This is a genomic window from Paenibacillus sp. 7516, assembly GCF_002272715.1.
GTDB lineage: Bacteria > Bacillota > Bacilli > Paenibacillales > Paenibacillaceae > Paenibacillus > Paenibacillus illinoisensis_A.
Map to the genome: position 1 here is coordinate 173015 of NZ_NPBI01000007.1, position 57671 is coordinate 230685.

Sequence of the window (57671 nt, forward strand, 5' to 3'; positions counted from 1 at the left end):
TTATCCCTTCACAGCACCCACCGTCAGACCTTTAATGAAGTACCTTTGGAAGAACGGATAGGCCAGCACAATCGGACCGATGCCCACGACAGCCATCGCCATTTGCAGCGTCTTGTTAGGAAGATTCAACAATCCGCCCTGGGATGAAATCTGTGAAGAAACATTGGAGTTGGATGTTAAATATTGAATATCGAGCAGTGTTCGGTACATGAGGTACTGAAGACTGATCGTCCGGTTATCAGAGATAAAAATCATACTGAGGTACCAGTCATTCCAGTAGTTCAGCGTGCTGAACAATGCCACGGTGGCCATAACCGGTAAGGAGAGCGGCAGTACGATACGTGTAAACGTTCGGAGCTCACCTGCGCCATCAATCCGAGCCGATTCAAGAATGGATACCGGAATGGAATTGGCGAAGAATGTCCGCATCACCAGAACGAAGAACGGTGATAACAATAACGGCAATATCAAGGCCAGAATGGAATTTTTCAGATCCAGGACATTGACGTATACGAGATACCAGGGAACGAGCCCCCCGTTGAACAGCATCGTGAAGAAAATAAAGAAGGCAAACCATCCGCGGTAGGGCAAATCCCTTCTGGAAAGCGGGTAGGCATATAGTGCAGTCAGCGCCAAGCTGGTAATGGTACCTACCACAGTCACGATGATGGAAATGCCGTAGGAATGGATAATCTGATCCATATCCTTGAACAGAAACTCATAAGCGGTCAGGCTAAACTTCTCAGGGATCAGCTTGTATCCGTTCGCAATGACGGTTGTCTCGTCCGAGAAGGAGATGGCGAAGACAAGCAAAATTGGAACGATGCAGGCTATGGCATAGAAGATGAACATTGCGTGTATAACGGACGCGGAACGCCGCGATACAGCAAGTGGGTCACGTGATTTCACAGCAGACTTGCCTCCTCTCAAAATAATGCATTATCTTTATCCATTCTTCGGACGATCGTATTGGATACAAGCACAAGTACAAATCCGACAACAGCCTGATACAGTCCAGCCGCAGAGGACATCCCAATGTCGCCGCCAATGAGGAATGTGCGATAGACATAGGTATCCAGAACGTTCGTTACAGGGAACAATGCCCCCGATTCCAATGGAACCTGATAGAACAGACTAAAGTCCGCATAGAAGATTCGGCCGATCTGCAGCAAGGTCATGATGACAATGAGCGGAACGAGAAACGGGACCGTAATAAACCGGATCTGATGCCACTTGCTTGCTCCGTCCAGCACGGCGGCTTCGTAGTACTCCTCATCAATGCCTACGACGGCTGCGAGATAAATGACAGCATAGTATCCGATGTTTTTCCAAGTGTTCACAATCGGCAAAATGTACGGCCAATACTTCGGCTCCGAGTACCAGTCAATGGGCTGCCCGCCAAAGAGCTGCAGGATTGTCGAGTTCATAAAACCTGAATCCTTGCCGAGAAACGCCAGAACCAGATAGCTAACCACGATCATAGATAGAAAGTAAGGCAGGAGCATCAAGGATTGGTACAGTTTGGACATCGCTTTGTTCTTTACTTCATTCAGCAGGATCGCAAGCCCTACCCCCACAAACAGATTCAGCGCAATAAATACCGTGTTATACGCAAGTGTGTTGCGTGTGATCTCCCAAGCATCACTCGTGGAGAACAGGTACTTGAAGTTATCCCAACCGCTCCAGGGACTGCCCCAAATTCCGTCGGCGTAATTCACATTTTTGAACGCAATCAGGACGCCAAACATCGGCATATAGTTGTTCACCAGCAGAAACAGGACCCCTGGCAAAAACATGAGATACAAGACCTTGAACTTACCAAGATTATACAAAACAGACTTTCGTTTGCGGACTGATCTATCCGGTATATCCGCTACCCGTACACCCTTACCCGCCTGGGGTTGTGTCTTCATAACCTCTTCTCCCTCACTCCTCTTGATTTCCTTCCTCAGGAATAAGCACCGCTGTGTATCCTGTGGTTCAAGTATAACCGCGGGGAGCTCTGGCCCAATATCGGCTGTGGTGACCTTTTCATTTATCAAATGATGACATTGGCATGATACCAAATAAAATAAAAACAAAATAAAAGACGCAGCATGCTGCGTCAACGCTAGACTGTCCTGGACTGTTTACGGAACTCCTGCGGCGTAATGCCCGTGCACTTTTTGAACATTTTCGAGAAGTGAGAGTAGTTATAGTAGCCCACCTTGCCGGCAATATCCGTGACCTTTACGGTGGATTCAGACAACAGGGTTTTGGCTTTGTCTACCCGCCGCTGCAATATGAATTCAGAGAGAGACATTCCCTTCTCCTTCCGAAACAGCCGGGACAGATATGCTGGATTGAAGCCGGCAAACGACGCCAGTTCCTCACGCATCAGATCTTCGCCAATATGATTCTCGATATAAACGCATAGTTGGTCCACAATCGTCATCGGACTGTGATCATCCGGATACAGGATCGGTATGGCTCGGTCAATCAGATCCAGGGACCAAAGTTTTAATTGCGGCAAGGAGCGTGTAACCATACTTTCTTCAGGCTCACGTTCTCCAGGATAAAGACTGCGTACGGATACATTTTTCTGATGAAGCAGGGGATAGACCACATGCAGCATGGCATGATAGAACAGGCGCAGAATCTCAGGAGATAACTGTTCCTGGGCAGCCAGCAGCTCAAATATTTCTTCAACGCGTTCCCGAAGATCATCCACTTTGCCGGTTTCAAACAAAATCGACAACTCCGAAAACCAGGGGATTGGCAGAAATCGGTCCTCCGGTTTCTTTCCCTGCTCATCATAAACGAATACTCCCTCAAGCTCCCTGATATTGCGTCGCTCCATATCCATTAGTTCATTCAGCAAACCCTGCAATTCGGTTACGGCCACGGGTGCACCTACGTAACAGGACAAGCGGCAGTAGAAATACGTTCCACAATCCCGAATATACAGCTGACAATTCTGTGCTACCTGGCTAGCAACAGGTTCGAACCCATCCTGTTCATACGCAAGTACGATATTCAGACCGCTGTGGTCCTGAAATACTTCTCCTGGCCGATCCCCAAGGATCATCTCCCTTGCTGCATTCCGAAGAGCATATTCCAGTACCTCCTCATCACGCAGATCGAATTCCCTTACCCACTCCTCTACCGATATGACAATCGGCAGAATGCGGGCATGCGGGTCGATCTCCGCACCATAGACTTCGGCCAGCTCCTTCAGTCGTGGCTTGGTTAGAGTGACGCGCTGGGAAATGGCATCTTTCCAGAACCGCTCCGTCAGCAGTGGTTTGTGGGTTTGCCAGCGCTTGTATACCGACTCATATATTTCATTGGTACGCGAACGCTGCTCTCCGGCCTTGAGTTTATCCACAGCCTGCGTAACCACCTTAAGAAGTTGATCAGCCTGGGCAGGTTTTAACACATAATCGAAGCTGTTTAACTTGAGCGCTGTCTGGGCGTAGTCAAACAGGGCATGACCTGTGAGAAAGATCGTCAGGATGCCCGGAGCATGCTTCAATACCCAGCTCTGCAGATCCAGACCCGTCTCTCCCGGCATTTCAATATCAGAGATCATGATCGAGATGGACTGGCTCTGAAGCACCATTCGTGCCTCTTCCGCATCACCCGCACTAAATACCCGATCAATACCGGCCAAACGCCAATCAATCCCTTCTACCATGGCCTGAAGAGCATAAACCTCATCGTCCACGATTAATAGATTTCGCATCAGTTCAAGCTCCCCCTTCTTCCTCTTCTGTCTGGGCGGGCAGATACAGGATCACTGCTGCTCCGCCAGCATTCAGGTTTTGGAACTCCAATTTGGCTGATTCATTGTATTTCACTAGCAAACGGTGAGCAACGTTCCAGATCCCGATGTGCTGTCCATTTGGGTCTTCCGCATACTTTCCCCGCTGGAGACGCGCAAGCATGTCTTGTTCGAAGCCGACACCGTTATCCTCTACCGAAACCCTTAATATAGTGTTGTCCTGTATAGCTTCACCCTCAGAATGTGGACTGGATAACGTTTTCGCTAAGTTGGCTGAGATGCGTATGACAAATGGTTCCGTACGCCGCCTAAATCCATGAATAATTGCATTTTCCACAAAAGGCTGGAGGGTTAAAGGCGGCAGTACAAAATGACCAAGACCTTCATCCACGTCCAGGGAAAAATCCAATTTGCTGGGGAACCTGAGCTTTTGAATCTCCAGATAGTGACGAATGTGCTCGAGTTCTTCATCCAGCCGGATCACGCGTTTGCCTGCCCGCAGACTAAACCGGAAATAATCGGCCAGATGTCCGGCCATCTGCTGGACCAGTTCATGTTTTTGCAGTGAAGCCAGACTATGAATAATGTTCAGGGAATTCAGGTAAAAGTGAGGGTTGATCTGCATCTGAAGCTGCTTGAATTCGGCCTCCCTGGTACGCAGCTGTTCTTCATAGACATCGATTTTCAGATGCTGAATCTGGCTGGTCATCTGATTGAAGCTGTGAGTGACGAACTCTAATTCCGATGAAGTCGGCGGGTCAAGCCTTACGTCGAGTTCTCCACGACTGACCCGTCTCATCCCTTTGATTAATGTATTCATAGGTCGAAACAGCAATTGACGCAGGAAAATCAGGGCCGTGATCAAAATGACCGCTGCACCAATAGGCAGCAGACGAATAATCTGCTGAAAGAACGGTAAGTTGCGCAGCATATCCTCTTCGGGCAACAGGACAATATAGTTCATGTCGGACATCGCCGAAGGCAAGCCGAGCATCAGGTACTGCCGTTCATCCCCCTTGGATGTAACCTCCGATATGACCTGGTAAGGATTCTCCAGACCGGAGAGATGTGCTGCAGCCAGCTTGATTTGTGCCGAGCTGAGTGCTGAACCGGACAGCGCTCCCCCATTGCTATCCACGATAACGGCACCTCCCCGTTCACCGGATTCAGTGAATTGTTCGGGATGATTCAGTGCATTCATATCCACAAGCGCACCAGCGTAGAACTGCTGATTAATTCGGACCGTTTTGACCAGTGCATTCCATCCACCACCGCGAACAATGCTCCATTCTGGCCGCTGAGTCTCATCATCCAATTGCGTCATCTGTACAGGCATGCTCTCCCGAACTAGTGACATTTTGATGTCATAACTGCCCGAAGTCGCCAGCAGCAGATCATCATTTACCGCATCATATAGAAAGAAAGAATCAATCAGATTGTAGAATCCGATATCGGTCATAAATTTGTTCATGATCCGCTGTTTCGCAATGATATAGTCCCCACTGCCGTATTTCAGAAAAAAAAGCGAAATGATATCCGGGTCCCGCTCGCCCAGGCTATATAAGTACCGATTGGTCTCTTGCAGCACTCGCTCATTCTGCTCAACACTCTTCGCCAGATGATTCATGTTGGTTAGAGATACCTTGTCCCTGACCACCCGAATTGCATAGACATTGTTGTAATACAACAGCAGAAACAGCGGCAGCATGATCAGCGTCAAGCCAACCATGAATTTGAAGCGCAGTGAACGAATAAAGTTCATGGATTCCCGCCCTCTTTTTCTGAAAGTTTTATATGACCATCCACACTGTAAACGTTATCAAAAATAAACAACTTACTAACTCGTGTCTATTCCGACCAGCCGTTAAATTTCCATATTTCTTCCTTAGCGGCGGCATGTTCATTGTAATCATGCTTATTACGTGCTGTATATATGATGAGGTGACCTTTCTCTATCAGCTCTGGTGACCTGATCACGTTGTTCATTCGATATGTACCGTCTAACCAATTCTCCATTTGCAGAAAAATTCCTGCTGGTTGTCACACTCGCACGTTCTACGCGAAAAATAAAGCCTTCCTGCCCTCCTCTTCTCCATGAACGCCCGGTCCTGACATGCATACGATATATCACGCCTTAGGACTAAGGTGGAAGGAGGTATGCGGTGTGAATATTCAATTGGTACCGTTGCATTATGTATATTTGGCTTTTATCGTACTCATTGTAGCCGTCATGATACGGCGCCGGGATACTACGATCATCTGTGTTTCCGGAATTATGACGATTGGATTACTGGCAACAGAGACGTTAAGTGGTGCGGTGTCAGGAATCTTCAATAGTTTTGTATACGCTGCGAAAGAACTGCTCAGCACGATCTTTATCATCTCGATCATTGTCGCCATGAGCCGGGTACTGATTCACACAGGTATTAATGAAGTAATGGTTGCTCCACTAACCCGGTTTATCCGTTCGCCGCAGGTGGCCTATTGGGGAATTGGGCTGATCATGATGACGGTCTCCCTGTTTTTTTGGCCTTCACCGGCGGTAGCACTGGTCGGGGCAGTTTTGCTTCCCGTAGCCGTTCGTGTAGGACTTCCACCCATTGGTGCCGCCATCGCAATGAATCTGTTCGGACATGGTATCGCCCTCTCGGGAGACTATATCATTCAGGGGGCACCCAAACTGACAGCAGATGCAGCTGGCCTTCCGGTTACTTCCGTCATGACGGCAAGCATACCGCTGGTTCTCGTGATGGGCGCAGTATCCACACTGACGGCCTTTTGGATGTTACGAAATGAGATGAAAAGTGGCGTCGGCACTCAGATGCGTTCTCCTATCCCAGGTGAACCTCTATTTGGGGCTTCTTCTCCTTCCGAAACCTTACCCGGGGCCGGGGTCGTACCTGTACAACACCGTCAAGCAATACCGATGCGATTACAAAGGGCATTCGCCATACTTATTCCATTGTTATTCGCAGCGGATGTGATTCTGATGTTTGTTCTTAAGCTTCAGGGCGGGGACGCTACAGCCTTAATCGGAGGTACCGCCGTACTTATCCTCATCGCGGTCACTCTCGCAGCACATCGGCATGAAGGCCCTGAAGAGACAACGAATTATTTAATTGAAGGCTTTCAGTTCGGCTTCAAAGTATTCGGTCCCGTTATCCCTATTGCAGCTTTCTTTTATCTGGGGGATGCAGCCATCACTGAATTGTTTAGTAACCCTCTCCCCGATGGCTCACATGGTATAGTCAATGATCTTGGTGTTGCACTTGCGGGGCTGGTTCCCTTGAATGATACGGTAGGTGCGATCACAATGACCTTGATTGGAGCCGTTACGGGAATGGATGGTTCGGGGTTTTCAGGGATATCCCTGGTGGGGTCCATCGCTTCGATGTTTGCCGGCACAGCGGATTCAGCCCCCGTATTAACAGCACTCGGTCAGGTTGCTGCCATCTGGGTTGGCGGTGGTACCTTAATCCCTTGGGCTTTAATTCCAGCTGCTGCCATCTGCGGAGTCAGTCCATTTGAACTGGCGCGTCGCAACCTGAAGCCGGTACTGCTTGGTTTAACGGTCACGACGATCGTCGCCATCTTCTTACTATAATTAGTGCATTTTTTTACGTATTTCGAAAAGAAGTTCGCTGCCTTGCCCAGAGCCATAGCTCGTGCCTGCTCCAATGGGCTAGATGCAGCAATTCCACATAAGGGTCACCCTGTAACCCCAGCACTGCGGCAAAGGCTGGCTCTGTCTTCAATCCAACCCATTTCAGTCTGCGGATCTCGGCGTGACCTTCGGCACCCCAGAGCTGCAGTAACTCCCATTCGACTAACATATGAAGGTAGGCATTTTGTTTATTAACCGGCAACGATTGGGCGTAAATCTCCAATGGCCAACCCTCAATCTGAAAGGAACAGGTCATGTAGGCACTAGGGATATCCATACCTAGCCCCGTTCCGCGTTGACACGCAAAATGCTCCATTCCGCTAAAATGCTGAGTCACTACCATCTCGAACGCGTTGAGATCGGGAACTTCACACAATATATCAAGATCACTGCCAGGAATGTCTATATCAATGGGTACGGTTCCTGCCGGATAAGGGGTATATGCCTCCAAAATGGAGAACAAACCACCCTGAAGAAGCACCCGGTAAGCATCCCGCTGCCGTTCGTTCCCGGATGCCAGATGTGCCAAAACCTCAGCAGTTGTCTTCATGGATTCTGAAGCAGCCGAATCATTCCGCCGCTCCTGTAATCACCTGTTTTACACGACCAACTTGCCCACTTGTCAGACGAACCTTGATGCCATGGGGATGCGTGGGTGATTTGGTCAGCAAATCCTTGACGATTCCCCTTGTCAGTTTACCTGTAGGCTGATCTTGCTTCAGTACGATATCTACTTCCAGCCCAGGTTTAATGTTTACTCGTTGTTGTCCGTTCATCATGCAATCCTCTCCTTCCTCTTGCAACGTCAATCCATTCAGCTATGTTAGAGCAAAGCTTCATCTATTGTAAATCTTTTGGATTTAAAACAAAAGCCATGCCCGCTGCATGGAAACGTGCAGCAGCCTTATTTTGGATCTGAATCCGGAGGGGATGATTTGCTCTTCATGTCCCGCAGAGCGGACCGGTAGATCTCATCCGCACTCTTTTCAACTTCATCAGAGGTGGAATCGACTGGTTCCTCTTGAGGTTCAGGTGGTTTGCGAAAATGAAGCAGAGCTTGACGGTACTCACTATCATTTCCTTTTGTTTGAGTTTCCTGCTGCCTGGCTTGGTGTCTCACTTCAATCTTGTTTCCCCTCAATTCCGTTTCCGTCTCTGTTGATCCATCCGGTTCCGTATAATCCACCAGGTCTGAAGAATCCAGCAATTGTCCCTCTGTTTGCTCGTCCCCCTGCAGAAGGACAGGCTCTCGTTCTGTCTCAGCCGTTTGGGCAGCCCTGGCCTCTGCAGCTCTGCGGGTCGATCTTGAGTTAAAGATCATGAGAAAAATAATCCCTAGTAAAACAATTACGGCCAATATAATCAACATCTGAGCATCCTCCTTGTCATCGCCTGTGGCAACTTATCAATATATTGGTTCCCCAATCTGCGATTTATATTTCATGTTGTTTCGTATAGAGCGGCAGAGTACCGGGAATGCTCCAAACAGGATTGTCAGCAGAAGAATATATTAGGAGGAATAATCCACATGAACTCTCGTGCCATATTGATCAATATCATTGTCATTCTGGTGATTTTGGGGGCAGGTGCCGCAGGCATATACTACTACAACCAATCTACCAGCTACGTAAAAACGGACAATGCGTTAGTCACGGGTCAGCCCATATCCATCGCTTCCACCGTTAGCGGTGAACTCCAAACGTGGAAAGGAAAAGTAGGTACCTCGTACAATCAAGGGGATACGATCGGGACCGTCTCTGCGGGCGGTAAATCAACTCCAATTACCATGCCTGTTGCCGGCACCGTTGTCCAGGCCACCGCTGTGGAGAACTCATTGGTTTCTGCCGGTAATCCACTGGCTAGAGCCTATGATTTTAATAACTTGTATGTGACCGCGAATGTGGAAGAAACGGTCATCGACAAAATCAAAAGCGGACAAATCGTTGACGTATACATCGATGCATTTCCAGATACCACACTAACAGGCAAAGTAGATCAGATTGGGCTTGCTACGGCTTCTTCTTTTTCCCTACTGCCATCGTCCAATACCAATGCCAACTACACCAAAGTTACGCAGGTTATACCGATTACTATCACGATTGAGGGTTACAAAGGTCTGGGTGTTGTCCCAGGCATGAGCGCTACTGTGCGCGTTCATATATAAGGTCTGCCGATGGATAATCAATTGCCGCTCGGAAGAACCATTGCCGTCCTGCTGCTCGGCGCCTTTATCGCCATTCTGAATCAGACTCTTCTTAATGTGGCGATCCCCCATCTGATGAATGACTTCAACGTCTCGGCAACAACAGTGCAATGGCTATCGACTGCCTATTTGCTCGTGAATGGGGTCCTCATCCCCATAACAGCCTATCTGATTGAGTCATTCGGGACCCGTAAACTGTTCATCACAGCGATGCTGCTGTTCACCGTTGGCTCTGCCATCTGCGCAATCAGTCCGGGGTTTACAGTTATGCTGATTGGGCGTATTGTACAGGCCAGTGGTGCCGGCATTATTATGCCTCTGGTCATGAACGTATTTTTAACCGTATTTCCTCCCGAAAAACGGGGAACTGCGATGGGAACCATGGGGATCGCCATGATGTTTGCTCCAGCTATTGGTCCTACCTTGTCAGGCTGGATCGTGGAGCACTACACTTGGCGCATTCTGTTCTACATGGTTATCCCGCTGGCTTTACTCGATATCCTGTTTGCTTTTCTCTGGCTGCGAAATGTGTCCAAGCTCAGTTCTCCCAAATTCGATGCGTATGGTGCTCTCTTTTCAACGATCGGATTCGGATTTCTGCTGTATGGATTCAGCTCTGCCGGCGACAAGGGATGGAGCAGTGCAATTGTACTGTTGACCTTGATCATCGGTATTCTGTTCATTACGTTCTTTGTTCTCAGGGAAACGGCAATGAAACATCCCCTGCTGGAGTTTCGTGTGTTTAAATACGATATTTTTACCATCTCCACACTGGTCAGTGCCACCATCAACATGGCACTTTTCGGGGGGATGCTTCTGTTACCCATCTATCTGCAAAATATAAGAGGATTCTCCCCTCTGCAATCGGGTCTCTTGCTGCTGCCAGGTGCACTTCTGATGGGGGTTATGTCACCCATATCAGGAGCGCTATTCGACCGGATCGGCTCCCGGCCACTAGCCATTGTAGGCTTGCTGATCACGGCATTCTCTACTTTTGAATTCAGCAAATTGACTGGGGAAACGCCTTATGGTCACATTATGATGCTGTATACTCTTCGGAGCTTCGGCATGTCCATGCTGATGATGTCCGTACAGACCGAAGGCCTAAACCAGTTACCCCCTCATCTGACAAGTCACGGTACAGCCATGTCCAACACGATAAGGCAGGTAGCTGGTTCGATTGGAACAGCCCTGCTGATTACCGTTATGGCTACACGTTCAGGCATTCATTTAGCTGACTACAGTAATACGGTCACGACAACCAATGTGCCCCTGACTGAACAAGTCGGGCTCCTAGGTACGCAGATGGCTGCCGTAGCAGGCGTGCCAGCTGAACAGGGTTCTACACTGGCGTTACAGCAGCTATACGGTATCGCAGTCCAGACCTCGACGATTGAAGGCATTAACGATGCCTTTATTGTTGCCACCTGGATTTCCATTATTGGTTTGATCCTGTCGCTGTTTCTGCGGCGAGCACGAACCCGCCCTCGTGCGGTGAAGACAGAACAATAACCCTTCTCGGGAACATAACAGAAGCCGCCGGTCTCTCCTAAGAGAACCGGCGGCTTTTTCATCTTGTATTAACGAGCATTATTTAAAGAAACGCCATCCTTCGCTGCTTCTTTTGCCTTCACTGCAAGCAATTCTGATACGGTGACAAAGCGGTATCCCTCTTGCTGAAGCTTGGGAAGGATTACTTTGAGGGCAGCAACGGTCTGGGCCCTTCCCTCCACCTTGTCATGAAACAGCACAATATCTCCATTGCGTGCATTTTTCAGCACCTTGTTCGTAATGGCTGCTACCCCAGGAGAAGCCCAGTCCCGGGTGTCCTGATGCCAGGACCATAATACAATGGTATATCCTTTTTGTTTTGCAACATCAATGACCATGTCATTGTAGAATCCTCCGGGCGGCCGGAACAGCAGCGGTCGTGGTACCCCCGCATCCGTAATGGATTGCTCAGCAGCCGCCATATCCTGCGTAAACTTGTCCCTGGCTGTGGATTTGACCGCATAAGTATGAGCATAAGTATGGTTTGCCACTTCATGCCCTTCCTGCTGTTCCTGCATGACCAGTTCAGGAAACTTTTCCGCCCATTTTCCCAGTACGAAAAAAGTGCCTTTAGCTTGGTACTGCTTAAGCAAAGCCAGTATCTGCGGGGTCTGTACCGGATCGGGACCATCATCGAAGGTCAACGCTATGAGCTTGTCCTGGGTAGGGACTTCCCAAACAATCTCTCCTCGTTCTTCATAATATTGGCGATTCTTCTGTACCGGCTTCGCATAGACAGAACTGGTGCCTAGCATGAGAATCAGGGTGAACAATCCGATCATTCGGGCTGCCTTCAGGTTCATGTTTAAGTCCTCTCTTTATCGTCAAACGTAAACTCCCTGTTAGCATTTCCCGAAATGCCGGAACTATTTAACGGAAAATCTGGTCAATCACTGCGATCTCCTCGGCAGACAACTTCACATCCAAGGTTTTCAGATTGTTGATGACCTGCTCCGGTTTCTTCGCCCCTGGAATGAGTGCATCAATCGAAGGCTGAGTCAGGTACCAGGCCAGCACGAGATGTGCAACCTCTGCATTTTTGGAATGGGCAATGCTGCGGAGCTGTTCCACTTTGTCCAGATTGCGGATAAAGTTTTCACCAGTGAACAGCGGATTTTTGGCCCGGCCATCCTGGAATGTCGTATCCCGATTATATCTACCACCCAGCAGTCCCGCTGCCAGCGGAAAGTATGGAACGAAAGAAATTCCATGCTCTGCCGTATACGGAAGCAGTTCTTTTTCAGCCTCTCGTTTGAACAAATTGTATTCGGACTGCAGCACATCCACATAACCATCCCGATTCGCTTCACGGAGCTGTTCAATGGAGAAGTTGGATACACCGATCGCGCGGATTTTGCCATCGTCTTTCAGTTGTTTTAGAGCGCCTACTGCTTCATCCTTCGGTGTCTGCTCGTCCGGAAAATGGATGTAAAACAAGTCGATGTAATCCGTCTGAAGACGTTTCAAGGCTTCATCCACAGAAGCTTTCAGAAAAGCAGGAGAGTTATCCATCACCACGCTGCCATCTATGAATTTGTGGGCTGCCTTTGTGGCGATAATGGTTTGTTGACGCTGCCCCGTTTCCTTCAGTACCTCTCCAATTAAACGCTCTGAATGTTCAGGTCCATAGATGAAAGCCGTATCCACAAAGTTAATCCCTTTTTTCAGCGCTGTACGAACCACTTCCTTGCCTGTTTCATCGTTCAGCATATCCGGGTAGATATTATGTCCCCCTACTGCGTTTGCACCCAATCCTATCGGGTTAACGAGCAAATCGGTTTTCCCCAAGCGAGTCTGTTGCTGTACCATAATTCATCCATCTCCTTTTCCTGAGCGTCGGCTAAACGGTTATCATAAGTAGTTCTTCCTGTGATGAACCCATTATATCAGAGTCATATTTCCATTTAAAATATCGGATTTGTCGGATTAGCTATTTTTCAGTACGGTCGCTTCAACATCGTTGATGAATCGGCGCAGCTTTGCAGCCACGTCTCGATTGATCTCACCATTCTCATACAACTGTTGTACCGTGTTACGCTGCTCTTGAATGGCTACCATTTGCAGCTCAAGCTTCTCCTGATTGAACGGATCTTCGGTCTTCCCCTTATTCCAGCTTCTTAGTCTGGCGATCACCCGCTCATACTTGGCAATCACGGACAGAGCCACAGGCCGATTACCGTCGTTCATATGAGCCCGAATGGCTTTGATAGCCGCTTCCGAAGTACGAAGCTTAACCTGACGAAACTGATCTGCATTTTCTAACATGAACGGCTGCTCGGGCTTTTCCGAGCGATTCGTAAACAGATGACCGAGCACGCGTCCGATCTCACTAATGGAGAACATCATCTGTGTATTGGTGCGGTTAGCCAGCATCATTTCCTTACGGTCCAGCCAGCTGTTACATTTAAACGCCGCTTCGGATGCAATGACGTTCTCATCCATCATACTTTCAATTTCCTTGCGTTCCGCACGCGTGCCAATCAGGTTAATGGCCGTTTCCTGCTTCATTATGTCCTTGCGTTTGCCCACCGTCATCTGTCCTGCAGCCTGCCGGATGTATTTCGATAAATCAGAGACTACAGCAAGTGCTGCGGCTTTGTTCTCGTCGGTCATCTCGGACTTGACTGCCCGAATGGCCGCATTAAGCATGATGTCCTGTGCCTTTCGCTCTGTCGTTTGCTGAGAGCCATCAGCAGCCTTTTCATCATTCTTGGCGAGTACTGGCAGAAACACGCTTGCAGCGATTAACGTAAACAGAATAACTCCAGCTGCCAGGAATATGATCAAGTCCCGTTCCGGGAAAGGGGATCCGTCCTGAAGCACATACGGGATGGAGAATGCACCCGCAAGGGTTACCGCGCCTCTCACACCCGACAGGGAGATAATGGTCATCTCTTTTAACCTTGGTTTTCCAATCGGGGACTTCTTGCGGAACCACTCATTCCCCTGCCAGAACAGATAGATCCAGACAAAACGAAGCAGTAACAACAACAGGGATATTAATCCTACATACCCCAGAACTTGAAAATTGTTAAAGGTTACATTCTTAAAGATTGTATTCAGCACATCCGGAATCTGGACACCCAGAATGACAAACACCAAACCATTCAAAATAAATAAAATAACGGACCATGTGCTTGCAGAGACCACCTGCATCTTCAACTGAACCGATTCAGTTCGGTCACGTTCAATGGCATGGATAATACCTCCCGCCACAACAGCCAAAATGCCTGAGACCCCAATTTCTTCACTCACCAGATAAATAACGAATGGCGTAAGGATCTGCAGCAGCATATGCACGGTGACGTCCTCCATACCCAAACGCCGGATCCATACACCGAGCCGAATGAGCAGAAAGGATAATAGCGCACCTACCAGCAGACCACCAATGGCAATGATGAGAAAGCTGAATGAAGCCTCCGCTAACGAGAAAACGCCTGTAACGGTTGCTGCTATGGCAAATTTAAATGCAACCAGGCCGGATGCATCATTCATCAAAGCTTCGCCTTCGAGAAGTCTATGTATGCTTTTGGGCAGATGTACACGCCCTGCCATGGCGCCAACGGCAACCGCATCGGTCGGGGAAAGGATGGCCGCAAGAGCAAAAGCGGCAGGCAGCGGAATAGTAGGAATCAGCCAGTGAATGGCGTAACCAGCCACAACTACGGTAACAAAGACCAAACCGAGTGCCAGCAGCAGAATGGGAGCCCTTAAATTCCATAGTTCATGCCTTGGTGTTCGTTTGCCATCGTTGTATAACAATGGCGCGATAAAGAGCACAAAAAACAGTTCCGGATTCAATGGCAGATGTACCCCTGCAGGAAGAAGCGCAATGGCTACGCCGAGGACAATCTGAATGAGCGGAACCGGGATGAAAGGTACAAACCGGTTCAGGATGTTCGATAAACCGATGAGTACCAGCAATACAAGTACCGCAATAAACAATTCCATGATGGTAATCCCTTTCCTTAAATGAAAGTAATAAACCCAATCGGAGTAGTCTTATTTTAACATATATCGTTTTTGTTATAAAAACATTGTCATATTCATTACCCCGATAGCGAAGACAAGCAGCTTAGAGCAAGAATTCAGTTTGGATTTGTTTATAAGATGTTACAATATGCTCAGGACAATACCCGTTTGGAAAGGAACTTGGTATCTATGGCATTTGGAATTAATCGGCAGGAGTTGTCAGAATGGAAAGACCGTGTATCACGCGGCGAACTTGCTTATCTTACTCATTTTTGGATAGACCCGCGTTTCCCGGGCATTACAAGCGTAACCAAAGTAGGCTGCTCGAATCTGGAACGCCTTGAACAATGGTGTCTGGAGCACGGTCTTGATCCGCGCTATATCCATCGACGTCAGCCTTTTCCCCATTTTGACCTGCTTGGACAGAAACAAAAAGAGATTCTGATGGAGATTGGCCTAATGGACCACATTCAACGATTCCATCTGTAATAATCAGCTTATAACATGAAAAAAAGTCAGCCTTCAACATTCGTCCCAACCCGGGGCGAACCTTGAAGACTGACGCTTCAATGCCATTTTAACGATGTGTTTGTTCCAAAACTTTCATTTTTTCCAACAGCTTCAGTTCAATTTTCTTAAGCATGCCTATCATCTGCTGCTGTTCTTCTTCCGTAAGCGCTTGTAACAGTTCCCATGTCATACGTCCACGGTTTGCGTTCAGGGATTTGGCCAGCTGCTCTCCATCCTCCGTCAGGGATAACCACACAATTCTTCGATCCTCTTCACTGCGTACCCGCTGAATCAACCCTTCACTCTCCAGCTGATTCAAAACAATGGTGGTAGCGCCGGATGATAAGCTGAGCTGCCTTGCCACATCGACAGCCATACAGCGCTGTTCCCTTAAAAGCATGCCCAATATATGACTCTTAGTCGGATTCAGTTTGCAGTTTGTTTCTGTTTTCTGCTGCTGGTCCAATACCTTATTTTTATATCTGAAGAAGGCCTCCAACAATTGATCAATGTTTGCCAATTGAGAGTTTTGCTCCGTATCCAGGCTCATAAACGTTCCTCCTGCCTTTCGTCATAACCTTCCTAACATTGTAACATATTTGTACTTTTTTGTTTGTGAAAAATACGATTGCTCCATGGATCCATTGTTGTTTGTAAAGTTCATGCTTATTTTTGCGATACATGTGACAAGCTACCTCATAGCAAAGATAAATGATGCATTTTGAGGAGGTAGTGGAGCTTGAATATTTATATTGTTTTCGATAGCGAGGGCGGTCATACACAGGCGCTGGCTAAGGCGATTGCAGCCGGGGCAGCCAGTGTGCACGGGTCCACCGTTCATCTGCACTCCACCGAAGAAGCAGATGTGTACAAACTGGCGGAAATGGATGCCATTATATGGGGATGCCCAGGTCATTTCGGTTCAATCAGCTCCGGTCTGAAAAAATGGATCGACAAGTTGGGTTACCTATGGGCCCAGGGGAAACTCGTGGATAAAGTAGGTGCTGTATTCTGTACGATTGCCACAGAACACGGAGGGCTCGAATCGACATTACTGCATTTGCTGACACCGATGCTGCATCAGGGAATGATTATAACCGGGCTGCCAGGAAACTTTGCTGACAACGCCTTATATGGTTCTTATTATGGCGTTGGAGTTACCTGCCCAGTGGATAGTGACGTTTTGTTAAGCGATCAAGGAATTGCTCTTGGCAAAGCACTTGGAGAACGTGTCGCCCGAATCACCAATCGTCTGATCACCTAGACCGTGTATCATTCGGGCGGATGTATCTTACCTCTGTGTTCTCAAGCCTGCCCTCCCTTCAAGAAGCGGGAAAACAGCGCAGGCTTGAGTCCACTTCTAAGTAAAGTCACAACTGCCTATTGCAAAATTGAAGCGTGTTTGTTTATAATAACTAGTATCTTAAAGTTACTTTTAGTTACTTAATAATTTTTATAAATTTGTTATCATAAAGTAATATAATAACTTAGCAAGGGAATTTTATATATGAATGACAATAATCCATTACAAGTAGATGTCTGTATTGTTGGAGCCGGACCAGGCGGTGCCCTCCTGTCTTACTTGTTGAACCGCCAAGGAATATCAACAGCACTAATTGAGCGCCAGCCTCATCTGCACAAGTCATTTCGCGGTGAACTGCTTAACCAGGACGGTGAAGCTGTGCTGAGCAAGCATGGACTCTATGCGGGCGTAGCACAGCTAGGAGCCATGCCTTTGGAGCAGATTCAATACTGGGAGAACGGACAGATTATCCACACGGTTTACCCTGGTGAGGGAGAATCGCATGTGGGCATCCATGTTCCGCAGGATCACCTGCTGGACTTTATCGTGTCACAATCACAGGCCCTGCCGCACAATCACGAGACGGTACTGTTTAATACGGTGATGACCGGACTGCTTAGAGATAAGACAGGAAAAACGGTAGGCATCAATGTTCGGCAAAATGGTGTTCCCTCTTCTGTTGAAGCAGCCATTATTGTCGGAGCGGACGGGAGATATTCTGCTGTACGAAAATATTCTGGCCTCACCCCGGATATACGCAAGCATGGTTATGATCTGTTATGGGCGCGAATTCCTGCTCCTGTAGGCTGGGAACCAGCCGTTCGTATGGCGAGCATGAACGGTCAGCAGCTGGCGCTGTTCTCCCAATACGGCGGGTATGTACAGATTGGCTGGAATATTCCACAGGGTTCCTTCTCCAAGCTGCGTGAGCAGCCCTTTGCCCCTTTTGTGGAGAAACTTGTGGAAGCCTTCCCGTGTCTCGCGGAATCAGTCGCTGCACATATTCAGACCTGGAGCGATTTTGTACTGTTATCGGTAGAGAGCAGTTACAGCGAGTCATGGACTCAGGACAATGTGGTTCTGCTCGGCGATGCGGCACATACCATGACGCCTACAGGAGCCTTTGGGCTCAATGCAGCACTAGAAGATGCGGACGTACTCGCCGAGATCATCATTCGGATGGCTTCTGATCAATTTCAATCGATGGAATTATTGAAGCAGCTTCAGGTGATTCGCAGCAGTAAAGTGAAACAACAGCTTGCTCGTCAGGTGGAGATGGAATCCTCCTTTCAACAGCGTTACGAATCGCTGCGCTAGCGACCGCTCGAAATCGATAGCATTTAATTCAAATCAAACATGCCGGGTGGCTTCTGTTTAGAAGCCACCCGGCATGTTTTGGTTCATTTTGCAATTACACTTCGTGACCGTTCATTGCACTTACCCGAAGTGCATTCAGGGGTAGCAATCTCATCTCTGGATGACGTAAATACACCGTTCGGCTCTCCCCTGGAAGCAAGTCGAAATAGTTGTCACTGAACCGCACACGTCCCAGCGGAAGCTCCAGTTTAACCAATCTTGCGATGGCACCGCTGGCTGTAACGGTAACAGACTGCTCCTCCTCATTGACATGCACACTCAGCTGAGACAACGGCAGCGCAATGTCCTTCGGATCACGCAGGAAATATCGGTTAAGTGGGGCAGCAAATCCTTCCGATACGAGTTCAATCATGACTTCTTCCGCACGTCTGCCCTGCAGCACTGCTGCTTCACTTAATACTCCAACCTTTGAAGAAGATTGGGGTTCGACTTCCACCTGCAGTGTATCCGAATATACTTTCTCCCCATTCAGCTGATATACATTAATTCGAAGATGTCCCTGTAACCCCTCAAGTTTATCGTTCACGACCCATAATGCAAGCGGATCGCCTGGCTCATGCTCCAGTGACAGTAGAATCGGATGGAAGAAAGTCTTCCCATAATAAAAGGATGCCTTGGGCAGCAGTTCAAAATCAATCATGGACCAGCTCGTTCCCGGCCAGCTGTCATTCAGTTGCCACACAAGCGCACCACTATTCCGATGATTGATCCTCCGGAAATGTTCAATTCCGTACCGTAAGCCTTCCGCTTGAGTCAGCATCGAATAATTCATGTATTCTTCAATCGTTTGTGGAATGCCCGTGTAGCCTTCCATCAGAAGAATGCCCTTTTGGTGATTGGTATCCTTGTTGCGATAGGCCATCTCCGGACTTCCCCAGTAGAACTGCCCTTCAGGCATATTTTTCTCCAGCGTATAACGGTTGGCCGAAGCATGCATGCCGAATTCACTGCTGAACAAGGCATAATCCTTTTTAAAATTTTTAAATGTTACGCCCTCAATGCTGTAGTCAAGCAGCGGCGGTTCACCGTGTTTTCTTGGGTAAACAGAACCATGCCAAACCTGCCAGTTGTGACGGTCGCCAACATCCGGATCATTGGCATCATTGCCATCCTTGTCTCCAAACGGTGAAGACGGCCAATACGGACGGGACGGATCCAGACGTTCCAGAGCCTCAGGAATCAGCTCATGATAGATCAGCTCTCCATAGAACGGACTCGTGATATCTCCGCTGGCAGACTTCATATCGTAAAGCCAGTCAATCTCGTTATTGCCGCACCAGAGGGCAAGGGATGCCCGGTTCCGCAGCCTGATCACATTATTTTCAACTTCGCATCTGACATTCTCCATAAAATCTTGATTGAAGTCAGGAAATAATGCATTGGCAAAGGCAAAATCCTGCCACACCAACAACCCTAGCCGATCGCACTCATCATAAAAAACATTCTTCTCATAGATGCCGCCTGCCCACACTCGCAGCATATTCATGTTTCCTTCGACAGCCAGCTCAATGAGCTCCCGATATCTCGAGTCGGGAATAGCACCAATTAGATGATCAGCGGGTATCCAGTTGGCCCCCTTGGCATACATTTTGATTCCGTTCAGTATAAAAGCAAATGCGTCTTCTCCCTGTTCATTATGGAGGGCAAGTTCAATGGTTCTTATCCCATAGGGCTCGCGATAACGGTCTACTTCAATTCCATCGGCGTATAAGACTACCTCCAGTGTATACAGGTACGGTTCACCCAGATCATGCGTCCACCACAATCGCGGTGAAGGCACAGCCAGCGTTGTATCCGCCTGTCCATCTTGGACAGTCAGCGCAGCAGCTTGAGTCACTTCCTCACCTCCAGCATCCAACAAGCGAACATCACATGTCGTGACCACAGCTTGCTTCAGCTGCTGTCTGCTTCGGAAGGACATCACCGATTTCACTTTTGCCGTAACGTCAATAACCGCCTGTTCTTGGCTGACAGACTTGGTCCGGGCATACACACTATCCAGCTTCGCTATCTTGTGTCTCTCCAACCGGACTGCACCCCAGATGCCGACAGTAACCATGCGTGGTCCCCAGTCCCAGCCGAAATTCATCGCTGCCTTGCGCAGCCAAGGCCGTTCCTTCGTATAGGATGACCAGTCGAATGTCTCTTTGTCCCGGTTGTGCAGAGACAGCGGATCGAATCGAACTGCAATGGCGTTCCACCCATGGCGGACCAGTGTCGTAACATCGAAGGTATGGGACATGAGCATATTGGCTGTTTTCCCCACCTCATGTCCGTTCACATAGACGGTTGCGAACGTATCCAAACCTTCGAAGACAAGCTCGAAATGTTCCTGATCCTCTTCCGCCTTCACCAGGTTAAAGTTGGTACGATACCACCATTCCTTTTGCTCAATCCAGCGGCTCTTGACATCGTTATGCCCGTAGTATGGCGGATCAATTATGCTCCTCGCCACCAAGGCCGAATGAACATCCCCTGGCACTTCGGCCCCGATCCAGAAACGGTCATCCAGTGCAGCAGCTGCAATGTCCATCGTCCGTTTTTCCCCGACTTCAAAATGCTGGATCTTCCATTGACCTGACAGATCCTGAATTGAATCACTCTTCTTCATCATATGCCTCGCTCCCCAGATCCCTGAATCATTCCACATGATCGAAAACGTTTGCAGAAACAAGTACAACCATTCATGTCTGCTAACTTCCCGAAGGCTTGAATGCATACGCCTCTTCGCGAAATTCACTCGGGGTCTTGCCTGTATGTTTTTTGAACAGCCTGCTAAAGTATTTTACGTCTTCATACCCACTCATGGCAGCCACTTCACTGACTTTTGCAGGAGAGACTGCCAGCATCTCCATCGCCCGCCGAATACGCATATTCGTTACAAAATCCCCAAACGTTGTACCTGTCTCTTTCTTGAACAGTTCGCTGAGATGTCCAGGGTGCAAATGGATTTGACCAGCCACCTGCTGTAGACTGATTTCTTGTGCCAATCCGGATTCCATGTAGGCAATGGCCTTTTGCACGTGTGAAGCCTGCCCTTGGCCCATTTGACTGTAATATGTATGCATCAGACCATATAAATGGTGAAACAGCATATCCTGAAGGTCCCCAGCATCTGGTTCCGGCACCCATGGATCATATCGTACAGGCTCTTCTCTTCCTATTGCACGCATCGTGCGAACCAGCCAGCGTTGTCCTGCAATGACCGCAGAATGCAAACAGGCATTGAACGATTCTGGTGTTACTTCCGGGTCTAACATGAGTTCTTTCACAAGCTCCCGTGTCCATGTGGTGAGCGCGACAGGGTCATTATCGAGCAAAAGGGTACCCAGCACGGTTTCCTCTTCATGCGTAAGTAATGTTTTACCACCCTTGCGGTGTTTTACATGCTCGATGCTCCAAATTTTATCGTCAAGTAGACTCATATATTGATACGCTGCGGTTGCCGTTAAATAGCTTTCGTGAAGGTGTACCTCGCCACAAACCGGCTGCCCTACTGCTGCACGGAGCGTACATTTCAGAAGCTGCTCTATATGATTAACTACCGTTCCCAGCGTGTTCAGTAATTCCTGCTGCCTGCTCGTTACCTGCATTACACCAATAATCTGTTCCTTATGAATATGGGTCGCTGCACCAGGCAGCATATCCTCCAGCATATTTTGCACGGCAAATCTCAGAAGTGCTGCAGAAGAGCGACTCCATCCTTGCGCACGAATAACGAATACAACCTGCTGATAGACCTGACTGCCGTCCCATGATACACCAGCAGACTCCGCCGCGCCCGGCTTCAAAAATGCTGGACACGAACCTGTGATCACATCACCTTCAATAACCCACCGTTCAAACAACCGCTGTTTATTCTCCTGTAAAAGTCGCCCTTCCTTGGACTTTTCTGTCCAGCGGTCCATAACTCTCTGCTTGGCCTGAAGAACCGTTTTGATGATCTCTTCCGGTTTGCTCGTTTTTAACAGATAATCCGTCACACCCTGCCGAATCGCCTGCTGAGCATAAGAGAAGTCATCGTAGCCTGACAAAATAATGACCTCCATCTCAGGCAGCAATTGCAGTCCTTCATTTGCAAGTTCAAGACCTGTCTTGCCAGTCATGCGGATGTCAGTCATCAGAATGTGCGGACGCTCCTCAGCCAACCGGGACAACGCTTCTTCTGCCGAGGCTGCTGGTGTAAGGAGATCAATTCCCAGCTCGCCCCAGGCAATAACGCTGGCAAGTCCGGTGCGAATGATCACTTCATCATCGACAATCAGTAGTCTCATGGCGATTCCTCCAGAAAGGGTATGGAAAATGAAATACGGGTCCCTCCACCGACACGGCTGTCCATTTCAAGCTGAGAAGCCGCACCATAATGGAGCAGCAATCTCTCATTAACGTTGTGGATCCCGTAGCCACCAGCAGTGGGATTCACTTCCGGCAGTCTTTCCTTCAGCTGTTCTAGCCTCTCCTGCTCCATGCCGACACCATCATCCAGCACCAGTACGTTTATTCGTGCTTCATCCTGATCTTGACGAATCATGATGGTGATCGTTCCCGGACCATTCTTGGGCTGAATACCATGTACCATGGCATTCTCAACGAGCGGCTGCAGCAGAAGCTTCAGCATCATCCGCTGCTCCAGTGCAGGATCCACAATATAGTGCACCGAAAATTTATCAGGGAAGCGGATGGACTGCACCCGAACATAATGCTGGATATGGGCAATCTCCTGCCCAACAGGACAGAAATCCTTGCCGTTATTTAGGCTGATGCGCAGGAAATCACTTAAACCTTCGACCATATCTGCAATCCGGCTCTCTTTTGACATCAGGGCAATCCAGTGAATGGACGAAAGGGTATTATACAGAAAGTGGGGATTGATCTGTGCCTGAAGTGCCCTGAGATCAGCTTCTTTCTTGCGAGCTTCCCCTTGTATAACCTCTTCCTTCAGGCTCTCGATATGTGCACCGAGCAGATTGTAACTCTCTCCCAGTCTGCCGATCTCATCATCACTCTCAGATCGAAACAAGGGCAGCGGCCGATCTGGGTCAATACGGGATAGGTGCCTGGTGAGCACACGGAGCGGCCTTGTCACGCGGCGGACGGTAAACCAGACCAGCCCTGCACAGATTACAGCAGAAGCCACCACGGCTACAGCCGTGAGAATCAGAATATAACCGTTCTCCGACTTGTATTGATCGTAAGGAACTGTTCCAGTCAACGTCCATCCAGTCAGCTGTTCCGGGTAATAGAGCAGCGTCCGTTTGTTTTCTCCGCTGCCATACGTAGTCGTCCCGCTCCCACTCTGCCGAATCAGCGTCTGTAACTCAGGTTCGACCTGCTCCAGAGTCTGCCCAAGCCTTGATTTGTCCATGGAGGACAGGATCTCTCCGGATTGTCCGACCAGCTCCAGACGCCCTTCACCTCTGCCAAGTCCGAGCGCAGCCCAGTCTTTGGAAATGGCCTTTTCATCCAGGCTGATCGCAAGCCATCCGATGGGTCGATAATCATGAATGCTGCGGATGGGACGCACCAACGTGATCACATTTTGTATGCCTGCATAGTTGCGAACCGGGTAGACGCCGGTCCACATTTTTACCGCATCGCCAGGAGGAGCTGGAGGATCGGAAGTACCCGGTTCATACCAGGTAGCCGTTGTCAGAACAGCATCAAACCGATCCGGATATATCGCTATATTCGCAATATATTTTTTAGACGCCGCCAGATTGGTCATCCTGCCGACAATATCCACGCGGTCCAGTTCATGATCTTCATTTCGGCTCAGATACTGCTGAATATCGCGCTCTCCAATCAGGAAAATCGAAATATTCTCGGCGTCCTGCAGCATGTAGCGAAGATTGGCTTCCACCTGTTTCAGCGTGTCCATACCGGACAGCTTCGTCTTCTGCTCGGTAATGCGGGAAGAGATCAGAAATGCGAACAGACCCAGCGCCAGCAGCGGCACAATCATGGAGGCAGTTACGACAACCGAGAGCTTCCTCTGCAGCGATGATGTGAGCCAGCTTCCCAATTCATTTCCTCCTCTGGATGCGCATTCGTTTATCCCTTAACCGCTCCAGCCGTCATGCCTTTCATAACCTGTTCCTGAAAAACAAGATATAGAATAATGGTCGGAATAACCGACAGTGTCATGGCGGCCAGCGTTAATCCATAATCCGTCTGGTATCCGTCTGCGAAGTTCGCAATCGCCAGCGGTAGCGTTTTCAATCCTGTCTTGTTAATGAATACAAGTGCGAACGAAAAGTCATTCCAAGCATGCAAAAAACTCAGAATCGTAACGGTGGACAAGGCAGGCACTGACATCGGCAGCATGATCCGGGTAAATAGTCCCCACAGACCTGTTCCATCGATAAATGCCGCCTCTTCAATATCACGTGGTACACTCGTCAGATATGCCGTCAGTACAAAGATGGCAGTTGGCAATGCAAAGGCCGTATACGGCAGGATTAATGCCCAATACGTATTCAATAGGGACATCTGCTTCATCAGAATGAACAAAGGAACCAGTGTGCTATGAATGGGAATCAGCATACCTACAACAAAAAAGGTCATGACAAGCCCTTTCCAGCGGAACTGGAATCGTGCCAGTATGAATGAGGCTAGAGCTGCAATAAACAAAGTCAAAATCAATGATCCCAAGGATACCACCAGTGAGTTGCCAAATGCCGTACCCAATCTGGAGCTTTCCCACGCATTGCTGAAATTGGCTACATTCCATTGGGCCGGCAAACCAAATGGTCTGCTGTAGAAATCTTCATTCGTTTTGAACGCACTGATCACAAGCCAGTAAAACGGATACAATGTTAAAATACCATACACCGTCAGCAGCGTCCAAACAATTCCGCTGCGCAGCCGGCGAACCGGATGGCTTGAAGCTCTTCCTGGTGATGGCATCGTTACAGGTGTCGTACTCATTTACAGTTCCCCCTCTCTTCTAGTTCTCTTTTCTTTTGCGACTGGTCACCCACTGGCTTGTTCCGATAAGCAGCAAGGAGATCAATACGATGGTTGTCGAGATTGCACTACCGAAACCGTAACGGTAGGTTGTAAAGGTGGAATTATACATATACGTAGCGAGCAGCTCGGTTGCATGAGCCGGACCACCTTTGGTCATGATGTACACCAGATCAAATGATTTCAGACTACCCGAAATACACAGAATGATCGCAACCTGCACGGTTCCCCAGATCATGGGCAGTGAGATCGACACCAGCTTACGGATGCCCGAAGCGCCGTCAATTTTGGCAGCATCATGAATTTCACCAGGAATGTTTTGCAGTGCAGAGATGAAAATAATCAGATACAAACCAACGAAGCTCCACAGCAGTGGCGGTACGAGAGAGAAGATGGCAATTTTATCGTCAGACAGCCATTGCAGCTTCCAGCTCTCCAGGCCGAGCGCATCCAGCAGGAAGTTCAGGATCCCGATCTGCGGGTGATAGATATACTGCCAGATCATGCCGATAACGACGGTAGACAAGACCATGGGCAGGAAGACAGCAGAGCGCAGGAAGCGCTGCAGTGGATTGCTTTTGTGTAAAATGACCGCGAGCATCAGCGCTAACGGAATCTGACCGAACACGGAGGCCAGTACAAAAATGACGTTATTTTTCAGTGCCCGCCAGAATACTGGGTCATGCCAGATCTCCACATAGTTATTCAGACCGATATATTTGGACTCCCCGATGCCGGACCAGTTGAAGAAGCCGTAATAGGCTGACCATACAACCGGAACAAATACAAACAATGCATATATGATGACTGCCGGAGCAAGCCCCAGCATGATAAAGCGACGACTGCGCAGTGCATTCATTCCTTCACTTCCCTTCATTAATGCCTTACATATCTCCTTCACACATTGAAAGCCTGTAAATGAAACGGAAAACCCCTCCCCTGCCGGGAAGGGGCTATAACTCCTCAGTTAATCCCATGAAGTACGATTCACCGAGCGTTTCCAATCTACAACCTATTCCTCATTCATTCTGTTAGTTGCCAGCGGCATTGGCTTGTGCAGCCTGAATTTTGGCGGCGATATCTTCCGCTTTGCCGCCCATCAGCAGTTCCTGCAATCCATTATTAATAACTTCAACCGTTGCAGACCCCAGCTTGGAATCGTAAACCGGATTAATCTTCACTTCCTGCATCAAGTCATACAACTCGACGAACAAAGGATGTGCCTTGGATTTATCCAACTCAATGTTGTAGCTAACGAGTGTACTGCTATCGAGCGTAGCCTTTTGGCCATCAGGTCCTGCCAGGGCGTAGAACAGCTCCATGGCTGCCTCTTTTTGGGCCCCACTCAGTTTTTTGCTTACACCCAAACCGGTACCTACCACGCCTGATGTGGTTCTTGGCTCTCCCTCACCACCATCTACTGGGGGAAGAATAGTAATATGTGTGTTGTCCAATACCTCTGCAGGTGCATTGTTCACCAGGTTCGCCAGGGCCCATCCACCATTCATGACCATGGCTGCTTTCCCCTGAAAATACAGCTGCATCATCTGGGTTTCGTCAATGCTGTTGAACCCATCCTGAAATGCTTTGCTGTTACCAAGCTCCTGCATTTTGTTTAATGCCTCGATGAATTGCGGATCGGTAAAACTGGCACCATCCTGGGCTGCTGCTTTCAGAAACCAATCTGTACCCGTAATTCGGTCTGCCAAGGTACTGAAGATCGTTGATTGTGCAACCCAGTTTGCCTTGTTCCCCAGTGCCATTGGAATAACCTTGTTCTCATTAAACGTTGCAATGGCCTGTTCCAATTCAGCCCACGTTTCAGGAACTTTGACGTTATACTGTTTAAACAGTGCTTCGTTGTAATAAATGAAGGAACTTGGCGCCAGATTCATCGGCACGGAGTAGATGTTTCCGTCAACCGTATATCCATCCAGAGCGTTCGGGATAAAGTTGTCCTTCCACTCCGGCTTCGCATCCAGCTCTGAGTTAATGGGCTGAAGCAGATCGCCTTTTACAAACTCTTTTGTCATGGCATCCGGCCACATAACAAACAAATCCGGCATTTCGTTTGCAGCTGCTACAGTACGGAGCCTTGTTTTAAGGCCGTCTGTTGGCAAGCCCTCATCCACGACTTCAATATCTGGATGTGCTGCCCGGAAATCTTCAATGATTTTTCGCATGGCTACTGCCTTTGCATCCTGTCCGGTCCAGTTATGCCACAGCGTAACCGTGACTTTATCGCTGCTGCCCGTTCCTTCCGAAGCATCACCGCCACTGCAGGCCGCGAGTACCATCGAAAACAAGGCAATTGCCACAAAACCCGAAAGCCATCTTCTTAACATCTCTATACTCCCCCTTGGCTGTTTGAATACCCTCATTGTAAATGGTAACGCTATCATAACGTAAGGTGACGATCCACGGATGATGGGGTGAAAAATATCGGATGCCCCACCCAATAGCGTGTTACTTGAAAAATAGAACAAAAAGAGCTCTCGATGTGAGAGCTCTTTAAGCAAACAATCTATTTCGTATGAAAAAGAATAAGTTCAATTTATTTCATGCTGCTTTTGATAAGTGCTGCAAAAGCTTCCGAGCCTTCCTTCGTCAAATGTACGCCATCTTTTTCAAAGTACTCGTCGTGCCCTTCGCTTGCACTGTTCCAATCAATGAGGGAAACATTACTGTAGGATGAGGCTGCTTCGTTCAGTGCTCTGTTAACCGTTCGTTCCCAAGGACGAGGGACCCGGACAGTAACCAGATATACATGATTCTCATCCTTGAGGTAATCCAGCACGGAATCCAGGCTTTTGGAATTGAATGAACCGTTGGTTCCCAGTTCCAGGACAACCTGATTGCCCAGCTGATCGTTTCGTTTGAGCCCATCCAGGACATCGGCTGCCTCCCACATCTGACGGCCAACATGACCGTCCACGTGTACCCCGGACATATGTTGTTCCAAATAAGGCTTGGCATCCAGGATGACCGAATCCCCTATTACGGTATAGTGGATCTTGCCGTCTTCAGCAGGGGGAGCTTTGTCTTCACCCTCTTGCGAAGCATCTCCCGGCTGATCCGGGTTCTCCGCAGTATCAGTCCCGTTATCATCGGCATGATCCTTATTTCCAGCAGCATCTCCAGCAGTCTGGTTCGGCTCATCAGCAGCCGTTCCATCTCCTTCATCGGATGCCGGTTTTTCCGTTGTGGAAGGCGTATCTGGCTTCGACGTCTGCTCTGCTGGCTTGTCTTGCTGATTGCCACCATCATCTGCAGGCTTGTCGTTCTTCTGCGGTGCCGGCTTCTGGCCGGAACCTGCAGTATCAACAGGAGCCGGAAGAACATCCTGTCCTATCTCTTCATGCACTGCATGTTCTCCATTCAATGTGGTAGACATCGATACAGAATGTGAGTCGGAGTTCGCCGCAGAGGAAATCATCATCTGTGACACGGTGAAGCACATAAACAGAACAGACATCACCACTCCGCCCCGCTTCAACCAAATCTGATGCGTACTGATACCGTTTCGCCCTCTACCCCATAGCCGGGACCAGGTATCACGGAATCCATTATAGCGGATTGGATTTTCGATAAACTTCAATGATAGTGAAGCCAGCACTACCGTTGCTGCCACCTGCAGAATCATTCGAACTGGATGTAAACCTCCCGTATCGACCACAGGACTTGTCAGGATTATCACAGGATAATGCCAGAGATAGAGCCCATAGGAACGCTCCCCAATCCACCGCAGCGGTTTGGCACCAATCAGGCGTCCCAGCATCGAAGCGGGATGAGCCAATACAGCGACCAGCAGCGTAGTAGCTATGGCTTGAAGTACCATCCCCCCTTGGTAAAGCGATGGTTCATATTCACTGCTGTTCAGCATCATGTAGACCAGCAAGGCCAGCGCTGCCAAGCCGGATACATCAAGCACGGCTCGATTATGGCTTGCAAGGGAGGAGGACAGTTTGCGGCTTGGCCACACAACAGCCAGTGCAGCCCCGGCCAGCAATGCAAAAGCACGCGTGTCCGTTCCATAGTATACACGACTTGGGTCCAGATTCGGATTATATAGAATAGCCATTGCACCAGCAGATAACTCAGCGGCTACAAGAATGAAAACAACGAGCCATCCCTTTCTTTTGAACAGCTTAATCGAAAGGATAAGGAGCAGCGGCCACACCAGGTAAAACTGCTCTTCCACGGCAAGCGACCAGAAATGTCCGAACGGTGATGGAGGACCGAAACTCTCGAAATAGGATACATGGTGGAAGATATACCACCAATTGCTTATGTATAATACACCCGATATAACGTCCCCACGCAGGGCAGCAAGCCGGGAAGGATCTGTGAAGAGAAGCCAAATCATTACCACTGCAGTCATGGTAAGCATGCCAGGCACGAGACGTCTGATTCGTCTCACCCAAAAATCACCGAGTGATATGCGTCCATGTTCCTGCCATTGGGACACAAGAATATCTGTAATCAGATAACCTGATAAAACAAAGAAAATGCCTACACCAAGCAAACCGCCGGGAATAAATCCCAGATTAAGATGATACCCAATCACAGCAAGCACGGCAATGGCCCGCAGACCATCCAGTCCGTTCATATGCCGCCTGTTGTTCAACGTTTGTGACATTCGCGCCCCTCCTTGTTGCTTCGGGCCCACATCGTGGATGTCCGGGGCAGTTGCAAATCAACTTGGCTTCGCATCGTGATTCTGGTTGTCATTAACATACGTATTGCACCTTTCGTCATTCATTTCCAATATATCGATCAACACTCACGTTTAGCATTATACGCTCAAGCGCAGTGAGATAAATTACAGCAGTAGTTACAAAGTGGTGAAACGATGTAACCTTTCCTGCCAGCTAATATAGCTGTAAAATCATACTCCAAAATTGTCGTTTAATACAGTCTTTTTCTTGGGCTGGGTAATATTACCTCACTACCATATCAATACAAAAAGACCGCCCACTTTCTCAGCAGCCACAATCCATTATAAACCTATCCCCAGCCGGATTGAAAGTTTCGCCAATAAATGCTTCTAGATGCCTAGGACTCTGGAGGTGAAAAGGACGAATCCTCTTTTATTCCGGGAATCTTCTAGTTGAAATCATCCTTAGAAGCCCGCTAATTCTACGTCAGGTCATACAAAAAGGGCGACCAAAGTGCTGGTCACCCTTACCGGATTCTTCTCATCACATTAACCTGGATGATGTCTATCCTCTAATTACATTTGCTGTATCCACATTGGCTGCAAGTCTTGCAGCCTTCAATATTGATCAATGAAGCTGAACCACAGGAAGGACACAAATCTCTCGATGCTGTATAGGTTACTAACGGTTCGTCGACAATCGCCGATTCAGAAATTCGATCCACCCTCTGGTCTGCCTCTTCATTAGTAGAGGATGCACTTTCTTGAGGGGTGCTCTGTACATGACTTTCGAGCGCCTTCGCTACTGCGTCTGCAATGGACTCTACCCGGTTTACACCAAAGCCAATCGCTCCCGAACCACCGATGCCTTTCAGGTGTTTGATAAGAAGCTCCACTTTATGTCCGTGGTCACCATATCGCAGGAACAGGGAGCACACTCTTCCCAGCGCTTCCGCCATAGCGAATACATCGGAACCGGCTTTACCCACGTTCAGGAAGATCTCGGCCGGAATGCCACCCAGGTCGTTGATCGTAATGTAAGCCATGCCAAACGGAGTATTTATTTTGTACGTTGCTCCCCGTAGTACCTGCGGACGACTCTTGTACTGTTTATCCAGTACTTTGGCTGCGGGCGAAGCGGCCACACTTGTTTTGCCCTCGTTCTCTGTCTCTGAAGGTGCGGACGTGAAGACTGCCGTTTCGTTTGCAGCACTTGTTTCTTTTACCGGATCTGTCACATTAGTTTGTTCACTTACTTCGCTCTTCGCCTCTTCTTTCTTCGTCGTGGATAGGACCTGTACATCGCGGCTGCCGTCCCGGTAAATCGTGACGCCCTTACAACCGAGATCAAAAGCTAGCTCATACAACTGAGCCGTATCTTCAACCGTAAAATCAGCCGGACAGTTAGCCGTCTTCGAGATAGAGCTGTCCACCCACTGTTGAATCGCTGCCTGTACCCGAATATGATTTTCGGCTGACAGATCCATCGCCGTTACATAATAGTCAGGAAGTTCCTCTCCAGGGTGTTCATCCAGCCATTCCTGGGCGATAGGGACAAACTGCTCATCGTAACCGAGCCGGCTTTGACGGAAATATTTAAACGCAAAGTATGGTTCAATCCCTGTCGACGTACCTACCATCGTTCCCGTACTTCCTGTTGGGGCCTGCGTGATAAGCGTTACATTACGAATGCCTTGCTTGCGGATGGCCTCTCCCACTTCGGGATAGGTCCCGACCAGATTTTTCATAAATCCACTCTGTAAATACGGCTCCACTTCAAAGGCAGGGAATGCCCCCTTCTCGGCCGCAATCTCTGCTGATGCGAGGTATGCTTCTTTTGCGATAAAGCCATACAGTTTATCCAGAAATTCAAGTGACTCCGGACTGCCGTACCGGATGCGCAGCTTAATCATCAGCTCCGCGAGACCCATCGTGCCTAATCCAACCCGGCGCTCCCGCTGCTGATTTTTCTGATTTTCCTCAAAATGATAAGGTGTCGCATCAATCACATTGTCCAAGAATCTGGCTGAAATACGTGTCGTCTCTGCCAGCTCCTGCCACGCTACATCATGACTGACCTCATCGTAAAATTTGGATAAGTTGATAGCCGATAGATTGCAGACGCCCCATCCTGGCAGGCCTTGTTCGCCGCATGGATTGGTACATATAATCGGATTAAAATACCAGCTGTTGGACATCTGATTGTAATACTCCATAAAGACAACACCCGGCTCTGCTGATTTCCAGGCCGAATCGATAATTGTACGCCATATATCCCGGGCCTTTACTGTGCGGTAATGGATAACACGGCGCCCGGCTTCCCTCCATTGCTGCAGATCCCCGTTCCACTCGTTATCATAATCGGGGTCGCTCGTATCCGGAAAAACAAGTTCCCAGTCCCCGTCCTGTTTGACGGCTTCCATAAATGCGTTGCTCACGCATACGGACAGATTGGCATTGGTAACCTGCCCCATCGTTTGTTTGACCGTAATAAAATCCATCACATCCGGATGCCAGTCGTTCATCATCAGCATAAGTGCTCCCCGGCGGCTGCCTCCCTGTTCAATCAGCCCAGTCGTATAACTGAATAAGCCGCCCCAGGATACCGAACCGCTGGAAGATCCATTGACCCCTTTAACAACGGCACGACGTGGACGGAGTGACGACAGGTTGATGCCAACGCCACCACCGCGAGCCATAATCTCCGTCATTTCAGTCAACGTTTTCATGATGCCACCCCGACTGTCCTGAGGAGAAGGTATAACATAACAGTTAAAGAGGGTCAGCTCATCGCTAGCACCCGCACCAGCAGCAATTCGGCCCCCCGGAACCAGCTTCCAATCGTCCAGTACAGCCCGGAACTTGGATTGCCATTTTTGCTGTTCTTCCGGAGTGGATTCTACAGATGCCATCGCTCTCGCGAGCCGGTCCCACATCTCCTCCGGTGTTTTTTCTATATTAAGTGTGAGCTTCTCCACTTCCGTCTGGATTGTTTCTCCACTGCGAGTCTTCACTTTCACCATCTGACCCTGCCGTTCGATGATTTCCCCCACTTCCTTTGTCGGAAACTTCGGGTCATCTTTCGTCAGAACGAGTACTACATCTCCTACCTTGGCATGGTTTGGATCGGCATCCTTCCAGGCATAACGGTCCAAAAATATTTTTTCACTTAGTCCTTCCAACTTGTGCGACAATTTGTTCGAATTCATTATGTTTGACAGCCTCCCCAAAATCCCATTACATTTCTATTATGTGTTTAAAATATGCCAATACACCACATATAGTGATTTATATTCAGTATAGTACACCATATATTGATTTTCCATGTGACTTAAGTCACAGCTATTCTTTTTATTTGTCTTGTACTTGGACTAGCTCGCTCTTACGCCATCAGACTCTCTCATTCAAAATTTGTGAATTTTTTTGGGACATAACGGTTCGGATTCGCACCTTATTTGGAGGTTGGTTATGAACTGCCTCTCATTCGTCCATACTATGAGCTACGAATAAAACGTCATCATGTATGGCAGGGGAGGCATCACCATGAACCGGAAACATCCGCTTCACATGAATCAACCTGCAGCAGAACTGCCCGTTCCGCTCGAATTCGATCGCAGTTGGCTGACCCAACTGGAGTCACGGCTCGATAAAGGCGGTCCTTGGGGAGACTACAGACTCTTTCAACTTGGCATTCAAGCCGAAGAGACCAATCTGATTCCCAATTTTGATGAAATACAGTGTCTGAAGCATTTGCAGGGACTGACCCCGCTTCCGCACCAGATGGACACTGCACGCAAAGTATTATTTGAAATGTCAGGCCGTGCCATTCTTGCCGATGAGGTCGGTCTGGGAAAAACCATAGAAGCCGGTCTGATTTTGAAAGAATATATGGTCCGCGGTCTCGTATCCAAGGTCCTCATTCTCGTGCCTGCATCCCTTGTACTTCAATGGGTACGAGAGCTGAATTCAAAGTTTGGCATTCCCGCAGTTGCGCAGAAAAAAGCCTATTCCTGGCAAAATGAAGTGGTTGTGGCTTCGATGGATACGGCTAAGCGAGATCCGCATAAGGACATCTTGCTGAGTACGGACTATGACATGATCATTATTGACGAAGCCCACAAACTCAAAAATAAAAAAACGACCAACTATCAATTCATGCTGAAACTGCGAAAAAAATATTGTCTGCTGCTGACCGCTACACCGGTACAAAATGACATGAGCGAGCTGTTCAATCTAATAAACTTGCTGAAGCCGGGCCAGCTGGGACGTCAAGGTGACTTTAGTGCCAACTTTGTCGTGGATAAACGAATCCCCAAAAACCAGGAGCAGCTTAAGGACGAATTGTCCAAAGTCATGATTCGGAACCGCCGCGGTGAAGGGCCAGTACAGTTCACCAAGCGGAATGTTTCCAATGTGAATTTGCAGCTATCTCCTGAAGAACAGGCACTCTATGATGGGGTAACCTCCTTTGTGAAAGATCAATATCAGGAGGCCGGTGGAAACCTGAGCAGCATGCTCTCACTTGTTACGCTGCAGCGGGAAGTGTGCAGCAGCCGGGATGCCGTATTTGTTACGCTGGTCAATCTGTCCAAGAAACTCCCGCTTGACTCCCCGCTCCGGGACAAAATTTGGGATCTGGTTGCCCATATCAAGGCCATTAAAGAAAATACAAAGGCCGAGAAAACGATGGAACTGATTCGAAACATGAATGAGAAAGTCATCATTTTCACCGAATACCGTGCCACGCAGGAGTATCTGCTGAATTATTTTCGCAACAACGGACTCACGGCTGTTCCGTATCGTGGCGGCATGAACCGGGGGAAAAAGGACTGGATGATGGACCTGTTCCGAGGCCGTGTCCAGGCCATGATCGCAACCGAAGCCGGTGGAGAAGGCATTAACCTTCAATTTTGCCATCACATGATTAATTTCGACCTCCCCTGGAACCCCATGCGCGTAGAGCAGCGAATTGGCCGGGTACATCGGCTGGGACAGCAAAATGACGTCAACATCTACAATCTGTCGACGACAGGCACAATTGAAGAACATATCCTGAATCTGCTGCATGAAAAAATCAACATGTTCGAGATGGTCATCGGCGGACTGGATGTTATTCTGGAACGGCTCGAGAAAAAGGAATCCATTGAAAAGAGTCTCTACAAGATCATGCTCGAATCCCAAAACGAAGATGACATTCGCCGCAAAATGGATTCGCTTGGACAATCGCTGAATTCCATTCAGCGTGAAGTCGCCGATGAAGTGCCGACCGTCTCCCTTCTGGATCTGGGCAAAGGAGGACACTGACCATGACCATGTCACCTCAAGAAGTTCAGGCCTATGTGACAACCTATCTCGAAGCCATGGAATGCCAGATCATGGAGCGTTCTCCTGCACATATAACCGTTAAATTATCGCCGGAAGCGGACAAGGCTTTAACCAACCGTCCGTACTATTGGGGATTTGTTGAGCGCACTGGGGCTCCGGCGGAGACGATGTCCTTTACGTTCGTTTTTGATCCGGCAGCGTATCAGCAAGCTATCGATGCTGCAGAAGCCAGAGCCGCTCAGGCATCTCCCTCGCTCTCTGCAAGTCAGAATGGACCTGTCGGCCCAGGCAGCGCGGGTTCTGGTTCTGGAGCAGATGCACCTAAAGAAACCATTCTTGGCCGCTATTTCGGCATTACTCCAGCTTTGCCGCAGCTCGGGCCTGGCCGCATCCTGCGTGAAGACGTCGTCTATGGCAGCCGCAGACTGCAGCAGATCTTCGAGGCCGCCCGTGAAGGCGGCGCATTTGTGAACCTGTTTGAGCAGGCACCCAAACGTCAGCTGCGCGCTGCTGCACCAGCTGTATATGAACCATGGCTTGGTGTATGTTTCAAAGTGGAATTCGCCTGTGATTTGAAACGGGAGGAGCTCCATTTTCTTGGCATCTCCCTTCGTACAGGTGAAATTATCGAAAAATTTGGTTCCAAGCTGAACCGGCGAGACCTCAGCCCAAGGCTGGCTGAGAACATGCATGTCCAGACAGCCAAGGTATCGCTATCGGATGCTGGAGCAGCACTCGAGACACACCTTACCAGGCGTCTGCTGGAACTGGATTATGGTTGGGCTGAACAAGCCAAGGCACGACTGGACCTGGAGCTTGCTGTGGTTGATGCTTATTACGAAGCCGTACTGAGGGAGGATACGCCTGAGGTTGAGTTAGACGACAATTCCACAGGAGCTGATCGTGATTCTGCTTCCACCGGGCAAGAGCCTGGGACTAATTCCATGAGGTTCCAGTCTATTGCGACGGATCACTCCCGTGTACCTCCTGTGAATCGAATATCCGCAGACATGACTGGATTGGAGACACACTCGGATGCGAAACTTGCTGCTGAACAGGCCGTCCCCGTGGATGAAGAAAGGGATTCAGAGCAGGAGAAGGCCCGCCAGGCGGTTCTGGACCGTGAAGCGATGAAACTGCAATACGAAACCCGCCGGACAGAAATGATCTGGCAGTATGAACCCAAAGTGAAGGTCACGGCCATAAGCAGCGGCATGTTTCATTTAAGATAGACGCAGACACTACTTTTCCAGCAAATGACGGCAAAAGTAGTGTTTATTCATGAGCACCCACCCGACAGGTTGCAGCAACCTTTGCATGGCTTGTCCAGTAGAATGAACCTAGAAGTGATCGTGCAGCGAATAATCGTCCCTGTTCGTCATAATGTACTCCAGAAAAAGAGGGTGTTAATTATGAACCGAATCTTTCATAAACCATGGCTCGTCATCCGCAGGGCAGCAGGCTTGGGTGCCATGTGCCTTTTGGGTTTAACTACGTTGTCCACAACATTGCAGGCAGAAGATGCTTTAGGTTTGCAAGCAGCCACCACAGAACTTTCCTTTCAATTAACGACGGCAAAAAGCGATGCTTCCCATCCATCTGATACGTTTGCTCCTGCTGCTGTTCAGCAATTTGCCCTTCAACAGGTTAAGGCCCTGGGCTCCTTACAACAGATGGACCAAGGCTGGAACCAGGCGCAGCTAGACTTTACGCCTCTAGGTCCAGGTACGCACAGCTGGCTTGTAAACGCTCATATCGATGGAACATCTGTTGGATATATGATCATTACAGCTAACCGTACAGGAAACCTGCAGCTAAGCGAGTACGGACAGGGAGAACACCAACCGTATGACCTCTCTCTGCTGCTGCAGTCTCTTCAACGACATAATCTGAATCTGGAGGAATTGTCACATGCAGAAGACATCCAGTTATGTTATGCCTCCCCTCTTCTTGCCTACTGGAAAGTGGAGCAATCAGGTGTTGGTACCATCTATATCGATGCAACCAACGGTGACACTTTACCGAATGGTGCTGTAAAGGCCATGGAGCGTGAATCTCGGGTTGAACATACTCGACCGCCTTCTCCCACGCTATCCATGTCTGTACAACTCCAATCCAGAACAGATGATCTATCCAAGGTTTCATCCTTCTCAGTGGAGCCGATCTACGTACAACCGGATTTTGATCCTGCCGACAATCTCTTGTGGATTACTTCGGAAGCGGTCCCTGTAACAAGTTTACAGCCGTTGGTCCAGCAGTGGAGAGACCATCAGGCCATCGTCTTTTCGGCAGATGATCGCAATGTATTATATGGAGGCCCTCTTCCTGTTACCGGATATCAGGTCTGGAGAATGGATAACGGTTCGGAGCAAAAGGAATATGTAGCGATTGGTGGACATTCTACCTTAAGACGTTTCGTTCCGATCGACACGTTGATGAAGGATGGTCATTTTTATACTTTCAAGCCGTGAAGCTGTGGATTTTTGATAGTCTCAAGCAAACACAAATAAGACGCCTTCCTCTGATCACCGAATCAGGAACGCGTCTTTTTATTTTTTGTGGCTTAAACAGGTTTATTTGCCAGAAGAGCTTCGCTTCTGCATTTCCCTGCGTGAATCTAATGCTTTTTCCTTTTTCCCTACCCACAATGATACAGCAAAGGGGAGCATGCCAAACCATTTCATCGCCCAAGGCTCTTTTACCTTGGAACGCCCTTTCCGCTCTTCCTTCGGTGTATCCATAAAATGAACAACCCGCTGCGTAATGTACTTCACCAGCTCATCACTCTTGGCCATCCATCTCTGCCTCCTTCTTTACCTGAGCATTTATGCGAACTGCTCAACTGTAATGCGCAAGCTTACGATACATCTATTGTGTGCAGAACGGCCCATGTATAAACATTTTTTTGCTGCTGAGAGTATGAAATAACCAATAATGCACAGTCTAATGCCAAAGGTATCCATCCTTATACGATATTGCATGAGATGCCTATAACGAAAAGGAGCGTGCATCTCATGGTTAAGCTGCTAGCTGCATTAGTGGCATCGCTGATCGGGTTCAATACTATATTAATGTCACCTGCGCAAGCTTCCTCGGCCGTTATTCCGTCATCCCATCCCAACTCAAAATCCGTGAGTCCTTCCTTGCTGCCTGTAACGGATGGTGACAGTTATCGTTCCACGCATCACGCTTTTGCCGCACCAGTTATATTGCTGGATGTTGGACATGGTGGTGTTGATGGAGGTACGTCTGATCATGGGGTGCTTGAAAAAGACATCAATCTGGCTATCAGTCAAAAGGTGTACCTCCTGCTTCGCAGCAAAGGATATGCTGTCATCATCAACCGGCTTGGAGACTATGCCCTTAGTGACGAAAACCGCTGGCTGAACAGCAGATCCCGTCATCGCAGGGATCTGGCACAGCGCAAGAGTCTCAGTGAAGAAGTAAGTACGGATATTGTGGTCAGCATCCATGGGAACTGGAGTCCCAACTCGTCTACAAGGGGGCCAGTTGTCCTTTACCAGAATGAAGGCAGGAGCTACCTTCTGGCAGACTCCATCCAGACCGAGCTAAACCATCTATTTGGCACTCGGCGCGGTGTCGTGTGGGGTAAGCCTTTCTACCTGCTGAATCAGATTAAACAGCCGGCCGTTATCGTTGAGACCGGATTTCTGAGCAATGCAGAGGACCGGGCCATGATGAATGATCCGGCAGAGCAGAAGCGTATTGCCCAGTCCATTGCAGACGGCATTATTTATTATTTGTCGGTAGTGTAGGGGCAGCATGCCAGTGCCATACTTCACGCACCAAATCACCGATGCCAACAAACTCAATCTCACCCTTCAGCTGGGTGACGGAATCGCGAACAACGCTGGATGTGTTTAGTCCCGTCTGACCAACATGCCCAATAACAACGCACATATTCTTCTCGACGGCTCGCTTGGCTGCCAATTCCATCTGATGGCGAATATGCGGCTTCGAATTCCGGTCGTCCAGAAAAATATCATTACCGACCGGAGGCATGCCTTTGGATACCGCGAGTTCACCCACGACCGAATGGAAATTGGTACGACTGTCTACAAAAAACAGCCCTCGTTCCCGGCAAACATCAAGCACAATTGACATGATTCGTTTGTCTGAAGTAACTTTGGAGCCCATGTGATTGTTCATGCCGATGGCGTAGGGAACATCATCAATGGCTTTCTCCACTCGTTCGCGGACCTCATCGTCTGAGAGACTGGATGTAATCGCACCGGGACCGAGCCATTCAGGTCTTCCTGATATGGGTTCCATCGGCATGTGAACGATTACATCCATCCCTTTTTCATGCGCAGCGATAGCGTCCTTTTTGGAGGTGGGCAAAAACGGCATGACGGCAAGCGTCAGCTTGACTGGCATGTCCAAAATTTCCGCCGTGCCTTTCATATCGTTGCCCGCATCATCAATGATGATCGCCATTCGTTTGGGCTGTGGTTGGGATGGAGTCATTACCGCTGCCTGAGCAGGTTCTGTGACCAGTGATTCTGCACTACAGGTTAACGAGTTCACTCCATAAGTAATAAACAGCATACTCACCATCAACCATGCAGTTCGAATCGTCCATGTACTGGAACGTACTTTACGTTCGGCCTTTTTCATCCATCGTTCCCTCCTTTGTTCGTTCCCCTCATTATTTGAACATTGAAGAAGGAATATGTTAGACAAAAAAAGCCTGTTCCATGCATAAGAAAAGGCCCTCCCTTAGGAGAGCCCTCCACAATATCGTCGTTCCGACCAGCTTACTTGGTTCCCCATACCTCCATACGCTGAGCGTATTTCTGGTTAATAATATCCTCTACTTTCTCATCCCCTGCCTTTTTCATATCCTCGAGCATTTTGTCAAATATGGCATTGGCTTCTGCTTCAGTCGGGGCAATAATGGCTCTGGTAATGCTCTGGTCCATAATATCCTTGACCTTTTGTGCCGTCAGAGCTTCCGGTGTTCCCCCATCCGGATTGAGGTTATCATATTCAGCTGTATCCCATACCGAATCGCCAAGACTCTTGATGGCCAGTTCATCCACTTCGCTGCGCTGATATTTGACGGCCATGTCGTACGGCTGTCCGTTCGGATCCAACCCATTTTTGATAAACCACAGCCATTTACGAACCCCGCTTATTTTCACCGTTTCATCCCAGTTATCCTTGAAGCTCTGCAGGAATGCAGGATCAGGTTGACGTTTGCCATCTACCATGGTGTATTGTTCGCCTTCCTTACCCCATAGGAGCAAGTGCTGCCCTTCATCACTCGCCAAATAGTTGAACAGCTTCATCGTTTCTTCCGGGTGTTTATTATTTTTGGTTATGGCAATGGCATCCCAGCCAAGCGAGCTTCTCGGTCCAAAGGTCGTTTGAGCCGGGTCCACACCAGGAGCTACGACTTTATATGCGAATAATTGATTCTTCTCACCGCCATCCTTTTTCAATGCGGCATTGCCGTTACCCGGATCCCAGTAGGCGCCTGGTGTGGAGAATACCGCACCTGTTGTGAGCTTCTGAATCCATGTTTGCGTTTTGCTAATGGCGAATTCCTTCTCGATCAGTCCTTCTCGATATAGACGATTCATATATAACAGCATTTCACGATACTTAGGATCCTTAACATCATATTGCAATCTACCATTATTATCGTAATAGGTTTTTAAACCCCACATGCCCTTGAAGGTACCCAGATTCGCCCCCATATTCTCGCCATTCATCGTCATGGGAACCGACTCTTTACCATCAATCGTGCTGTATTTCTGTTTAAACTGTTTAAGCAGTGCTTCAAACTCGTCTGTAGTGAGCGGCTCGGATCCATCCGCTTTCTCAGGAGCAAGCTCTTCCAGCAGGCTTTGCCTCATCAGCATACCGAAGACTGGATCACTGTCGAGCCCGTACCAGTTTGCCAGATAATAGTTTTTGCCGTCCGTATAACGTGTCTTGGTCAATGTGTCCCCGTACATTTCCTTTAAATCGGCTCCATATTCATCGATTAACTCATCAAGCGCAATGAAGGCTCCGCTAGAAATATATTTGTCTAGTGAGGCATCTCCCCGGCTCATCACCACGACATCGGGGTAATCTCCGCTCGCCAGCATCAAGCTCAGCTTCTCCGTCGGATTTCCCGTCGGCTGCTGTATGGAGATCTCTATTCCGGTTTTTTCGGTGATTTGCTGTGCAACCGCGTCAGTGAATGGCTCACCTTTGGTATTGCCATCAAACCAGGTCAGCGTGATCGGGCCTTGTTCAGCTCCTTTTTCATCTGTACCTGCGCTATCTGTCCCTTCGCTCGAAGAACAGCCCGCAAGCAAACCCACGACTAAAGCAGCAGTAATACCCATAACCATCCATTTTTTTGTCTTTTTCATTGACACCCTAATTCCTCCCAATGAATGAAGTAACTTGCGTGTATTATGGAGCAAACCATTGAAGCTGTACCACCCCCCTTTCAGGAGTGTCCGCCGAGAGTTCTTCTTCTCTGTCAGCCAGACCAGCAATGATTAACTCTTTACTGCTCCCAGCGTCATGCCTTTGACAAAATACTTCTGTAAAAACGGATAGACGAGAATGATCGGCAACGTAGCAACCATCGTCGCAGCCATTCGTATGGTATCACTCGAAACAGCATTCCGCTTGGCTGAGTTCGCCAGCATCTGCGTTTGCGAGACCATCCCACCGGTCTGAAACTGACTCAGGATTTTGACAAGTACAGCTTGCAAGGTTTTCAAGTCTGAGCTGTACGTGAATGCATAAGAGTCAAACCAGGAGTTCCAGTGTCCAATGGCCTGAAATAATCCGACCGTCGCGAGTACAGGCGTGGTCAGCGGCATAACTATTCGAAAAAAAATCGTAAGATCATTAGCTCCGTCCACTTTGGCCGATTCCTCAATCTCATGAGGAAGCTGCTCCATGAACGTTCTTACAATAATCATGTAAAACACATTCATCAGACTGGGCAGAATGAAGACGGAGAACGTATCAATCATATTCAGCGCTTTGAGTACCATGTAATAGGGAATCAATCCGCCGCCAAAATACATCGTGAATATGAAGTACAAATTCCAACCCTTGCGTCCCACCAAATTCCGCCGGCTCAGCGGATACGCCAGCATCGTGATAACCAGCACCGAGAGGGGTGCACCAATCAGCGTTCGTTTGACCGTGACCCACAGCCCATTCAAAATTTCACTATCTTTCAAAATCTGGCTGTAGCTGTCCAAGGTTGGCACGCGTGGCCACAAGTACACCCCACCACGAACCGTATCCTCCGCGCTATTCAAGGAGAGGACAAGTATATTCCAAAAAGGCAGAAATGTAACCAGTAAAACCAGGACCAGAATGAGATATACAAAGAACTTAAATATCCGATCACCGAATCGGTTCAATAACATCATAATCACTCCTTTCCTTCTTGGTTAGAACAACGCCTGATCATTCACCTTTCTTGAGATCCGGTTCACAATAACAACGAGGATGAAAGCAACGACAGATTTGAACATTCCAACGGCAGCTCCGTATGAAAACATACTGTTCTGCAAGCCGTATTTGTAGGCATAAATATCGATGACTTCCGAATACTCAAGTACCGTGTTGTTTTGCAGGAGATACTGCTGTTCAAAACCCGCATTCAGAATTCCGCCGACCGCAAGAATAGCCAGTATGACAATGGTTGGACGCAAAGCCGGCAGAGTAATATGCCACATTTGCTTAAATCTGCTCGCCCCATCTACCCTCGCAGCTTCATAAAGTTCAGGGTTAATGGAGGAAATAGCCGCAAGATACATAATTGCACTGAAACCCATCTCTTTCCACATGTTGGACAAGGCGATAATCCACCAAAACAAGGGTCCATTTTGCAGGAAAGCGATCGGATCATCCACAATACCCAGCAGCACCAGAATATTATTGAGCATACCGTCTGAAGCCAGAAGCGTAATGACAATATTGGCCGCAATAACCCACGAGATGAAGTGGGGCAAATATGATACCGTCTGTACAAAGCGTTTGAAGAATCCCTGTCTGGCTTCATTCAGGACAAGCGCAAGGATGATTGGCGCAGGAAATCCGAACAACAGTGTGAGCAAGCTCGTTGCGAGTGTATTGCGCATAACCCGATAGAAATCACCCGTTGTGAAGAAATATTCAAACCACTGGAAGCCTACAAACTCTGCATGAAAAAACTGCCTAAAAAAAGATTCCCCTCCCGGCTGATAATTCGTAAATGCCATATACAGTCCGAACATGGGACCATAGGAAAACAGCAAGGTTGCAACGAAGGCAGGCAGCATAAGCACGAATAACCATTTTTGTTCTTTTAGTCTGCTGATCAGATTATTGCTCCTGACTGTTTTGATAGCGCTTACCTTATGCATCAAGTGCCCTCCCCTTTCTTTATACCATCATGATTGGCCTGATTTAGATTCAGCTGATTACCTTTTTATCTTAATTTTGATAGCGCTTGCTTTCCATACTTCAATTCTCCGATAAATGCCGCTTTTTAAAGATGTTTTCGGTGAAAAGCGTTATTGGATTTCCATATTTGGTCTGCTATGATGAACTCTATGTAATCACTTTCAATTGAGAGAGGGCTGCTCGATGCGTCCATTTTACAGAAAATACATTTACATGCCTTTTGTTGATTTAAGCTTCAGATCCAAACTCTTTCTTGTTTTTGTCCTGGTCACCATTATCCCGATGATGCTGCTGGTTTATTTCTCGTTCGAACTTACCAAATCCAAACTGACGGAACAGTTGTACATCAACATGATGAATTCAACCGCCCAGATCACCAAAAACCTGGAAAATAAACTCGATAGCTATGAACATATTTCAGCCTCCATTTATCTGGATAATCGACTTGCCAATTACCTAACGACAGAGTATCAGGATGATCCTTCCTATCTGGATGTTTATAATTACATTGGCAATCGCATCGATACCATTATGGCTGCCTACCCTGATTTTGATAGCGCATTCATTTATTCGGACAATCCGTCTCTGCCCAAAGATAACTACTATATCAAGCCCATTACACCCGAAGTTCAGGAGACCGAGCTGGTCCAGAAGCTGAAACAGTCGTATGGTAATATCATTCACCTCTCCTCCCCGCAAACGGCGGATGGACCTGCCATGTTTACCCTTGCGAGACTGCTGAATAATAATAGCAATCAATATCCGTATGGGATGCTGGTATTCCAAATTTCCGAGTCGGTTATCTATTCGTTAATGGAGAAGGAAGCCGGAGGCAAAGACATTTTTATCATGAATGACCAAGGCGTTATTCTATCTTCTGCGGACAAAAAATTAATCAATACCCGGTTGCCGGAACTGCTTGATCAGCAGTTTGATGACTCTCTTTCCGGCAGATTCGACACGACCTATCAGGGCGTCAAAGCACTCGCCGTCTATAACACGCTCAAAAATGGCTGGAAGACCGTCTCCATCTTCCCATATGAAAGTATTATTAAAGATGCCAAATCACTGTCGCAGCTTATGATTAAAGTGTCCCTTGCCTTTATTGGTGTAGCCCTGCTGCTCATTTATATTACGGCTTCACTGTTCAGCAAACGCATCCGGACCTTAATCCGTATGATTCGCAGAATTGAGCGCGGAGACTTCACTCCAACTCATGAAGAACAATTGGGCAGTGATGAGATTGGACAGCTTCACTTCGCGTTCCAGCAAATGACGATCCGGTTGAGAAGTCTCATCACCGAGGTATATCAAAAAGAACTGCAGAGCAAGGAAGCCGAGCTCGATCTATTGCAGGCCCAGATTAACCCTCATTTTCTGTATAACACACTGGGCTCGATCTCTTCTCTTGCGATTAAACATCAGGATCCGCAAATTCAGGACATGGTATTAAATCTCGCCAAGTTTTATCGGATATCCCTGAACAAAGGAAAAAGTGTTCTGACCATTAATGAGGAGTTAAAATTAACCCAAAGCTATAACGCCATCCAGCTGATCCGATTCAAGGGGCAGTTAAATTTCATTTATACCATTGATCAGGCGATTTTACCCTACTCCACGGTTAAGCTTGCTCTCCAGCCATTTGTTGAGAATGCGATTATTCATGCCGTCTGGAATCAGGAAAGGCCGCTCAACATTCATATCAAGGGGGGCTTCGAAAATGACTCGATCATTCTCTCCGTCATGGATGACGGGATGGGCATGCCGCGTGAAACCCTTCTATCTCTACTTGAAGACAAACCAGGACGGGGGTATGGTATTTCCAACGTGGACCGGCGGATTAAGCTAAAGTTCGGAGAGAATTACGGTGTCCACGTATACAGCAGATTGGGTGCGGGCACGACTGTTCAGATCACCCTTCCGCAAAATGCCCTTTTATAACAATCATGAATGCCATCATTCTATACAAAAATACAGAACTAGGGCTGCGGAGTAATCCGCAGCCCTTGATGTTTTACTTCAGAATCAAATTGTAGATGACCTGTGCCGCTTCTGCCCGGGATGCAATCCCTTTGGGCTCAAACTTGGCATGTCTGTTTCCTTGAATCAGGCCACGATTGGCTGCTTCAGTTACTGAATCAGCTGCCCATGGTGAAACCAGATTCATATCGGCGAATATGGTATCGTTGGTATTAACAGGCTTCTGATCCTTCCCTAAGGAATAGCCCTTCATTACCATGACTGCCATTTCCTCGCGAGTAATCGTGAGATCTGGCTCGAAGGCATCCCGGCTTTTGCCGCTTACAATCCCTGCCTTGTACGCGATGGAGATCGGCGCAGCATACCAGCGATCCGCCGTTACATCGCGAAACTCCATTTCTCCAGCTGTGGTGAGTCCCAAGGAATGTACGAGCATTGAAGTGAACTCGGCCCTTGTAACCTCACGACCGGGTTCAAACAGGCCCCCATGTGTACCCTGGACAATCAGCTTGGCCGTCAACTCATGAATAACAGGGCTCGCCCAGTGGTAAGCAGGGACATCTGTGAAGGAGCGCTCCAGCTCCAATACAGCATATGTGCCGAATTCACTGATTTCCCCTGTCAGCACATTCGCTGCATATTCACCTCGGACAAATTCAAGCTTACCTTGTTCTCCAATCGCATACATGCCACCCTTAGACGTATCGAAACCTTCCACCGCATGCAGACTCAACACGACGGGCTTATCAAACTTGGAGAGTGTTTCATTTAACCCCGATTTGCTCTGAATGGATATACTGAATGCGTAAATTTCACTCTTCAATGAAACTCTCGCTTGCGTCATGTCCTGTGCTGCGGCAATGATCTTGTTACCTTCACTGCCAAGTGGAACCATATTGAGAGTGACGATGCTGCCTTCCCGCTGCTGTTCTGGCAGCTTATTCAGAAGTTGCTGAAGCACCTCTGCAGGAATTTGGAGGCTTAGCTTGCCCGATTTCACTACCAGTGCGTTGTTTCCAAGCTGCTTGACAACAGCTGAGGATAACTGCACTTCCTGCGTGTCAGCCTTGATTTCCACGACGGCTTGACCTGACTCTTTGTTCGTTTTCAGCATATCTGCTGTGATGGACAGGGTTGTAGTCACACTTTCTTGACTTCCGTTGTTCTCTTTTACGCTGCTGCCATGAGTATTGCCAGTGCTTCCTGAGTTTCCTGGCACGCCAGGGTTCCCTGGATTCCCCGGGTTGCCCGGATTGCCGGGAGTATCTTTCATTTCCGTCAATTTCACCAGTCTTGATTCAGCTGCTTCCAGCGTAACCGACCATGAACCCGATACGGACGAAACTTTGCCTGTCCAGAGGTCTTTTAGCGAATACGTTTGGGCATCATTCAATCCGGCACGCTCCAAGTCGACCGTCCGCTCAGCGGAACTGGTCGCACTGTAGTTAAATAAGGCAAGGTAATAATCATCTCCATCCTTCAGCACAAACGTATCCGCAGCATTCGCGTTGGTGTTGCCTTCAAGAGGCCTGAATACTTTCCCTTTCCTCGCAACATTTAGAACATCCGTATTGTTGTACAGTGCAGTCATGTACTCCTGAGCCTTGGGATCATTCACATCATCGGAAGCCATCATGACCGTTCCCGCAATGACACCCGAGTTCACCCGGCTGCGGGCTTCGGTCAGACTTGATGCTTTGGCCAGTACCAGATGGTCAGGGTCGGTATAGGAATATATGGTTCCATTTTGCCAGAAGCCGTAGGTCAGCGAATTTAACATGTATTCTGTCTCGTTAATGCTGCCGTACGAATCGCATGAGATGCGTCTGCTGTGCGCATATTGGCTTGGAAAGATCGGTGCAATGGATGCACTTATGAACATTTTTCCGTCCAATCGCTCTTCCACATAACGCATACCTTGATTATAAGCCTGGATGCCGGTGGTTACTTTCTCGTCATAATGCTTCCCTTCCAGAGAACCGTGAGTCAGAAAATCCAGTTTGATGTAGGTGAAACCGAGATTTTTAAACTTATCCAGAAAATAATCTATCCGCATCTTGGCTCCTGGATGTGTCACATCCAGTGGATAAGCCCCGTCCAGGGTAGGCAGCGGTTTGCCGGCAGAGTCCTTAAGCACGATATCACCATACGTATATTGGTTGTTGGTGCCTTCCACCGTCTGACTCATATTGTTTCCCCAATACACAAATGGTGCCCAATAGATACCCGCATGCTGACCGTTGCCCTTTATAACGGATACAGCCTGTGCAAGTTCTTCATCGCTTAGGTTATCCCAGTAGGAATCCATGTTGATAAATACATTGCCCTCGTTGTTAAAGTTATCCAAGTTGTTCTTAAAATAGTTGGAGACATCCGCAACGTTCTGATAAGACAGTGTGCTGCCATACGCTCCCCAGCTATTCCAGCCAAAGGGAACGCCTTGCGGAAGTTCCGGATTTAATTCCAGTGGTGTCGTGATCACTGCATTCGCCTTACCGTATTCTTCAAGACCTGTCCGGTAATCACTGAACCCTCCCACCATAATCAACGGCGAGGACAGCTCCGTTCCCGTCAGACTGCCATGCGGCTGGGTATCTCTTGTCACATCAGTCGCAGCTCCGCCATATACGGAGAGTTCATGAATTCGGTTGGCAGATCCTTGCCAATCAATACCTGTTTTCCAAGTATCATGTGTTACCGAACCAATCACCAATCCGTTACGTGTTGCGTTATTGAAGATGGCCGTCATTTCATAACTTGTATCTGTCCGGTTCATCGTTTGAGATTTATACCGAATCCAGGCATCGTTGTCAAAAGGCACGCTGAGTACACGATTGTCCGAGCTATCACCGATGTCCACTCCACCTGCATTGGTCACCGTAATCGGGGACATGTAATTCGTATGGATCTCCGTTTCCCCCATTGCATTCAAACCGGTCAGAAAATACGCCTTATCTTCATAGAAACGATATACCTGCTTCAACGTCGGTTTGCCAGCGGATGTGTGGACGAATGAAAGCTCGATTCCTTTGCCGAATCCGTCTTCCAATTCCAGTGGTGCGCCAGCAGTAGTATGGTTCTCATAATCTTTGCTCTGCACGAGAGACTCATCACCGAGTTTCATGCTGCTGTATACGCCCCGTAGCTTCTGCCCGTTAGCCCAGCTGTAACCAACCAATCCAGACTGGGTATTGTAAGTTACCTCATAATGTTCATTTGCCACGAGAAAACCGTACGTATAATCCGTCACCGAGATCGTTCCGTATTGATGTGTATCCCCTGGTGTGCCCAGGTCTTCTTCTTCATCGGGATTCCCGGGCTCTGTCTCATTATCATCCAGTCCGGCAATGACAATTTTGTCGATATCAGGTGAATACCAATTGTTGTCATCGATCAGGATCGAGTTACTCCCTGCGTTCAAGGGCAGCGTTACATCATATGTGCCTACCGTATCCCAATCCGCAGTCTTCGGTGGTTCTTCGAATTGTTTTGCCCCGCCGTTGGCACTTATGTTGAACGGCCGGGGATCACCCGAAATGTAATAAACGACAACTTTATAATTTCCCGACTCGTTTACGATCACGTTATTGAATTGCAGGGAACTGCCTTGGTACATGCCTCCGACCTTCTTGCCCCCCGATGCAGACGGGCTATCCGATACACTCGCATTTCCACTCAGCGTATTCCCATCCGCTTCGGCTTCATAGCTGTTAGGATCACTGGCACTTACCATGGACGCTGTTGGACTGATACCTGTAACAAGACAGAAGATCAAAAGGATTATAAAGGATTTTTGCAGGACTCGTTCTAACATAACATTCCTCCAACTTCAATAATTAGGCTAATGTCAGACTTGCATGGATGAAGAAGCAGTGAATAACATTTTTTGAAATCGCTTTCAATTTATAGTTTAGTTTCTCATCCTCCTTTGTGCTTTCGGTGTAATAAGGGCAACATATTGGTTACATGCCTAATTGTAAAAAGAGCGACAGGAATGATCCATATCGCAATGTTACGATTCATATTTGAATGTCTCTCTTTTGCAAAACAATCCGATGAATTCAAATGTTCAGATCGTTTTCCTGTATTCATTCGGCGTAACTCCTTCATTTTTAAGAAAAAGGGAAATGAAGTAGGACGTGCTCTCGTAACCTACTCTCTGAGCAATATCATGAATCTTGAGTGAGCCATCCGCCAGCATCTCCCTTGCTTTGCCAAGCCGGATACGCGTTAAATAATCATGGATGGTCATCCCTGTCTTATCCTTGAAAATGGACCGCAAATAGTTCGGCGACAGATAAACCTGTTCAGACAGGCTGTTAATCGTAACCGGATGATTGTAATTTTGATCAATGAGGGTGCGTACCTTATGAATCAGTTTTTCATTTTTGTCCATAAATCGCTCACCCAGCAGATTCACGGCATGACCTGCCGCATCCAGAATCAGGCCCTCTATCTCATGCAATGTCGATGCATTATAAATGGAGTGGTATAGCTCTGCTCGTTGAACCCCCTTCGAAAAGGGCTCCTGGACCTGTTCCAGCAGTTCATCGACGAGATCGATGGACCAGTCACCTATCATCTTCTTCTTGATTCGCATGGCAGCCAGGGCTTCAATATATTGATGCAGCTTCTGTGCTGCCCACTCAAAATCCAGTTGATGTATCGCTTCAAACCATTCCTTCTTCTCAAAAGGCGGCATATGTTCGCTGTACAATTGATTCGTTACGGCTTCTGCATGGATCATCGTTCCGGTTCCTTCGTAGAAACGTTCGTTCAGGATCACGCGCATTTGCTCATATAAACCGTGGAGATTGGACAATTCGGCAGCTTCGGCGCCAACCGCTGCAGTCACCGTAAAATCGAGTGCACTTCGCATTGCCACAGCCAAGTCCTCCCAGGCGTAATACCCTGGCTGTTGGTCTGCTTCCATAAATAGTCCTGTCTCGCCTTCCTTGTAATCAACAAAGGTAGCTCTCAGATTCTTCGCCTGGAAATAGTAATTCAGATAAGTCACCAGCCGGGTGGTGCATTCTTCCAGACTCTGCTGCTCTTCTTCTGCTTCAATGGGATCGATGCTGAACAGGGCCAAGGCATACCGTGATGTCACGGGCAGACGGGTCAACCTGCTATAGTCGGATGCCAGCTCCGCAGCACGTGTCGTATCTTTTTCATAGGACAGTTCCTTGAGAATCGTGGCTTTAGCAGCCTCTGTGGAACGTTTCTTGATTGCAACTTCTTCACAGCGCTGTTTCACCTTTGAAATAACGCTTTCAATTTCATTCAAATCAAGTGGCTTAAGCAAATATCCGACCGCTCCGACATGAAGCGCCGATTTCACATAATGGAATTCATCATGTCCCGTCAGGAACATCACTTGAATGGAATCATACAACTCATGTATTTTTCGAGCCAGGTCAATCCCGTTCATAATGGGCATCTGCACATCGGTAAGTACAATATCAGGCTGAATGACCTCGATCTTCTCCAAGGCCTCTCTGCCGTTGCTCGCTGTCCCAATAATGTAGATCCCCATCTCTTCCCAGCGAATGTAATCTCTCATCATTCCAAGCCCGAGCTCTTCGTCGTCTACGAGAAAAATACTGTACATTGAAGTCCCCTCCCTTTAAGGTGTGTCTGTCTCTATTATATGTTTTCTCCCCCATTCTGCCAGATCGTTAGGATACAATTGCTTATATGCATGAGTCATTGATCGATCAAGTCCAGCTCACGATTAAATGTGTAACTTCCTCCTGCTTCGGCACGAAAAGTCGTTCTCCGCTCTCCTCTGCATACGGTGTACGTTCCAGACGTAAAAGTACGGATTGTGGCGGACGTCAGCTCACCATCCTCCCAAACGGCATCTACTTCAGCATTGCCTTTGGCTCTTAGCCCGGTTACCTTCCCTTTACTCCAAGCCTGCGGCAGTGCTGGCAAGAGATGAATTTCGCCTTCGTAACTTTGCAGCAGCATTTCCGCAATGACCGCTGTTCCTCCGAAATTTCCGTCAATGACGAAAATATTGGTTTCCGCACCGGCAATGCCTGACTTCGAATAGGTAAACAGATTATCGAAGCATAGTCCACTAATCAGATGCGAGACATGCTTGTAGGCCATTTCTCCATCATGCAGCCTCGCAAAACCGAGTCCAAACAGGGCAGCCGTAAATTCCACATCCTCCAGTTCCTCTTGCAGCATCCGGCTTTGCATCGTCACTCTTGCTGCCGCACTAAGCTCAGGTGTCCGCTCAGGCGTGATCTGATGCCCCGGATACAGGGCGAATAGATGTGAGAGATGCCGATGCTCCGGCTGTGCTTCCTCATAGTCCTCCAGCCATTCCTGCAGCTGTCCTTTCTTCCCAATCTGCAGCGGTGGCAGCATATTAACAGCTTCTCTCAGTTGTTCACCGAAATCCTGGTCCCTCTCCAGTAGTTCAATCGAATTCAGGCAAAATTCAAACAGCTCACTCACCAGCATCTGGTCTAATGTCGTTCCCATGGAGAGCTGGTGCACAACACCGCCAGCTGTACCCGGATAGAAATGATTCTCCGGAGAATTGGATGGACCCGTCACCAGCCAGCCATATTCGGGATGAATGTCCATATAGTCCAGATAGAATGCTGCGGCTTCTTTGAGCACGGGATACGCCGTACTTTCCAGAAAAGCACGGTCCTGGCTATATTCATAGTGCTCCATCAAATGTGTGGCGAGCCACAGTCCTCCGGTAACATTCAACCCCCACGATGTATCCCAGCCGGGAAGTGTGAATCCCCAGACGTTAGAGAAAACATGCGCAACCCAGCCTTCACTGCCATATAAGTTACGTGCCGTTGACTTTCCGGCCACTGCGAGGTCTTCGACATACCTCATGAGCGGAAGATGGCTGTCTCCCAGGTTCGTAATCTCTGCCGGATAATAATTCATCTGGGTATTGATATCCAGGTGATAATCACAGCTCCAGCCCATACGGCATGCTTCTCCGTCATTCCATATTCCCTGAAGATGAAGAGGCAGCGGAGAATTGGCACGCGAACCGGCAATGGTCAGATACCGGCCATATTGCAGAAATAGCGCAAAAAGCTGGGGATCATCATCCCCACCGCCTGCCAGCAACCGGATGCGCTGATCTGTCGTCAGATTACTTTTGCTTGCAGTCCCAAGCTGAATGTCGACCTTGTTATACTGCTCTGCATAATCCTCGATGTGATTCGTTCTCAGAAAGGAATATCCTTTGCCTAGTGCCTTATCGAGTATTACGCGGCTCTCCTGTCTCCACTCCGGTCCCGTTTTGCGATAATTGGTGCTGACAGCAAAGTAAATGGAGGCCTCATCCGCTCCATGGACGGTCAATCTTCCGTCTCTCCCGGTAACCGTACCGCCAGCTACAACAATCTTCACGTACCCTTCTGCCGATACACCACAGCTGCCGTTGCTGTGAACATTCTCGGTAGCCTGGCTCTCAAACTTCAATGTACAGTCATCCATTGTAGTGCTGCGGAACGATCCCGTCTCTCCCTCCAGGCTAAGCGAAAAGGATACGCCCCCAGAGCGATCACTCCAAACCCTGGAAACAACCAGGTCGTCAGCATGTGAAGCAAAAACTTCTCGATACACAGTTGTATCCTTATTTCTCAAGGCAGCCTTGGCCAGCGCAAGGTTTAAGTCCAGCTCACGCCGGAAGCTTCCCTCTAGCGTTCTGTCAGGGCCCTGCTCCGCAAATTGTATAACAACCTTGCACAACCCCAGATTGGTGCCAAAATTCTGCTTATCGGGCTGTAAATATCGCTTCGCAAGACGATCTCCCTCATCATAATTGCCGGAATAGAACTGACGCCGCATCTCCTCCAGTGCCCTCTTCCCTCCTGCAAGAGCCGGCTCTGGATCTGCTTGACCGGACCAGTAGGTCACCTCACTCATGCTCCACACTTCACGATACGGTTCAGCCATGACCACAGCTCCCATTCTTCCGTTCCCAAGCGGCAAACCTTGATTCCAATTCATTGCTGGGGTGGTGTACCACAATGTAAAATCGTCCATCTCACGCCCTCCTGCTCTAATGGGATTATCTGAATCTATAATCGCCGAAAACCAAATAAAGCGCGCTGTCTGTTTCCAACAAAAGCGCGCCTATTATTAGGTTGATGCAGATTGTCAGCTTCTTTTAACTGTTAATCTGAACATTTTGGACTCTGCTGGTTCCAGTGTTACGCTCATATGCCCACTGGCTTCCCCTTGTCCCCCTTCCCATAAATCCTGATAACTGTACACCGTACTTGCATCCAGCCCGGCTCGCTCCAGGGAAACCGTTCTACGTGCGGCACTCGCAGCATCAAAATTAAAAACGGCCAAATAAAAGCTCTTTTCTTCAGCCGATTCCAGTACAAATACGTCTGAAGCCTGCTTCCCACAATCTCCTTCCAGCGGACGGAACGTTCGGCCGAGCCGGGCGATGTTCATGATTTCCTTGTTCGCTAGCCAGTCTTTTGCCCGCTCCGCAGCCTCCGCCTGACGGAAATCATCTCCGAGCAGCAATACCGTACCTGCAATCACCGAAGCGGTCAGGCGGCTTCTTCCTTCGTGCCAGCCAGTTGCTTCCTGGTTGAAGCTCTTGTACAGCACGGAATGGTCCGGATCGTTATATCGGTACAGCGTATTGTTCATCCACCAGCCATGGGTCAATGAGTTTAACAGGTATTCCGTATCCTGAAGCGTACCGAAGACATCGCAGGAAATGCGGCGACTGTGAGCGAAGGCGTACGGAAAGATCGGCGCAATGGATAGGTTGATGAAGAACGGGCGGCCAATGGCCTTCGGTGAGAGCTTTTGCTGTAAATAAAACATGCCGTGGCGATAAGCTGCAATCCCTGTTGTGATCTCGGGGTCGTAATGCTGCCCTTCAAGGGCACCATGTGCAAGGAAGTCCAGCTTAATATACTCGAATCCTTCCGAGATGAATTTGTTCGCAAACCAGTCCATTCTCAGCAGATTGCCGGGATGTGTCGGATCTATAGCCAAACCGCCATCAACATCCGGCAAAACCTCGCCTTCCATGTCTCTCAGCAGAATATCTCCGTAGGTATACTGACCATCCGTTCCTTCCACGACTTGGCTGAACTGTTCCGGGCTTCCCCAGAACGTAAATGGCGTCCAATAGGTACCCGCCCTGTGTCCGTTTTGCCGTACCCGGTCCAGCGCATCTTTCATCTGTTCAGGTGTAAAGTTGTCCCAGAAGGCATCGAAATTAATGTATAAGGTCTCTTCGTTCTGGAAACCCAGAGACTGCACTTCCTTCTTCAAAAAATCACTGGTCGACGTATACAAGTCATAATCGAGTGTACTCATCGCTGCTGACCAGCTGTTCCAACCGACTGGAACTCCGCCCTCCCATGGCAGTGGAGCCTCCATCCAGGTGTTGGCACGGCCGTAAGCTTCGAGACCATCTCTATAATCTTGGTAAAATCCGATGAATGCGAGTGGTGATTCAATGATTTTTCCTTTCACATATCCATGGGGCTGAGAATCTCGGGTTAGCTCACTGACAGCTCCGCCATAGAGATTTACTTCTTCGAGGTGGCCGCTCTTCTCGCTTTTAAACCGGATTCCCGTTTTCCATACCTTGTGAGTAATTGATCCCAGAATGATTCCCCGGCGGCTTTCCGACTCGAACACGACTGCAGCTTCATAGCTTTCGACATCCACTGGAGGTTTGACAACCGTGTATCGAACCCATTTGTCGTTATCATAAGGAATCCGCAGGATGCTGAGCTCTTCCTGTGGACTTCCTGCGTTAAGCGATACCTGTTTGGATTGAACGACCGCGAAGCGATTGACCTTGATCTCTTCATCACTTTCGATTATGCTCTGCACTAACACAAATGGCACAGACTCGTATACATAGAAATGCTGTTCTAATTGGGGAAGCATAGACGACTGGTGCAGGATCACCAAGTGCACTCCTTTCCCGAATCCTTCCCGGACAATGGCTTCCTTGCTATTCAGCTCATGTCTCTCGTAGTGTTCCGTACTATATTCCCGACCTTGCCAGCGAAAAGCGCTGCGGAAATGGTTAACAAGACAAGAGCGGTTGTCATTGCATGAAGCCTCACCATTTTCAAGATTAATGACCAAGCTTACCTGCCCGTTGCTCACTTGGATTTGTGTGTCGTTCTGCTGTACTTCAACGGCTGTATCGTTCGTTAGCATCATATGCCTCCTCCATGTTGCATGGTTGGTTGGCAGAGTGGTCATCCCCTCCCCCAAGTCTGCCCTCATTATAAAGACAGGACAGACCGTAATCCATGCACCGATCTTCCGATCCATATCGCGATTTAACACACTTCTTGGTAAAATTTTTACTGGTTACCCTCCAATGCAATACTGTACGTTTGGCCAGCTGATGTCGGAAATTTCAGTGTCGAGGCATTGATGCGAATCGTATCCAACCGAGTGCCGTTCGAAGTCACGATGAGCGGGACATCACTACGAAGTGCACAATCCGTACCCAGCATGGAGGTGATCTGCGCTTCGGCGAGCTGCCCCATATTCCACCGGATGCTAACTTCAAAACCGCCTCGGGCACGCAGCCCGGATACGTAGCCCTTCTGCCACGAATCCGGCAGGGCCGGAAGCAATTCAAGATACGAAAGGTGAGACTGCACCAACATCTCGGCAATGCCGGCGGACGCGGCGAAATTGCCGTCAATCTGAAATGGCGGATGTGCGCCAAGCAGATTGGCGTATACTCCGCCGTGGTTGTATTGCTCCGTGTCCCCGTCCTTAACCAGACGGAGCATGTTGGAGAGCAGTCGCAAGGAACGGTTACCATCCCGGAACCGACTCCAGAGAGCAACACGCCAGCCCAAGCTCCAGCCTGTACTTTCGTCTCCGCGTCGCTCCAGCGAAGTTCTTGCCGCGGCAAACCATTCCGGTGTTTCCTCCTCGGACAACTGCCGTCCAGGATATACGCCTACAAGGTGCGACGTATGCCGGTGGTATGTATCCTCATCTTCGAAATCCTCCGACCATTCCTGAAGTTGACCATACTTACCGACTTGCAGCGGCTGCAGGCGTTCCCGGGCGCTCTCCAGCTCCTTCCTGAATTCCATGTCTGTTCCAAGTCGTTCCGCGGCTTCCATGCAATTCGTGAACAACTCCCAGATCAGGGAAATATCCATCGTTGAACCCGAGCTGACCGCTGCTGTACCTTCCGCTGTGCGAAATTTATGCTCTGGAGAAGTGGATGGGGCTGTAGTCCAATTTCCGCTTCCGTCGTCAATAAGCCAATCCAGAGCAAAGAGTGCAGCCTCCTTCATGATCGGATAGGCAGTTGTTCTCAAATACGCTTCGTCTCTGTTAAAGGCGTAATGCTCCCATAAATGCTGAGTCAGCCATACGCCACCCATTGGCCAATACGCCCAGCTTGGATCTCCACCTCCGTAATTTCCAACCGGGGCTGTATGCGCCCATAGATCCGAGTTATGATGAGCCGTCCAGCCACGGGTACCATAGTTAACTTGTGCAGTCTTAGCACCTTTCTCTGCCAGATTACCGATCAGATCCAGCAGAGGCATATGGCACTCTGCCAAGTTACAAACTTCAGCAGGCCAATAGTTCATCTCCGTGTTAATGTTCAAGGTATAATTGCTGCTCCATGGCGGGCGGGTAAGTGCATTCCATATTCCCTGAAGATTGGCGGCTTGCGTACCAGGGCGAGAACTTGAGATCAGCAAGTAGCGTCCATAATGAAAGAGCAGCTCCACAAGTCCCGGATCGTCTGCTGCATAGGTCGTAATCCGCTGGCTTGTAGACATGCCATCCGGGGCGAGCGGCGTACCAAGCTGCAGTTTCACTCTGTCAAACAGGGAGCGATAATCCGAGATATGGGCGTCACGCAGGCTTGTATACGGCTGGGTAGTCGCTATGTTCAGGAATGAACTAGCGATGACCGAAGCATCTTTCTCTTTTTTA

Annotated in this window: 41 protein-coding genes (1 of these 41 cut by a window edge); 11 read left to right on the forward strand and 30 right to left on the reverse strand. The window is 48.6% G+C overall.

Annotation, left to right across the window (positions count from 1 at the left end; all coding sequences use genetic code 11):
• The 5 genes from CHI14_RS08145 to CHI14_RS29910 form a co-directional block, all read right to left on the reverse strand.
• On the reverse strand, positions 1-909 hold the full coding sequence (locus tag CHI14_RS08145; RefSeq protein WP_095287925.1) for a carbohydrate ABC transporter permease: 909 nt from the start codon (positions 907-909) through the stop codon (positions 1-3).
• A 17-nt stretch (positions 910-926) separates the two neighbouring features.
• Positions 927-1913, reverse strand: coding sequence for an ABC transporter permease (locus CHI14_RS08150; protein WP_170948052.1), 987 nt, complete (start codon positions 1911-1913; stop codon positions 927-929).
• A gap of 197 nt (positions 1914-2110) precedes the next feature.
• Positions 2111-3724, reverse strand: coding sequence for a response regulator transcription factor (locus tag CHI14_RS08155; protein ID WP_095287926.1), 1614 nt, complete (start codon positions 3722-3724; stop codon positions 2111-2113).
• Positions 3725-3728: 4 nt separating this feature from the next.
• On the reverse strand, positions 3729-5525 hold the full coding sequence (locus CHI14_RS08160; RefSeq protein ID WP_095287927.1) for a sensor histidine kinase: 1797 nt from the start codon (positions 5523-5525) through the stop codon (positions 3729-3731).
• A gap of 86 nt (positions 5526-5611) precedes the next feature.
• A complete protein-coding gene (locus tag CHI14_RS29910; protein ID WP_170948053.1) occupies positions 5612-5779 on the reverse strand; it encodes a hypothetical protein in 168 nt (55 codons plus the stop codon).
• A 148-nt stretch (positions 5780-5927) separates the two neighbouring features.
• Here CHI14_RS29910 and CHI14_RS08165 point away from each other — a divergent pair, with 148 nt between their 5' ends.
• Positions 5928-7367 (forward strand): hypothetical protein, encoded by a 1440-nt coding sequence (locus tag CHI14_RS08165; protein WP_095287928.1) that lies wholly within the window; start codon positions 5928-5930, stop codon positions 7365-7367.
• 13 nt (positions 7368-7380) lie between these two features.
• On the opposite strand, the gene CHI14_RS08170 is transcribed toward CHI14_RS08165, so the two are convergent.
• The 3 genes from CHI14_RS08170 to CHI14_RS08180 all read right to left on the reverse strand — a co-directional run bounded on the left by CHI14_RS08170 (position 7381) and on the right by CHI14_RS08180 (position 8796).
• Positions 7381-7977 (reverse strand): DUF4269 domain-containing protein, encoded by a 597-nt coding sequence (locus tag CHI14_RS08170; protein WP_095287929.1) that lies wholly within the window; start codon positions 7975-7977, stop codon positions 7381-7383.
• A gap of 19 nt (positions 7978-7996) precedes the next feature.
• Positions 7997-8203 carry a YwbE family protein gene (locus CHI14_RS08175; protein ID WP_095287993.1) on the reverse strand — a complete coding sequence of 69 codons (207 nt, stop codon included), beginning with the start codon at positions 8201-8203 and terminating at the stop codon, positions 7997-7999.
• A gap of 128 nt (positions 8204-8331) precedes the next feature.
• A complete protein-coding gene (locus CHI14_RS08180; protein ID WP_095287930.1) occupies positions 8332-8796 on the reverse strand; it encodes a hypothetical protein in 465 nt (154 codons plus the stop codon).
• Between the two features lie 159 nt (positions 8797-8955).
• Here CHI14_RS08180 and CHI14_RS08185 point away from each other — a divergent pair, with 159 nt between their 5' ends.
• Positions 8956-9591, forward strand: coding sequence for an efflux RND transporter periplasmic adaptor subunit (locus CHI14_RS08185; RefSeq protein WP_095287931.1), 636 nt, complete (start codon positions 8956-8958; stop codon positions 9589-9591).
• Between the two features lie 9 nt (positions 9592-9600).
• Positions 9601-11142 carry a DHA2 family efflux MFS transporter permease subunit gene (locus tag CHI14_RS08190; protein ID WP_095287932.1) on the forward strand — a complete coding sequence of 514 codons (1542 nt, stop codon included), beginning with the start codon at positions 9601-9603 and terminating at the stop codon, positions 11140-11142.
• Positions 11143-11210: 68 nt separating this feature from the next.
• On the opposite strand, the gene CHI14_RS08195 is transcribed toward CHI14_RS08190, so the two are convergent.
• The 3 genes from CHI14_RS08195 to CHI14_RS08205 form a co-directional block, all read right to left on the reverse strand.
• On the reverse strand, positions 11211-11984 hold the full coding sequence (locus tag CHI14_RS08195; protein ID WP_095287933.1) for a polysaccharide deacetylase family protein: 774 nt from the start codon (positions 11982-11984) through the stop codon (positions 11211-11213).
• A gap of 67 nt (positions 11985-12051) precedes the next feature.
• Positions 12052-12990: an aldo/keto reductase gene (locus CHI14_RS08200; protein ID WP_095287934.1), complete on the reverse strand. Its 939-nt coding sequence runs from the start codon at positions 12988-12990 to the stop codon at positions 12052-12054.
• Positions 12991-13107: 117 nt separating this feature from the next.
• Positions 13108-15132, reverse strand: a complete 2025-nt coding sequence (locus tag CHI14_RS08205; RefSeq protein ID WP_095287935.1) for a Na+/H+ antiporter — start codon at positions 15130-15132, stop codon at positions 13108-13110.
• A 210-nt stretch (positions 15133-15342) separates the two neighbouring features.
• Between CHI14_RS08205 and CHI14_RS08210 the strand changes: the two genes are divergently transcribed.
• Positions 15343-15642: a hypothetical protein gene (locus CHI14_RS08210; protein WP_095287936.1), complete on the forward strand. Its 300-nt coding sequence runs from the start codon at positions 15343-15345 to the stop codon at positions 15640-15642.
• Between the two features lie 88 nt (positions 15643-15730).
• Here the strand turns inward: CHI14_RS08210 and CHI14_RS08215 are convergent, their stop codons facing one another.
• The gene (locus CHI14_RS08215; protein ID WP_095287937.1) at positions 15731-16213 is read right to left on the reverse strand and encodes a MarR family winged helix-turn-helix transcriptional regulator; all 483 of its coding nucleotides are present in this window, start codon (positions 16211-16213) and stop codon (positions 15731-15733) included.
• Positions 16214-16402: 189 nt separating this feature from the next.
• Between CHI14_RS08215 and CHI14_RS08220 the strand changes: the two genes are divergently transcribed.
• Together CHI14_RS08220 and CHI14_RS08225 are read left to right on the forward strand one after the other, a co-directional pair.
• Positions 16403-16927: an NAD(P)H-dependent oxidoreductase gene (locus tag CHI14_RS08220; protein ID WP_095287938.1), complete on the forward strand. Its 525-nt coding sequence runs from the start codon at positions 16403-16405 to the stop codon at positions 16925-16927.
• A 243-nt stretch (positions 16928-17170) separates the two neighbouring features.
• Positions 17171-18283 (forward strand): FAD-dependent monooxygenase, encoded by a 1113-nt coding sequence (locus CHI14_RS08225; RefSeq protein WP_095287939.1) that lies wholly within the window; start codon positions 17171-17173, stop codon positions 18281-18283.
• A 94-nt stretch (positions 18284-18377) separates the two neighbouring features.
• Here CHI14_RS08225 and CHI14_RS08230 read toward each other — a convergent pair whose 3' ends face one another.
• From CHI14_RS08230 to CHI14_RS08265, 8 genes are all read right to left on the reverse strand, one after another.
• Positions 18378-20954, reverse strand: a complete 2577-nt coding sequence (locus CHI14_RS08230; RefSeq protein ID WP_481856394.1) for a beta-mannosidase — start codon at positions 20952-20954, stop codon at positions 18378-18380.
• A gap of 82 nt (positions 20955-21036) precedes the next feature.
• Entirely contained in the window at positions 21037-22617 is a 1581-nt protein-coding gene (locus tag CHI14_RS08235; RefSeq protein ID WP_095287941.1) for a helix-turn-helix domain-containing protein, read from the reverse strand.
• The gene (locus tag CHI14_RS08240) at positions 22614-24365 is read right to left on the reverse strand and encodes a sensor histidine kinase (protein ID WP_095287942.1); all 1752 of its coding nucleotides are present in this window, start codon (positions 24363-24365) and stop codon (positions 22614-22616) included. The genes CHI14_RS08235 and CHI14_RS08240 overlap by 4 nt, the downstream gene beginning before the upstream one ends.
• A gap of 29 nt (positions 24366-24394) precedes the next feature.
• Complete coding sequence (locus CHI14_RS08245; RefSeq protein ID WP_249281049.1) at positions 24395-25249, reverse strand: carbohydrate ABC transporter permease; 855 nt, start codon at positions 25247-25249, stop codon at positions 24395-24397.
• 40 nt (positions 25250-25289) lie between these two features.
• Positions 25290-26168 (reverse strand): carbohydrate ABC transporter permease, encoded by an 879-nt coding sequence (locus CHI14_RS08250; protein ID WP_095287994.1) that lies wholly within the window; start codon positions 26166-26168, stop codon positions 25290-25292.
• A 172-nt stretch (positions 26169-26340) separates the two neighbouring features.
• Complete coding sequence (locus CHI14_RS08255; RefSeq protein ID WP_095287944.1) at positions 26341-27654, reverse strand: extracellular solute-binding protein; 1314 nt, start codon at positions 27652-27654, stop codon at positions 26341-26343.
• A gap of 209 nt (positions 27655-27863) precedes the next feature.
• Positions 27864-29948 carry an acyltransferase family protein gene (locus tag CHI14_RS08260; protein ID WP_095287945.1) on the reverse strand — a complete coding sequence of 695 codons (2085 nt, stop codon included), beginning with the start codon at positions 29946-29948 and terminating at the stop codon, positions 27864-27866.
• A gap of 590 nt (positions 29949-30538) precedes the next feature.
• A complete protein-coding gene (locus CHI14_RS08265) occupies positions 30539-33175 on the reverse strand; it encodes an adenosylcobalamin-dependent ribonucleoside-diphosphate reductase (RefSeq protein ID WP_095287946.1) in 2637 nt (878 codons plus the stop codon).
• A 334-nt stretch (positions 33176-33509) separates the two neighbouring features.
• On the opposite strand from CHI14_RS08265, the gene CHI14_RS08270 reads away from it, so the two are divergent.
• The 3 genes from CHI14_RS08270 (at position 33510) to CHI14_RS08280 (ending at position 37762) form a co-directional block, all read left to right on the forward strand.
• Complete coding sequence (locus CHI14_RS08270) at positions 33510-35270, forward strand: DEAD/DEAH box helicase (protein ID WP_095287947.1); 1761 nt, start codon at positions 33510-33512, stop codon at positions 35268-35270.
• A 2-nt stretch (positions 35271-35272) separates the two neighbouring features.
• Positions 35273-36523 carry a YqhG family protein gene (locus tag CHI14_RS08275; RefSeq protein ID WP_095287948.1) on the forward strand — a complete coding sequence of 417 codons (1251 nt, stop codon included), beginning with the start codon at positions 35273-35275 and terminating at the stop codon, positions 36521-36523.
• Between the two features lie 180 nt (positions 36524-36703).
• Entirely contained in the window at positions 36704-37762 is a 1059-nt protein-coding gene (locus tag CHI14_RS08280) for a hypothetical protein (protein WP_095287949.1), read from the forward strand.
• A gap of 102 nt (positions 37763-37864) precedes the next feature.
• On the opposite strand, the gene CHI14_RS08285 is transcribed toward CHI14_RS08280, so the two are convergent.
• Entirely contained in the window at positions 37865-38086 is a 222-nt protein-coding gene (locus CHI14_RS08285) for a YqzE family protein (RefSeq protein ID WP_095287950.1), read from the reverse strand.
• 219 nt (positions 38087-38305) lie between these two features.
• Here CHI14_RS08285 and CHI14_RS08290 point away from each other — a divergent pair, with 219 nt between their 5' ends.
• Positions 38306-39067, forward strand: coding sequence for an N-acetylmuramoyl-L-alanine amidase (locus CHI14_RS08290; RefSeq protein ID WP_095287951.1), 762 nt, complete (start codon positions 38306-38308; stop codon positions 39065-39067).
• Here CHI14_RS08290 and CHI14_RS08295 read toward each other — a convergent pair.
• From CHI14_RS08295 to CHI14_RS08310, 4 genes are all read right to left on the reverse strand, one after another.
• The gene (locus CHI14_RS08295; RefSeq protein WP_095287952.1) at positions 39042-39929 is read right to left on the reverse strand and encodes a divergent polysaccharide deacetylase family protein; all 888 of its coding nucleotides are present in this window, start codon (positions 39927-39929) and stop codon (positions 39042-39044) included. The two genes, CHI14_RS08290 and CHI14_RS08295, sit on opposite strands and share 26 nt — an antisense overlap.
• 140 nt (positions 39930-40069) lie before the next feature.
• Positions 40070-41680: an extracellular solute-binding protein gene (locus tag CHI14_RS08300; protein WP_095287953.1), complete on the reverse strand. Its 1611-nt coding sequence runs from the start codon at positions 41678-41680 to the stop codon at positions 40070-40072.
• Between the two features lie 132 nt (positions 41681-41812).
• Positions 41813-42703 carry a carbohydrate ABC transporter permease gene (locus CHI14_RS08305; protein WP_110759447.1) on the reverse strand — a complete coding sequence of 297 codons (891 nt, stop codon included), beginning with the start codon at positions 42701-42703 and terminating at the stop codon, positions 41813-41815.
• Positions 42704-42727: 24 nt separating this feature from the next.
• Complete coding sequence (locus CHI14_RS08310; RefSeq protein WP_095287955.1) at positions 42728-43684, reverse strand: ABC transporter permease; 957 nt, start codon at positions 43682-43684, stop codon at positions 42728-42730.
• A gap of 253 nt (positions 43685-43937) precedes the next feature.
• On the opposite strand from CHI14_RS08310, the gene CHI14_RS08315 reads away from it, so the two are divergent.
• Positions 43938-45665 carry a cache domain-containing sensor histidine kinase gene (locus CHI14_RS08315; RefSeq protein ID WP_170948054.1) on the forward strand — a complete coding sequence of 576 codons (1728 nt, stop codon included), beginning with the start codon at positions 43938-43940 and terminating at the stop codon, positions 45663-45665.
• Positions 45666-45738: 73 nt separating this feature from the next.
• Here CHI14_RS08315 and CHI14_RS08320 read toward each other — a convergent pair whose 3' ends face one another.
• From CHI14_RS08320 to CHI14_RS08340, 5 genes are all read right to left on the reverse strand, one after another.
• Positions 45739-49518, reverse strand: a complete 3780-nt coding sequence (locus CHI14_RS08320) for an S-layer homology domain-containing protein (protein WP_095287957.1) — start codon at positions 49516-49518, stop codon at positions 45739-45741.
• Positions 49519-49773: 255 nt separating this feature from the next.
• Positions 49774-51315: a response regulator gene (locus CHI14_RS08325; RefSeq protein ID WP_095287958.1), complete on the reverse strand. Its 1542-nt coding sequence runs from the start codon at positions 51313-51315 to the stop codon at positions 49774-49776.
• 95 nt (positions 51316-51410) lie between these two features.
• The gene (locus tag CHI14_RS08330; protein WP_095287959.1) at positions 51411-53741 is read right to left on the reverse strand and encodes a glycoside hydrolase family 95 protein; all 2331 of its coding nucleotides are present in this window, start codon (positions 53739-53741) and stop codon (positions 51411-51413) included.
• A 114-nt stretch (positions 53742-53855) separates the two neighbouring features.
• Entirely contained in the window at positions 53856-55907 is a 2052-nt protein-coding gene (locus CHI14_RS08335; RefSeq protein ID WP_349290355.1) for an alpha-galactosidase, read from the reverse strand.
• A 149-nt stretch (positions 55908-56056) separates the two neighbouring features.
• Positions 56057-57671, reverse strand: partial view of a glycosyl hydrolase family 95 catalytic domain-containing protein gene (locus tag CHI14_RS08340; RefSeq protein ID WP_249281044.1) — the 3' portion only. Its footprint extends 296 nt past the window's final position; 1615 of the gene's 1911 nt are visible here — the last part of the coding sequence; its start codon lies beyond the right edge, outside the window — the gene reads right to left on this strand; the stop codon is at positions 56057-56059.

What these genes read in the sequence shown, in the direction of transcription:
- CHI14_RS08275 (WP_095287948.1), top strand. Translation starts at nt 35,273, where the DNA reads ATGACCATGTCACCTCAAGAAGTTCAGGCCTATGTGACAACCTATCTC.
- CHI14_RS08300 (WP_095287953.1), bottom strand. Translation starts at nt 41,680, where the DNA reads ATGAAAAAGACAAAAAAATGGATGGTTATGGGTATTACTGCTGCTTTA.
- CHI14_RS08175 (WP_095287993.1), bottom strand. Translation starts at nt 8,203, where the DNA reads ATGAACGGACAACAACGAGTAAACATTAAACCTGGGCTGGAAGTAGAT.
- CHI14_RS08330 (WP_095287959.1), bottom strand. Translation starts at nt 53,741, where the DNA reads ATGGACGATTTTACATTGTGGTACACCACCCCAGCAATGAATTGGAAT.
- CHI14_RS08260 (WP_095287945.1), bottom strand. Translation starts at nt 29,948, where the DNA reads ATGTCACAAACGTTGAACAACAGGCGGCATATGAACGGACTGGATGGT.
- CHI14_RS08155 (WP_095287926.1), bottom strand. Translation starts at nt 3,724, where the DNA reads ATGCGAAATCTATTAATCGTGGACGATGAGGTTTATGCTCTTCAGGCC.
- CHI14_RS08150 (WP_170948052.1), bottom strand. Translation starts at nt 1,913, where the DNA reads ATGAAGACACAACCCCAGGCGGGTAAGGGTGTACGGGTAGCGGATATA.
- CHI14_RS08205 (WP_095287935.1), bottom strand. Translation starts at nt 15,132, where the DNA reads ATGGAATTGTTTATTGCGGTACTTGTATTGCTGGTACTCATCGGTTTA.
- CHI14_RS08200 (WP_095287934.1), bottom strand. Translation starts at nt 12,990, where the DNA reads ATGGTACAGCAACAGACTCGCTTGGGGAAAACCGATTTGCTCGTTAAC.
- CHI14_RS08280 (WP_095287949.1), top strand. Translation starts at nt 36,704, where the DNA reads ATGAACCGAATCTTTCATAAACCATGGCTCGTCATCCGCAGGGCAGCA.
- CHI14_RS08210 (WP_095287936.1), top strand. Translation starts at nt 15,343, where the DNA reads ATGGCATTTGGAATTAATCGGCAGGAGTTGTCAGAATGGAAAGACCGT.
- CHI14_RS08250 (WP_095287994.1), bottom strand. Translation starts at nt 26,168, where the DNA reads ATGAATGCACTGCGCAGTCGTCGCTTTATCATGCTGGGGCTTGCTCCG.
- CHI14_RS08230 (WP_481856394.1), bottom strand. Translation starts at nt 20,954, where the DNA reads ATGAAGAAGAGTGATTCAATTCAGGATCTGTCAGGTCAATGGAAGATC.
- CHI14_RS08255 (WP_095287944.1), bottom strand. Translation starts at nt 27,654, where the DNA reads ATGTTAAGAAGATGGCTTTCGGGTTTTGTGGCAATTGCCTTGTTTTCG.
- CHI14_RS08245 (WP_249281049.1), bottom strand. Translation starts at nt 25,249, where the DNA reads ATGCCATCACCAGGAAGAGCTTCAAGCCATCCGGTTCGCCGGCTGCGC.
- CHI14_RS08170 (WP_095287929.1), bottom strand. Translation starts at nt 7,977, where the DNA reads ATGAAGACAACTGCTGAGGTTTTGGCACATCTGGCATCCGGGAACGAA.
- CHI14_RS08290 (WP_095287951.1), top strand. Translation starts at nt 38,306, where the DNA reads ATGGTTAAGCTGCTAGCTGCATTAGTGGCATCGCTGATCGGGTTCAAT.
- CHI14_RS08310 (WP_095287955.1), bottom strand. Translation starts at nt 43,684, where the DNA reads ATGCATAAGGTAAGCGCTATCAAAACAGTCAGGAGCAATAATCTGATC.
- CHI14_RS08325 (WP_095287958.1), bottom strand. Translation starts at nt 51,315, where the DNA reads ATGTACAGTATTTTTCTCGTAGACGACGAAGAGCTCGGGCTTGGAATG.
- CHI14_RS08215 (WP_095287937.1), bottom strand. Translation starts at nt 16,213, where the DNA reads ATGAGCCTGGATACGGAGCAAAACTCTCAATTGGCAAACATTGATCAA.
- CHI14_RS08235 (WP_095287941.1), bottom strand. Translation starts at nt 22,617, where the DNA reads ATGAGACTACTGATTGTCGATGATGAAGTGATCATTCGCACCGGACTT.
- CHI14_RS08305 (WP_110759447.1), bottom strand. Translation starts at nt 42,703, where the DNA reads ATGTTATTGAACCGATTCGGTGATCGGATATTTAAGTTCTTTGTATAT.
- CHI14_RS08195 (WP_095287933.1), bottom strand. Translation starts at nt 11,984, where the DNA reads ATGAACCTGAAGGCAGCCCGAATGATCGGATTGTTCACCCTGATTCTC.
- CHI14_RS08315 (WP_170948054.1), top strand. Translation starts at nt 43,938, where the DNA reads ATGCCTTTTGTTGATTTAAGCTTCAGATCCAAACTCTTTCTTGTTTTT.
- CHI14_RS08265 (WP_095287946.1), bottom strand. Translation starts at nt 33,175, where the DNA reads ATGAATTCGAACAAATTGTCGCACAAGTTGGAAGGACTAAGTGAAAAA.
- CHI14_RS08285 (WP_095287950.1), bottom strand. Translation starts at nt 38,086, where the DNA reads ATGGCCAAGAGTGATGAGCTGGTGAAGTACATTACGCAGCGGGTTGTT.
- CHI14_RS08160 (WP_095287927.1), bottom strand. Translation starts at nt 5,525, where the DNA reads ATGAACTTTATTCGTTCACTGCGCTTCAAATTCATGGTTGGCTTGACG.
- CHI14_RS08190 (WP_095287932.1), top strand. Translation starts at nt 9,601, where the DNA reads ATGGATAATCAATTGCCGCTCGGAAGAACCATTGCCGTCCTGCTGCTC.
- CHI14_RS08270 (WP_095287947.1), top strand. Translation starts at nt 33,510, where the DNA reads ATGAACCGGAAACATCCGCTTCACATGAATCAACCTGCAGCAGAACTG.
- CHI14_RS08180 (WP_095287930.1), bottom strand. Translation starts at nt 8,796, where the DNA reads ATGTTGATTATATTGGCCGTAATTGTTTTACTAGGGATTATTTTTCTC.
- CHI14_RS08320 (WP_095287957.1), bottom strand. Translation starts at nt 49,518, where the DNA reads ATGTTAGAACGAGTCCTGCAAAAATCCTTTATAATCCTTTTGATCTTC.
- CHI14_RS08335 (WP_349290355.1), bottom strand. Translation starts at nt 55,907, where the DNA reads ATGCTAACGAACGATACAGCCGTTGAAGTACAGCAGAACGACACACAA.
- CHI14_RS08225 (WP_095287939.1), top strand. Translation starts at nt 17,171, where the DNA reads ATGAATGACAATAATCCATTACAAGTAGATGTCTGTATTGTTGGAGCC.
- CHI14_RS08295 (WP_095287952.1), bottom strand. Translation starts at nt 39,929, where the DNA reads ATGAAAAAGGCCGAACGTAAAGTACGTTCCAGTACATGGACGATTCGA.
- CHI14_RS29910 (WP_170948053.1), bottom strand. Translation starts at nt 5,779, where the DNA reads ATGGAGAATTGGTTAGACGGTACATATCGAATGAACAACGTGATCAGG.
- CHI14_RS08185 (WP_095287931.1), top strand. Translation starts at nt 8,956, where the DNA reads ATGAACTCTCGTGCCATATTGATCAATATCATTGTCATTCTGGTGATT.